49 protein-coding genes (2 of these 49 running past the window's edge) are annotated in these 57391 nt (G+C 71.8%); 18 read left to right on the top strand and 31 right to left on the bottom strand.

The features are described 5' to 3' along the window. Positions 1–704, bottom strand: partial view of an APC family permease gene (locus ACWEGE_RS29170; RefSeq protein WP_449663631.1) — the 5' end (the start) only. Its footprint begins 1330 nt before the window's first position; the window shows 704 of its 2034 coding nt (coding positions 1–704); the start codon lies at positions 702–704; its stop codon lies off the left edge, out of view. Between the two features lie 92 nt (positions 705–796). Here ACWEGE_RS29170 and ACWEGE_RS29165 point away from each other — a divergent pair, with 92 nt between their 5' ends. Together ACWEGE_RS29165 and ACWEGE_RS29160 are read left to right on the top strand one after the other, a co-directional pair. Continuing rightward, positions 797–1462 (top strand): potassium channel family protein, encoded by a 666-nt coding sequence (locus ACWEGE_RS29165; protein WP_310974893.1) that lies wholly within the window; start codon positions 797–799, stop codon positions 1460–1462. Then, positions 1459–2115, top strand: a complete 657-nt coding sequence (locus ACWEGE_RS29160) for a potassium channel family protein (protein WP_354922486.1) — start codon at positions 1459–1461, stop codon at positions 2113–2115. Before ACWEGE_RS29165 ends, ACWEGE_RS29160 begins: the two co-directional genes overlap by 4 nt. A 220-nt stretch (positions 2116–2335) precedes the next feature. On the opposite strand, the gene ACWEGE_RS29155 is transcribed toward ACWEGE_RS29160, so the two are convergent. Both ACWEGE_RS29155 and ACWEGE_RS29150 read right to left on the bottom strand, forming a co-directional pair. Further along, the gene (locus ACWEGE_RS29155; RefSeq protein ID WP_449663630.1) at positions 2336–3046 is read right to left on the bottom strand and encodes a DUF3159 domain-containing protein; all 711 of its coding nucleotides are present in this window, start codon (positions 3044–3046) and stop codon (positions 2336–2338) included. Positions 3047–3055: 9 nt separating this feature from the next. Then, the gene (locus ACWEGE_RS29150) at positions 3056–3436 is read right to left on the bottom strand and encodes an OB-fold nucleic acid binding domain-containing protein (RefSeq protein WP_013224481.1); all 381 of its coding nucleotides are present in this window, start codon (positions 3434–3436) and stop codon (positions 3056–3058) included. A 135-nt stretch (positions 3437–3571) separates the two neighbouring features. Here ACWEGE_RS29150 and ACWEGE_RS29145 point away from each other — a divergent pair, with 135 nt between their 5' ends. Beyond that, positions 3572–4255 carry an alpha/beta fold hydrolase gene (locus ACWEGE_RS29145; RefSeq protein ID WP_449663656.1) on the top strand — a complete coding sequence of 228 codons (684 nt, stop codon included), beginning with the start codon at positions 3572–3574 and terminating at the stop codon, positions 4253–4255. Between the two features lie 42 nt (positions 4256–4297). Here ACWEGE_RS29145 and ACWEGE_RS29140 read toward each other — a convergent pair whose 3' ends face one another. Together ACWEGE_RS29140 and dut are read right to left on the bottom strand one after the other, a co-directional pair. Continuing rightward, entirely contained in the window at positions 4298–4966 is a 669-nt protein-coding gene (locus tag ACWEGE_RS29140; protein ID WP_449663629.1) for a DUF3710 domain-containing protein, read from the bottom strand. Further along, positions 4966–5469 carry a dUTP diphosphatase gene (gene dut, locus ACWEGE_RS29135; RefSeq protein ID WP_176176105.1) on the bottom strand — a complete coding sequence of 168 codons (504 nt, stop codon included), beginning with the start codon at positions 5467–5469 and terminating at the stop codon, positions 4966–4968. The genes ACWEGE_RS29140 and dut overlap by 1 nt, the downstream gene beginning before the upstream one ends. A gap of 24 nt (positions 5470–5493) precedes the next feature. Here dut and ACWEGE_RS29130 point away from each other — a divergent pair, with 24 nt between their 5' ends. Next, on the top strand, positions 5494–5976 hold the full coding sequence (locus ACWEGE_RS29130) for a DUF3093 domain-containing protein (RefSeq protein WP_449663628.1): 483 nt from the start codon (positions 5494–5496) through the stop codon (positions 5974–5976). Positions 5977–6117: 141 nt separating this feature from the next. Here ACWEGE_RS29130 and ACWEGE_RS29125 read toward each other — a convergent pair whose 3' ends face one another. Next, entirely contained in the window at positions 6118–6426 is a 309-nt protein-coding gene (locus tag ACWEGE_RS29125; RefSeq protein ID WP_013224476.1) for a DUF4193 domain-containing protein, read from the bottom strand. 516 nt (positions 6427–6942) lie between these two features. Between ACWEGE_RS29125 and cei the strand changes: the two genes are divergently transcribed. Beyond that, on the top strand, positions 6943–7626 hold the full coding sequence (gene cei / locus ACWEGE_RS29120) for an envelope integrity protein Cei (RefSeq protein WP_449663627.1): 684 nt from the start codon (positions 6943–6945) through the stop codon (positions 7624–7626). 253 nt (positions 7627–7879) lie between these two features. Here cei and ACWEGE_RS29115 read toward each other — a convergent pair whose 3' ends face one another. Beyond that, positions 7880–8698 (bottom strand): inositol monophosphatase family protein, encoded by an 819-nt coding sequence (locus ACWEGE_RS29115; protein WP_449663626.1) that lies wholly within the window; start codon positions 8696–8698, stop codon positions 7880–7882. Between the two features lie 64 nt (positions 8699–8762). On the opposite strand from ACWEGE_RS29115, the gene ppgK reads away from it, so the two are divergent. Together ppgK and ACWEGE_RS29105 are read left to right on the top strand one after the other, a co-directional pair. Further along, the gene (gene ppgK, locus ACWEGE_RS29110; protein ID WP_449663655.1) at positions 8763–9530 is read left to right on the top strand and encodes a polyphosphate--glucose phosphotransferase; all 768 of its coding nucleotides are present in this window, start codon (positions 8763–8765) and stop codon (positions 9528–9530) included. 173 nt (positions 9531–9703) lie between these two features. Then, complete coding sequence (locus tag ACWEGE_RS29105; RefSeq protein WP_449663625.1) at positions 9704–11104, top strand: RNA polymerase sigma factor; 1401 nt, start codon at positions 9704–9706, stop codon at positions 11102–11104. A gap of 54 nt (positions 11105–11158) precedes the next feature. Here the strand turns inward: ACWEGE_RS29105 and ACWEGE_RS29100 are convergent, their stop codons facing one another. The 12 genes from ACWEGE_RS29100 to ACWEGE_RS29045 all read right to left on the bottom strand — a co-directional run bounded on the left by ACWEGE_RS29100 (position 11159) and on the right by ACWEGE_RS29045 (position 31612). Further along, positions 11159–12352 (bottom strand): hypothetical protein, encoded by a 1194-nt coding sequence (locus tag ACWEGE_RS29100; protein ID WP_449663624.1) that lies wholly within the window; start codon positions 12350–12352, stop codon positions 11159–11161. Between the two features lie 42 nt (positions 12353–12394). Further along, entirely contained in the window at positions 12395–12787 is a 393-nt protein-coding gene (locus ACWEGE_RS29095; RefSeq protein ID WP_449663623.1) for a hypothetical protein, read from the bottom strand. Positions 12788–12853: 66 nt separating this feature from the next. Next, positions 12854–15061, bottom strand: coding sequence for a 1,4-alpha-glucan branching protein GlgB (gene glgB / locus ACWEGE_RS29090; protein WP_449663622.1), 2208 nt, complete (start codon positions 15059–15061; stop codon positions 12854–12856). Continuing rightward, the gene (locus ACWEGE_RS29085; RefSeq protein ID WP_449663621.1) at positions 15058–16437 is read right to left on the bottom strand and encodes a maltokinase N-terminal cap-like domain-containing protein; all 1380 of its coding nucleotides are present in this window, start codon (positions 16435–16437) and stop codon (positions 15058–15060) included. Before ACWEGE_RS29085 ends, glgB begins: the two co-directional genes overlap by 4 nt. 5 nt (positions 16438–16442) lie before the next feature. Then, entirely contained in the window at positions 16443–18251 is a 1809-nt protein-coding gene (gene treS / locus ACWEGE_RS29080) for a maltose alpha-D-glucosyltransferase (protein WP_449663620.1), read from the bottom strand. A 40-nt stretch (positions 18252–18291) separates the two neighbouring features. Continuing rightward, on the bottom strand, positions 18292–20274 hold the full coding sequence (locus ACWEGE_RS29075; protein ID WP_449663619.1) for a maltotransferase domain-containing protein: 1983 nt from the start codon (positions 20272–20274) through the stop codon (positions 18292–18294). Between the two features lie 383 nt (positions 20275–20657). Continuing rightward, complete coding sequence (gene glgX / locus ACWEGE_RS29070) at positions 20658–22805, bottom strand: glycogen debranching protein GlgX (RefSeq protein WP_449663618.1); 2148 nt, start codon at positions 22803–22805, stop codon at positions 20658–20660. 51 nt (positions 22806–22856) lie between these two features. Next, positions 22857–24578 carry a malto-oligosyltrehalose trehalohydrolase gene (gene treZ / locus ACWEGE_RS29065; protein WP_449663617.1) on the bottom strand — a complete coding sequence of 574 codons (1722 nt, stop codon included), beginning with the start codon at positions 24576–24578 and terminating at the stop codon, positions 22857–22859. Continuing rightward, positions 24575–26851 (bottom strand): malto-oligosyltrehalose synthase, encoded by a 2277-nt coding sequence (treY, locus tag ACWEGE_RS29060; protein WP_449663616.1) that lies wholly within the window; start codon positions 26849–26851, stop codon positions 24575–24577. Before treY ends, treZ begins: the two co-directional genes overlap by 4 nt. Further along, positions 26848–28974 (bottom strand): glycogen debranching protein GlgX, encoded by a 2127-nt coding sequence (gene glgX / locus ACWEGE_RS29055; RefSeq protein ID WP_449663615.1) that lies wholly within the window; start codon positions 28972–28974, stop codon positions 26848–26850. Before glgX (ACWEGE_RS29055) ends, treY begins: the two co-directional genes overlap by 4 nt. Positions 28975–29042: 68 nt before the next feature. Next, entirely contained in the window at positions 29043–31025 is a 1983-nt protein-coding gene (malQ, locus tag ACWEGE_RS29050; protein ID WP_449663654.1) for a 4-alpha-glucanotransferase, read from the bottom strand. A 14-nt stretch (positions 31026–31039) separates the two neighbouring features. Then, a complete protein-coding gene (locus ACWEGE_RS29045) occupies positions 31040–31612 on the bottom strand; it encodes a hypothetical protein (protein WP_449663614.1) in 573 nt (190 codons plus the stop codon). Between the two features lie 109 nt (positions 31613–31721). On the opposite strand from ACWEGE_RS29045, the gene ACWEGE_RS29040 reads away from it, so the two are divergent. From ACWEGE_RS29040 to ACWEGE_RS29030, 3 genes are read left to right on the top strand one after another with little or no spacing between them, the layout of a single operon-like run. Beyond that, the gene (locus tag ACWEGE_RS29040; RefSeq protein ID WP_449663613.1) at positions 31722–32936 is read left to right on the top strand and encodes a sensor histidine kinase; all 1215 of its coding nucleotides are present in this window, start codon (positions 31722–31724) and stop codon (positions 32934–32936) included. Next, positions 32933–33595: a response regulator gene (locus ACWEGE_RS29035; RefSeq protein WP_449663612.1), complete on the top strand. Its 663-nt coding sequence runs from the start codon at positions 32933–32935 to the stop codon at positions 33593–33595. The genes ACWEGE_RS29040 and ACWEGE_RS29035 overlap by 4 nt, the downstream gene beginning before the upstream one ends. 41 nt (positions 33596–33636) lie before the next feature. Next, entirely contained in the window at positions 33637–35076 is a 1440-nt protein-coding gene (locus tag ACWEGE_RS29030) for an amino acid permease (RefSeq protein ID WP_449663653.1), read from the top strand. Here the strand turns inward: ACWEGE_RS29030 and ACWEGE_RS29025 are convergent. From ACWEGE_RS29025 to ACWEGE_RS29015, 3 genes are all read right to left on the bottom strand, one after another. Beyond that, positions 35054–35836, bottom strand: coding sequence for a DUF6885 family protein (locus ACWEGE_RS29025; RefSeq protein WP_449663611.1), 783 nt, complete (start codon positions 35834–35836; stop codon positions 35054–35056). The genes ACWEGE_RS29030 and ACWEGE_RS29025 overlap by 23 nt on opposite strands. 70 nt (positions 35837–35906) lie before the next feature. Next, positions 35907–37265, bottom strand: coding sequence for a glutamine synthetase (locus ACWEGE_RS29020; protein WP_449663610.1), 1359 nt, complete (start codon positions 37263–37265; stop codon positions 35907–35909). Positions 37266–37957: 692 nt separating this feature from the next. Continuing rightward, positions 37958–38749 carry an EamA family transporter gene (locus ACWEGE_RS29015; RefSeq protein WP_449663609.1) on the bottom strand — a complete coding sequence of 264 codons (792 nt, stop codon included), beginning with the start codon at positions 38747–38749 and terminating at the stop codon, positions 37958–37960. Positions 38750–39090: 341 nt separating this feature from the next. Between ACWEGE_RS29015 and ACWEGE_RS29010 the strand changes: the two genes are divergently transcribed. After that, the gene (locus tag ACWEGE_RS29010; RefSeq protein WP_004561029.1) at positions 39091–39270 is read left to right on the top strand and encodes a DUF7455 domain-containing protein; all 180 of its coding nucleotides are present in this window, start codon (positions 39091–39093) and stop codon (positions 39268–39270) included. A gap of 128 nt (positions 39271–39398) precedes the next feature. On the opposite strand, the gene ACWEGE_RS29005 is transcribed toward ACWEGE_RS29010, so the two are convergent. From ACWEGE_RS29005 to ACWEGE_RS28985, 5 genes are all read right to left on the bottom strand, one after another. Further along, the gene (locus ACWEGE_RS29005; RefSeq protein WP_449663608.1) at positions 39399–40580 is read right to left on the bottom strand and encodes an ROK family protein; all 1182 of its coding nucleotides are present in this window, start codon (positions 40578–40580) and stop codon (positions 39399–39401) included. Between the two features lie 11 nt (positions 40581–40591). Beyond that, on the bottom strand, positions 40592–42055 hold the full coding sequence (locus ACWEGE_RS29000) for a sugar ABC transporter permease (RefSeq protein WP_449663607.1): 1464 nt from the start codon (positions 42053–42055) through the stop codon (positions 40592–40594). Between the two features lie 20 nt (positions 42056–42075). Next, the gene (locus tag ACWEGE_RS28995; protein WP_004561026.1) at positions 42076–42849 is read right to left on the bottom strand and encodes an ATP-binding cassette domain-containing protein; all 774 of its coding nucleotides are present in this window, start codon (positions 42847–42849) and stop codon (positions 42076–42078) included. Positions 42850–42939: 90 nt separating this feature from the next. Further along, positions 42940–44079 (bottom strand): substrate-binding domain-containing protein, encoded by a 1140-nt coding sequence (locus tag ACWEGE_RS28990; RefSeq protein ID WP_449663606.1) that lies wholly within the window; start codon positions 44077–44079, stop codon positions 42940–42942. A gap of 582 nt (positions 44080–44661) precedes the next feature. Then, on the bottom strand, positions 44662–46398 hold the full coding sequence (locus ACWEGE_RS28985) for a DEAD/DEAH box helicase (RefSeq protein ID WP_449663605.1): 1737 nt from the start codon (positions 46396–46398) through the stop codon (positions 44662–44664). Positions 46399–46611: 213 nt separating this feature from the next. Between ACWEGE_RS28985 and ACWEGE_RS28980 the strand changes: the two genes are divergently transcribed. Together ACWEGE_RS28980 and ACWEGE_RS28975 are read left to right on the top strand one after the other, a co-directional pair. Then, positions 46612–47763, top strand: coding sequence for a YihY/virulence factor BrkB family protein (locus ACWEGE_RS28980; RefSeq protein ID WP_449663604.1), 1152 nt, complete (start codon positions 46612–46614; stop codon positions 47761–47763). A gap of 88 nt (positions 47764–47851) precedes the next feature. Beyond that, positions 47852–50983, top strand: coding sequence for an efflux RND transporter permease subunit (locus ACWEGE_RS28975; RefSeq protein WP_449663603.1), 3132 nt, complete (start codon positions 47852–47854; stop codon positions 50981–50983). A 138-nt stretch (positions 50984–51121) separates the two neighbouring features. On the opposite strand, the gene ACWEGE_RS28970 is transcribed toward ACWEGE_RS28975, so the two are convergent. After that, positions 51122–51958: a hypothetical protein gene (locus ACWEGE_RS28970; RefSeq protein WP_449663602.1), complete on the bottom strand. Its 837-nt coding sequence runs from the start codon at positions 51956–51958 to the stop codon at positions 51122–51124. A gap of 209 nt (positions 51959–52167) precedes the next feature. Further along, positions 52168–52410 carry a DUF3039 domain-containing protein gene (locus ACWEGE_RS28965; RefSeq protein WP_449663601.1) on the bottom strand — a complete coding sequence of 81 codons (243 nt, stop codon included), beginning with the start codon at positions 52408–52410 and terminating at the stop codon, positions 52168–52170. 58 nt (positions 52411–52468) lie between these two features. On the opposite strand from ACWEGE_RS28965, the gene ACWEGE_RS28960 reads away from it, so the two are divergent. The 4 genes from ACWEGE_RS28960 to ACWEGE_RS28945 are packed head-to-tail and all read left to right on the top strand — an operon-like array spanning position 52469 to position 55655. Continuing rightward, complete coding sequence (locus ACWEGE_RS28960; protein ID WP_449663600.1) at positions 52469–53254, top strand: sporulation protein; 786 nt, start codon at positions 52469–52471, stop codon at positions 53252–53254. Next, positions 53254–53871, top strand: coding sequence for an HD domain-containing protein (locus ACWEGE_RS28955; protein ID WP_449663599.1), 618 nt, complete (start codon positions 53254–53256; stop codon positions 53869–53871). The genes ACWEGE_RS28960 and ACWEGE_RS28955 overlap by 1 nt, the downstream gene beginning before the upstream one ends. Before the next feature lie 9 nt (positions 53872–53880). Continuing rightward, positions 53881–54786, top strand: a complete 906-nt coding sequence (locus tag ACWEGE_RS28950; RefSeq protein WP_449663598.1) for a pseudouridine-5'-phosphate glycosidase — start codon at positions 53881–53883, stop codon at positions 54784–54786. Next, positions 54783–55655, top strand: coding sequence for a carbohydrate kinase family protein (locus ACWEGE_RS28945; protein WP_449663597.1), 873 nt, complete (start codon positions 54783–54785; stop codon positions 55653–55655). The genes ACWEGE_RS28950 and ACWEGE_RS28945 overlap by 4 nt, the downstream gene beginning before the upstream one ends. On the opposite strand, the gene ACWEGE_RS28940 is transcribed toward ACWEGE_RS28945, so the two are convergent. Both ACWEGE_RS28940 and ACWEGE_RS28935 read right to left on the bottom strand, forming a co-directional pair. After that, on the bottom strand, positions 55652–55987 hold the full coding sequence (locus ACWEGE_RS28940) for a DUF3099 domain-containing protein (RefSeq protein ID WP_449663652.1): 336 nt from the start codon (positions 55985–55987) through the stop codon (positions 55652–55654). The genes ACWEGE_RS28945 and ACWEGE_RS28940 overlap by 4 nt on opposite strands. 17 nt (positions 55988–56004) lie before the next feature. Next, complete coding sequence (locus ACWEGE_RS28935) at positions 56005–57270, bottom strand: amidohydrolase (RefSeq protein ID WP_449663596.1); 1266 nt, start codon at positions 57268–57270, stop codon at positions 56005–56007. Positions 57271–57298: 28 nt separating this feature from the next. Here ACWEGE_RS28935 and ACWEGE_RS28930 point away from each other — a divergent pair, with 28 nt between their 5' ends. Next, positions 57299–57391, top strand: the beginning of a protein-coding gene (locus ACWEGE_RS28930) for a DUF7782 domain-containing protein (protein ID WP_449663595.1). It continues 1410 nt past the right edge of the window; 93 of the gene's 1503 nt are visible here — the first part of the coding sequence; it begins with the start codon at positions 57299–57301; the stop codon falls past the right edge of the window.

Genomic DNA, 57391 nt, shown 5'->3' with positions numbered 1-57391 from the left:
GCCGCCGCGCCGGAGGAGAACGCCCGCAGCACCAGGAACGCGTACCCGACACCCGCGAAGGTGCCTTCGGCGGTCAGCGTGAAGCCGGCGCTCTCGGCCTTCATCTCGGTGCCGGTGGCGGCCTGCACCAGGCCCCAGGCGACCATGGCGAGGATGCCGATGATGAACCCGTAGGTCGGGATCGCGAAGGCCTTGCCCGACTCGCGGATGCCGCGCAGGTTCAGCGACGTCAGCACGACCACGATGACGATCGACGCGAGCACCTTGTGCTGCGCGACCCACGGGACGGCCGAGCCGATGTTGGCCACACCGGACGAAGTGGACACCGCGACGGTCAGCACGTAGTCGACCAGCAGTGCGCTGGCCACGGTGAGGCCGAACTTGCCGCCCAGGTTCGTGTTGGCGACCTCGTAGTCGCCACCGCCGCTCGGGTAGGCGTGCACGTTCTGCCGATACGAGGCGACGACCACCAGCATGACCAGCGCGACCATGACGCCGATCCACGGCGCGAGGGCGTACGCGGACAGCCCGGCGACGCTGAGGGTCAGGAAGATCTCTTCCGGGGCGTAGGCGACGCTCGAGAGCGCGTCCGACGCGAAGATCGGCAGCGCGATGCGCTTGGGCAGCAGCGTGTGGGACAGCCGGTCGCTGCGGAACGGACGTCCGAGGACCAGGCGTTTCAGCACGGTCGGGAACTTCGACACCACGGAAGCGTAGCTGCCGTGGGGCACGGTAGGTTCGGCGCTGGTAGGTCGGGGGTATGACGGACGGGTAACCGCCGAGGAGGAGGCAGGGCGTGCACGTGGTGATCATGGGATGCGGCCGGGTCGGCGCGTCCCTGGCCGCTGCGCTGGAGCGGCTCGGCCACGAGGTGGCCGTCATCGACAAGAACCAGCAGGCGTTCCGCCGGCTCGGGAGCGACTTCCACGGCCAGCAGGTCGTCGGCGTCGGTTTCGACCGCCGGGTGCTGATCGAGGCGGGCATCGAGCGGGCCGGCGCGTTCGCGGCGGTGTCCAGCGGCGACAACTCGAACATCATCTCCGCCCGGGTCGCGCGCGAGAACTTCGGCATCGAGCACGTCGTCGCGCGCATCTACGACCACAAGCGCGCGGCGGTGTACGAGCGGCTGGGCATCCCGACGGTGGCGACCGTGCCGTGGACGACCGACCGGTTCCTCCGCACCCTGCTGCCGGACGGTGTGGCGTCGGCGTGGCGGGACCCGTCGGGCAACGTCGCGCTGCTGCAGCTGCCGCTGCACGAGGGCTGGGTCGGGCACTCGGTGAAGTCGCTGCAGGAGGCGACCGGCGCGCGGGTGGCGTTCATCATGCGCTTCGGCACCGGCGTGCTGCCCGACACGAAGACGGTGCTGCAGGCCGACGACGTCGTGTGGGTGGCCGCGCGCTCGGGCACCGTCACCGACGTCACCAGTGTGGCCCACCGCGAACCGGAGGACGAGGCATGAGGGTCGCGATTGCGGGCGCCGGGGCGGTCGGCCGTTCCATCGCCGCCGAGCTGATCGACGGCAGGCACCAGGTGATGCTGATCGAGCGCGAGGCCGACCAGTTCGACCCGCACACGGTCGAGCAGGCCGACTGGGTGCTCGGCGACGCCTGCGAGGTCTCGATCCTGGAGGAGTCCGGGATCGAGCAGTGCGACGTCGTCATCGCCGCCACGGGCGACGACAAGGCGAACCTGGTGGTCTCGCTGCTGGCGAAGACGGAGTTCGCGGTCCGGCGCGTGGTGGCCCGGGTGAACAACCCGGCCAACGAGTGGCTGTTCACCGACGCGTGGGGCGTCGACGTGGCGGTCTCGACCCCGCGCATGCTGGCGGCCATGGTCGAGGAGGCGGTGAGCGTCGGCGACCTGGTGCGGCTGATGACGTTCCGCCAGAGCAACGCGAACCTGGTCGAGCTGACCCTGCCGGCGGAGACCCCGCTGGCCGGGAAGCCGGTGAGCGAGCTGACCCTGCCACGGGACGCGGCGCTGGTGACGATCCTGCGCGGGGACCGGGTGATCGTGCCGCAGCCGGAGGACCCGCTGGAGCCGGGGGACGAACTGCTGTTCGTGGCGACGGCGGACGTGGAGCCGGAGATCCGGACGGCGCTGGGTTACTGAACTGTTCGAGGAGGCCCCCGGCGTGCGCGCTGGGGGCCTTTCTCGTGGTCGGGGTGTCGCGAATGACTCATTCGGGACGTCGGATGCCCGAATGGGTCATTCGGGACACGCGGCGGCCGAAACTGTCGGTGCCTGCCGGTAGCGTGGAAAACGGGGGCGCTCCCACGCGCGGGGGTTGCGCCGGGGCGGGTCAGGCTCCCGGACCAGCTTCCGGGCGGCCTCAGGCCTCCGGGGCCTGGGCGTACTTCTCGCGCAGCCGGGCCTCGACCTCCGCGTCGGTCTCCGGCGCGGGCTCGGACTCGGCCATGGCCTTCAGGCGCTTGTCCGACCTCCGGACCGCCCACACCACCACCAGCAGGCCCAGCGCGTACAGCGGGTACCCCATCGCGATCTTCGCGAAGGCCAGCCAGCCCGTGTAGTCCTCCTGGTAGAGCCACCGCTGCACCACGAACCGGGCGGCGAAGATCAGCGCCATGGCCAGCGTCGCGATGTCGTAGCCGTAGCGGGAGGGCTTGTCCTTGCGCCACGCCTGGCCGGTTCCGTTGAGCATGTTCCAGACCACGCCCGCGATCGGCCAGCGCACCACCACCGACAGCACGAAGATGCCGCAGTAGACCAGGCTCGCGTAGATCCCGAACAGGAAGAAGCCCTTGGCCGACCCCGTGCGGTAGGCGATGAACGCCGCGATCGCGACGCCGAAGAAGCCGGAGATCGCCGGCTGGAGGGGCTCCTTGCGGACCAGCCGCAGCACGGTGATGGCCACCGCGCTGCCGATCGACGTCCAGATGGCCGCGGTCAGGCCGAAGAACGAGTTGGCCAGCACGAACACGATCACCGGCACCGACGAGTAGATCAGGCCGGACACCCCGCCCATCTGCTCGAGCAGGGTCGGCTGCGGCTCTTCGCCGTCGGACTTCGCGGGTTCAGTCACTTTGGGTGATCAACTCACTGGGCTCTGGAGCTCGTAATAGGGGTTGTACAGCACCTTCTGGCCGTCACGCTCGGCCATCCGGCCGCGCACCTTGATCGTCCGGCCAGGCTCGATGCCCGGGATCCGGCGGCGGCCGAGCCAGATTAGCGTCACGCCCTGTGTCCCGTCGAACAGCTCGGCCTCCAGCGTGGCGGCTTCGTTCGTCGGGCAGAGCTCCACGCTGCGGAGTCTCCCCATCACGGTGACCTCTTCGCCGGAACGGCAGTCGCAGGCCCGCTGCGCGCCCTCGGCGCCGGACCTCATGGACATCTCGTCGGCGTCGAGTTCCTCGACGTCGCTGGTCAGCTTGCGTACCAACCGGCTGAAGTAGCCGCCGTCTTTGGCGGACATAGGTGCTCCTGTGCTCCGGGGCCCCCGACAAAAAGCTTGCGGCCCGTGCGATTCCAGCGTACTGCGGTCCCCGCCAGGGAAACGCCTTTGCGCAAAGATCGCAACGTGACGTCCGCAATCAGAGTTCCCGCCGCGGTGCTGCTGCCCGGCACCGGCTCGGACGAGGTGTTCGTCCGGGCCGTCTTCGAACGGCCCCTGCGGGCCCTCGGTGTCCCGCTCATCGCGCCACCCCCGCCGCGCGGCGCCGCGCTCGCCGACGGCTACCTGGCGACGCTCGACGCACTGGCGGACGAACACGGCGAACTGCTCGTGGGCGGCATTTCGTTCGGCGCGCACCTCGCCGCCGAGTGGGCGGTGCGCCACCCGGGCCGTTGCGGGGGCCTGCTGGCCGCGCTCCCGGCCTGGAACGGCGCCCCGGGCCCGGCACCCGCCTCGCTGGCCGCGACGCTGACAGCGGATCTGGTGGCCGCTTCCGGCGTCGACGCGGCGCTGGCGCAGACCGAGGGCAGCCCGGGGTGGCTGCGGGCGGAACTGGACCGGGCGTGGCGACGGCACGGCGACGGGCTGGCCGACGGCCTGCGCGTAGCGGCCGGCCGTCCGGCACCGACCCTGGCCGGCCTCGCGGCGCTGGCCGTCCCGGCCGGGATCGGCACGTGCACCGACGACCCGATCCACCCGACGAAAGTCGCGGCGGAGTGGGCGGGCGCCCTCCCCCGCGCGGTCCTCGGCGAGACGACGCTCACGGCGCTGGGCGCGGACCGCGAGTCCCTCGGCCGGGCGACCGTCCTCGCCTTCCTGCGGGCCCGGAAAACGCGCTGAAGGGCGTCCTCACCGCGGTGAGGACGCCCTTCAGCGTGCGGGTCAGCCCTGCTGTTGCTGGGCCGCGATGTGCTCCGCGACCGCCTCGGGCAGCGTGATGGTCAGCGGGGTCCGGACCGGCATGGGCGCGTCGCCGCGGTCGACGATCGTCCGCCGGACGATCTCGCGCAGCACCTCGACGGCCGCCGCCGCCTCCGACTGCGGGCCGGCGATGACGCCGCGCAGCATCCAGCGGGGCCGGTCGACGCCGACGAAGCGCAGCGCGACGTCGCCGATGATGGCCGAGATCTCCAGCCCCCACACGCCGCGGCCGATGGTGACCTTGGCGCCGTCGGCCCGCAGCTGGTCGGCCAGCTCGGAGCTGACCTCCCGCCACAGCCCGCCCGAGCGCGGCGCGGCGTACGCGCTGACGGTGATCTGGCCCTGCTCGGTGACGACGTGCACGGCGCGCACGCCACCGGCCTCCGGGTCCATCTCGACCTGGACCTGGGAGCCGTCGGGCACCGGCACCTTCACCGAGCCGAGGTCGATCCGCGGGATCCCGTCGTCGGAGAAGTCCGCGACGTCGTGCGGGCCGTCGGAGACGTCCGACAACTCGGGCCCGACCTCGTCGTCGTACGCCTCGTCCTCGAAAGTGTCTTCGGCCTCGGGCGCGGCGTGCCGTCCCGCGGACCCGCCCTCGGTCCGCCGCTTGCGTCCGAAAATCCCCACTACTTCTCCGTTCCTTCCCCCGTGGCGGCGCTCGCGGCGAGCGCCGGTGCTCCCAGTGTGGCGTGTCCACCCGTGGAGCCGTAGCCTCCGTCGCCCCGCTCGGTCGCGTCGAGGCGAGCGACCTCGACGAACTCGGCGTGCTCGACCCGCTGCACGACCAGCTGGGCGATGCGGTCGCCGCGCGTCAGCTCCAGCGGGTGCACCGGGTCGTGGTTGATCAGGCAGACCTTGATCTCACCGCGGTAGCCCGAGTCGATCGTGCCCGGGGTGTTCACCACCGAGAGGCCGGCCCGGGCGGCCAGGCCCGACCGCGGGTGGACGAACCCCGCGTACCCGGGCGGGAGCGCGATCGCGACGCCGGTGCCGACGACGCCGCGTTCCCCGGGTCCGAGGACGATATCCGAGGTGGTGACGAGATCGGCGCCCGCGTCGCCCGGTCGGGCGTAGGCGGGCAGCGGGACATCCGGATCGAGCCGGGAGAGGAGTACCTGAACGCTGGACACGGGCGGCGAGATTACTCTCTACCCGTGGGTGAATCAGCGAAGACGGCCGCGAACGCCGCGGTGCGGCACTCCGAACGGCTGTACGTCCCGTGGTGGGGCTGGCCGCTGCCGGTGCTGGGGGCGGTCCTGCTCGCGGCCGAGATCGACCTCGGGTACCCGGGGATCCGGGCGTGGCTGCCGTACGTGATCGCGCTGCCGGTCGTCGTGGCGCTGCTGCTGTCGCTGGGCCGGTCGAAGGTCCGGATCACCGGCGGTGCCGAGCCGGAGCTGTGGGTCGGCGACGCCCACCTGCCGCTGCGGTTCGCCGGCGAGGTGGAGGTCTTCGACAAGGAAGCCAAGCGCAAGGCGCTGGGCCGCGACGGCGACCCGGCCGCCTACGTGCTGCACCGCGGCTGGGTCGGCCCGGTCGTGAAGGTGCACCTCACCGACGCGAACGACCCGACGCCGTACTGGCTGTTCAGCACCCGGCACCCGGAGAAGGTCGCCGAGCTCCTCAAGGGCGCCTGAGGCGCGCCGGACATGTGGAAGGGGGCCGGCCTGCCGGCCGGCCCCCTTGTCCCCAGCGCGCTTCGAGCCTCCCCCGGTCTCCCTCGAGGCTCTCCGTCGCGTCTGTTCGTCCCCTGTGTCCGAGAACCCCTCCTGCGCGGTTCAGGCGCAGTCGCGGCAGATCAGGCGTCCGCCGTTGTCCTCGGCCAGCCGGCTGCGGTGGTGCACCAGGAAGCACACGGAGCAGGTGAACTCGTCCGCCTGCTTCGGCACCACCTTCACGGTCATGTCCTCACCGGAAAGCCCGGAAAGGTCGGCACCCGGCAGCTCGAAGTTCTCGGCGGTCGCGTCCTCGTCGACGTCGACGACGCCGGACTGGTTCTCGTTCCGCCGGGCCTTGAGCTCCTCCAACGAGTCTTCGGCCAGCTCGTCGGCTTCGCTGCGGCGCGGAGCGTCGTAGTCGGTAGCCATGTTGTCCCTCACCCCTGCGATCAGCTTGTGTAGTCGTTTTCCCGGACTCCCGGATGCGCCCGTGAGTCCGCCGTGCCGCTGGTCAACGTTCCAGGGCCCCTGTTTGTGCCCGACGGCCGAAGTGACCGAGGTCTCTTCTTTTCGGGCCTCTTCCTGCGGCCGGAGCCCGGGAAGGGTAGCTCACCGCTGTCCGGGTTCTGCAACGAGTCAGACATTGCCGGGGAATCGTCACCCGACAGGGGGAACCCGCAGGTAAGACGCGTTGTCGTCCGTTCGGGTTGCGCCGGGGTGGAGAACTTCACGCGCGACCCGTGTCCGCTTGCCCCGGCCGGCCCCGCCGTGGTGCGATCGCTGCACGGGGATCGGTCCGGCTGGGGCCCGGTACCGCTGGCTGGAGCACGGAACCCGCGGGGATGACCCTGGACGAATCGCGCCGGCTGCAGCGCCTAGGCTGAACGGCCTCGGGCGGTGCCCGGTACGCACGGTCGGGTTCGGTGTTCGGGAAGGGACGGGCAGGTGGCGTCGGGGAACGGCATCGGGGACCGTGGGACGCGGCCGTATCGCAAGCACAAGCCGCTGCCGGCGCTGATCGTCATCGGCGTGCTGGCCCTCGGCGCGATCATCGTCTGGGTGAACGCCGCCGTCGGCAAGGGCGACGTCGACGAGGCCGTGAAGTGCGACCCGCCCGCGAGCCCGCCGCCGGGCGTCACGTTCAGCACCCTGCCCCACAACGCGCTCGACGACCGCGCGCCGGTCCCGCCGGACAAGGTCGCCTACCGGGTCCTCAACGCCTCGGGCAGCCGCGGCCAGGGCGGCATCACCACGACCGCGCTGAAGGAACTGGGGTTCACCAGCGCCGCCGACCCGGCCAACGACCCGGCGTACGAGAACCGCGAGGCCAAGTGCCGCGGCCAGATCCGCTTCGGCGAGAACGGCGTCACCGCGGCCCGGACGCTCAGCCTCGTGGTGCCCTGCGCGGAGCTGGTCCAGGACAACCGCAAGGACGCGAGCGTCGACGTGGTGACGGGCACGCTGTTCGGCGACCTCCGGCCCCGCGCCGAGGCGCGCCAGATCATCACCCAGCTGGCGGACTGGTCGAAGACCCACCAGGGCGGCGGCGGCAACGAGCAGTCCGCGGGCGCGAAGGCCCCGGTGGTGGACCAGACGCTGCTGGCTTCGGCCCGCGACGTGGCCTGCTGACCCGCGCGGCCCCGCACCGCACGCCACCGCCGAACCGCTGCCGACCCACCGCCCGCGGGGGCGCCCCCCGTTTTCCACGCTACCGGAGACCACCGACAGTTTCGGTCGCTCCGCTGGTCGGGCCCTTACCGCGAGAGTCGGTTCGCGCACCCGGACGGTCGGCCCGGATGAGCCGGCCCGTGTACCCACAGGGTCGGCTCGTGATCCGACCCTGTGGGTGCGTGAGCCGACCGTCCCGGTCAGCGGCATCCGGTCAGACCGCCGCCGCGCCGCACTCCGTCAAGGTCTTCCGCAGCGGGTCCGCGATCGACGGCGCCGCCGCGTACGTCGCGTCCGCGCCCAGCTCCGGCGCCGCACCCGGCAGCGACACCTCCGCCCCCGCCTCGGCCGCGATCAGCGCGCCCGCCGCCCAGTCCCAGCGGTTGAGCCCGTGCTCCACGTACGCGTCCAGCCAGCCCGCCGCCACCGCGCACAGGTCCAGCGACGCCGCCCCGTTGCGGCGGATGTCCCGGACCTGCCCGAGCAGCGCGGCCGCGAACTCCGCCTGCCGCTTCCGCCGCGAAGGCGAATACGCGAAACCGGTTCCGACCAGCGTCACCTCCAGGCTCGCGGGCGCCGACACCGCCAGCCGCCGTCCGTCGAGGTACGCGCCCTGGCCGCGGGCCGCCGACCACACGCGGCCGCTCGCCGGCTCGACCACCGCTCCGGCCACCGACTCGCCGCCGACCTGCGCGGCCACCGACACCCCGAACCACGGGAGCCCGTAGAGGAAGTTGACCGTCCCGTCGATCGGGTCGACCACCCACGTGACCCCGTCGCCCGCGGCACCCCCGCCTTCCTCGCCCAGCACCGGCTCGCCGGGCCGCAGCTCGGCCAGCCGGGAGCGCACCAGGCGTTCGGACTCGTGGTCCACCGCGGTCACCACGTCGGTGGCCCCGGACTTGGTGCCCACGGCCACCGACCGGCCGCCGGCCATCCCCTCCCAGGCCTCGCGGACCAGCGTGGCGGCTTCCGTCGCGACCTGCACCGCGACGCTTTTCAGCAACGACTCGTCAACTCCCACGTCCGACATGTCACCACATCCGGTTAAAGTCTCCGAGGCAGGCTTCTGAATCGTGCGAGAAGGGACCACGTCCGTGGTGGAGGCGACCCGCCGAGGTTTCGGCATCGACATCGGCGGCAGCGGGATCAAGGGCGCCTTGGTCGACCTGGAGGCCGGACAGCTCATCGGCGACCGCATCCGGATCGAGACGCCGAAGCCGTCCACGCCGACCGCGGTGGCCGATGTCGTGCACGACATCGTCACGCAGGCGGGCTGGGACGGCCCGGTCGGCGTCACGCTGCCGGCGGTCGTCAAGAAGGGCGTCGCGCACACCGCGGCCAACATCGACAAGCAGTGGATCGGCACCGACGCCGACGCGCTGTTCGCCAAGCGGCTCGGCCGCGGCGTCGACCAGGTCGCGATGCTCAACGACGCCGACGCCGCGGGCATGGCGGAGATCCGCTTCGGCGACCCGGTCGCGCGCACGGGCGTCACCGCGCTGCTCACCTTCGGCACCGGCATCGGCAGCGCCGTGTTCCAGGACGGCAAGCTCGTCCCCAACACCGAATTCGGCCACCTCGAGATCGACGGCCACGACGCCGAGAAGCGCGCGGCCGCTTCGGTGAAGGACAACGAGGGGCTCTCCTACCCCGAATGGGCCAAGCGCGTGCACCGTTACCTGACCGTGCTGGAGAACCTGATCTGGCCCGACTTGTTCATCGTCGGCGGCGGCGTCAGCAAGAAGGCCGAGAAATGGGTGCCGCTGCTGGACATCCGCACTCCGGTGCTGGTGGCGAGCCTGCAGAACAACGCCGGCATCGTCGGCGCCGCGGCCGCCGCGGCGGAGGGCATCCAGCACTGAATCGGCGCTGAGGGTGATCGCTTCGCACCGCATGCGCGTACCGTCGTTACAATGGAACACGGCCCACGGCTGCGGAGGGCAAAACCGCAGGCCGAGGCGTGATCCCCGAATGTGAGGCAGCAGTGGCACCCGTGCCGTTGCTCGTCGTGATCGACCGCTGCGAAAGGGCGTAAGTGGCAGCCGCAAGAACCGCAACCCGAGGCGGGACGAAGACCGCGACCGCAGCCGGCGAGCCGGCCGAAGAGGCAGCCACCGGGACGGCGAAGCCGGCGGCCCGCAAGACCACCACCGCCAAGAAGGCGCCGGCCAAGAAGGCACCGGCGAAGAAGCCCGTGACCAAGGGCCCCAAGACCGAAGACGGCGAGCCGGACGGCCCCGGCGACCTCGAGGACGACGAACTGGGTACGCCCGACCTGTCGGATCTGGAAGAGGTCGAGGTCGACGTCGTCGACGAGACGGTCAACGACGAGCCGGACACCGACTCGGCCGACGACGACGATGACGACGAAGAAGCCGACGAGGAAACCCCGGCGCAGCGTCGCCGCGGCGCCGCGGCCGACAAGGCCAAGAGCGGCTCCGACAACCCGGACTTCGTCTGGGACGAGGAGGAGTCCGAGGCGCTGCGCCAGGCGCGCAAGGACGCCGAGCTCACCGCGTCGGCCGACTCCGTCCGCGCCTACCTCAAGCAGATCGGCAAGGTCGCGCTGCTGAACGCGGAGGAGGAGGTGGAGCTGGCCAAGCGGATCGAGGCCGGGCTCTACGCCGCCGAGCGCGTGCGCACCGCCGAGGAGGAGGGCGAGAAGCTCGTCACCCAGATGCGCCGCGATCTCAAGTGGATCGTGCGTGACGGCGAGCGCGCCAAGAACCACCTGCTGGAAGCGAACCTCCGGCTCGTGGTCTCGCTGGCCAAGCGCTACACCGGCCGCGGCATGGCGTTCCTGGACCTGATCCAGGAGGGCAACCTCGGCCTGATCCGCGCGGTGGAGAAGTTCGACTACACCAAGGGCTACAAGTTCTCGACGTACGCCACGTGGTGGATCCGCCAGGCGATCACCCGCGCGATGGCCGACCAGGCGCGCACCATCCGCATCCCGGTGCACATGGTCGAGGTCATCAACAAGCTGGGCCGCATCCAGCGCGAGCTGCTCCAGGACCTCGGCCGCGAGCCGACCCCGGAAGAGCTCGCGAAGGAAATGGACATCTCCCCGGAGAAGGTCCTGGAGATCCAGCAGTACGCGCGCGAGCCGATCTCGCTGGACCAGACGATCGGCGACGAGGGCGACTCGCAGCTCGGCGACTTCATCGAGGACTCCGAAGCGGTCGTCGCGGTCGACGCGGTGTCGTTCACGCTGCTGCAGGACCAGCTCCAGTCGGTGCTGCAGACGCTGTCCGAGCGCGAGGCGGGCGTGGTCCGGCTGCGCTTCGGCCTCACCGACGGCCAGCCGCGCACGCTCGACGAGATCGGCCAGGTGTACGGGGTGACCCGCGAGCGCATCCGGCAGATCGAGTCGAAGACGATGTCGAAGCTGCGCCACCCGTCGCGGTCGCAGGTCCTGCGGGACTACCTGGACTGAGCACGTTCCACGCGGAAGAACCCCGTCACTGCGGTGGCGGGGTTCTTCCGTTGTTCAGGGCCGTCCGGTCAGCGTCGTCCAGGGGACGTGGACGACCACGCGCTCCCGCAGCTGTTCGTTGATCAGCCACAGTTCCCCCGTGGCCGGCCAGTACGCCAGGTTCTGGCTGTTCACCGGGGCCTGCCCGGCCAGCCTCGACGTCGACGCGCCGCCGATGCCGCCGTGCAGGCACGACGGGTGGTCTCCGGCGGCTCCGGCGTACTCCGGGCACACGCCCGTCAGCACGAAGTAGCCGTTGCGCGAGGCCGCTCCCTGCATCCCCCAGACCGGGGACGAGAAGCCCTCCGTCGCGTGCACCAGCCCGTCGGCCGAGGTCTTGAGGCGGCCCGCGGCCGGGTCGAACGGCCAGCGCAGGACCCGGCCGCCCGCTGCGGACGGGACGTGCTCGGCGGTCACGAACGTCGAATCGGTGTGGTCGTACGACAGCGTCGACAGGCAGGGGCGCGTGTCGGTCGCGGTCGTGCACGCGCCGCCGCCCGGGTACCAGTACGCGCCGATCTGCGGCATCGCGTAGTCGTAGAACGCCGCGTGGTACTTGCCGTCGGTGCCCAGGCCGACCGTGCCCGAACTGTCGTCGGCCTTCCAGAAGTGCGTTGTGTCGAAGACCCGGATCAGGCCGCCGGTCGTCGCCACGAACAGCAGGTCGCCGGCCCACACCATGCCGTGCCCGTGGCCAGTGACCGCCCGGAAGTCCGTGCCGGACACCGGTTCCACCAGGAGAACGTGCCGGTACCCGAGGCCAGTCGCGTCCACAAAGGACAGCCGGACCATCGTGTCGCCCGGGGTGTGCCACGACGCCGCGACGACCCGCTTGCCGCCCACCGTGCCGGTCGCCGGGTCCGCGTCGCCGGAGCCGGTGAGGCCCTGCGGGATCCAGTCGTTGGTCTTGTCGTCGTTCGAGTCCTCCCAGCAGAAGCCCGCCGGCTTCAGCGCCGCGGCCAGGTACGTGCCGTGGCAGAGCGGGCGGGCCTTCCGGTTGGTGTCGGCGAGCAGCGACCCGAGCCCGCGCGGCGGGAGTTTCGCGTCCAGCGCGGCGATCCGGGAGCCGTAGGTGGCGAAGGTGTCGCCGGCGGTGAGCCGGAAGCCGTCGACGGTCGCCGCGTCCAGCCGCGGGAAGGTCGCCGCCGCCTGGGCCGCCGGGGTGAGGCCGAGCAGTAGCAGCGCCACGAAGCCGAGCAGGAGTCGCATGCCGGCAGCGTGCCGCGCACGCGTACACGGCCCGTACAACTCTCAGGGCACGGCCAGCCCGCGCTCCCGCAGCGACTGCTCGACGCGCAGGCGTTCGATCTCGCGGTCCATCCCCTCGGGCAGCTCCCCGAGCCGGTGCGGGACGTCGACCTGGCGGCAGGCCTGGACGAGCAGCTCGTCGTAGGCCTGCCGGGTGCCGATCCGCCGCGCGGCCGGGGTGCCGGAGGGGTATTCGACGAGCAGCCGGTGCACCCGCCGCAGGTCGGCGGCGACCCGTTCGATCGGCGGCCCGTCCGGTTCCGGCGCCGCGCGCCTCCCCCGGATCCAGGCGAGGAGCTTCGGGACGCGCAACGCACACCAGAACAGCACCGTGGGCGCCAGGCACACCACGGCGAAGAGGATCAGGTTCGCGACGACGCCACCCGAGCCGTCCATGCACCGATGGTAAGCCCGCGGTGGCCGCCCGGCGGAGTCATTTTCCCGGCTCCACCGGGCGGCTGATCACGCCGGATCGTTCTCCCGCGGGGTTTCCTCGACCAGCCAGAGGACGCCGGACGGCGGCAGCTGGAGGACCGCGGAGGCCGGCTGGCCGTGCCACGGTGCCTCGACCGCTTCCACCGCGCCCATGTTGCCGACGCCGGAGCCGCCGTACGCCTCGGCGTCGGTGTTGACGACCTCCAGCCAGCGGCCCGCCGTGGGCAGGCCGACCCGGTAGTCGTGGTGCGGCACGCCGGCGAAGTTGGCCACGCAGGCCAGCCGCGACCCGTCGGTGCCGATGCGGAGGAAGCTCAGCACGTTGCCGCTGGAGTCGTTCGCGTCGATCCAGGCGAAGCCGTCCGGCGAGGTGTCCTGGCTGTACAGCGCCGGCGACGACCGGTAGATCGTGTTCAGCGACCGCAGCAGCTCCCAGACGCCGAGGTGCAGCGGCTCGTCCATGAGGTGCCAGTCGAGCGACCGCGACTCCGACCACTCCCCCGGCTGGCCGAACTCGCCGCCCATGAACAGCAGCTGCTTGCCCGGGTGCGCCCACATGAACGCCAGCAGCGAGCGCAGCCCGGCCGCCTTGTTCCAGGCGTCGCCCGGCATCCGGCCCCACAGGGATCCCTTGCCGTGCACCACTTCGTCGTGCGACAGCGGCAGCACGAAGTTCTCGCTCCACGCGTACACGAGCGAGAACGTCATCTCGTTGTGGTGGTACGCCCGGTGGATCGGCTCGTGCGAAAGGTACCGGAGCGTGTCGTGCATCCAGCCCATGTTCCACTTGAAGCCGAACCCGAGCCCGCCGAGGTGGGTCGGCCGCGTGACGCCCGGCCACGCCGTGGACTCCTCCGCCACCATCACGACACCCGGGTGTCGCTTGTAGACGGTCGCGTTCAGCTCCTGCAGGAACCGCACCGCGTCGAGGTTTTCCCGCCCGCCGTACTGGTTGGGCAGCCACTCCCCTTCCTTGCGGGAGTAGTCGAGGTACAGCATCGACGCGACGGCGTCCACGCGCAGGCCGTCGAGGTGGAACTCGTCGAGCCAGAACAGCGCGTTGGCGACCAGGAAGTTGCGGACCTCGTTGCGGCCGAAGTCGAACACGAGCGTGCCCCAGTCCGGCTGCTCGCCGCGGCGCGGGTCCGCGTGCTCGTACAGCGGCGTCCCGTCGAAGCGGGCCAGCGCCCAGCTGTCGCGCGGGAAGTGGGCCGGCACCCAGTCCACCAGCACGCCGATCCCGCGCTGGTGCAGGCGGTCGACGAAGTAGCGGAAGTCGTCCGGCGAGCCGAAGCGGGACGTCGGCGCGTAGTACGACGTCACCTGGTAGCCCCACGAACCGCCGAACGGGTGCTCCGACACCGGCAGCAGCTCGACGTGCGTGAAACCGGTTTCGACCAGGTAGTCGCCCAGCTGGTCGGCCAGCTCGCGGTAGTCCAGGCCGGGCCGCCACGAGCCCAGGTGGACCTCGTAGACGCTCATCGGCGCCGCGGCCCACTGCGTGGCTTCGCGCCGGGCGACCCACTCGTCGTCTTCCCACAGGTGGGCCGAGCTGGTGACGACCGACGCCGTCGCGGGCGGCTGCTCGGTGGCGAACGCCATCGGGTCGGCCTTCTCTTGCCAGTTGCCGTCCGCGCCGAGGATCCGGAACTTGTAGCAGGTGCCCACGCCGACGCCGGGCACGAACAGCTCCCACACCCCGGACGAGCCGAGCGAACGCATCGGGTGCCCGCGCCCGTCCCAGCCGTTGAAGTCGCCGATCACGCGGATGCCGCGCGCGTTCGGCGCCCAGACCGCGAACGACGTCCCCTCGACCACCCCACCGGGGGTCTCGTACGACCGGACGTGCGCGCCCAGCGCCTCCCAGAGCCGCTCGTGCCGTCCTTCGCCGATCAGGTGCAGGTCCAGCTCGCCCACCGTGGGCAGCCAGCGGTACGGGTCGTCGGCGGTCACGGTGTGCCCGTCGTACTCGACCTCGAGGCGGTAGTCGCCCGGGTGCTCGGGCACGGCGACGGCGAACAGCGCGTCGATCACCGGTTCCATCGGGTACTTCTCGCCGCCCGCGCACAGCGCGACGGCTTTCGCGCCGGGCAGCAGCGCCCGGGCCGCGAAGCCCTTGCCCACGGCGTGCACGCCCAGCACCGAGTGCGGGTCGTGATGGGATCCGGCGAGCAGCCGGTCGATGTCCGCGGCCGGCGGGGCCGCGGCCGGGAGGCCTTCGGGAACCGCGTTCACGGTGTCGTCCCTCCGCTAGTGATCCGGGCGATCGAGGCGAGCGGCACGCCCAGCCAGTCCGGCCGGTTCGCGTGCTCGTAACCCACTTCGTAGACCGCCTTGTCCAGTTCGAAGGCGCGCAGCAGCTCGCCCTGCTCGCGCGGGTCGGCCGCGATCGCGGCGTAGCCCTCGCAGAACGCCGCCCGGTTGCGCTCCGACCACTCGTGCGCGCGCTCGGCCAGCGCCGGGTCGTCCGGCTGGCCGACCAGCATCTGCTGGGCCGCGTAGTCGAACGACCTCAGCATGCCCGCCACGTCGCGCAACGGCGAGCGGAGCGCGTGGCGTTCCTCGACCGGGGCCGCGGGCTCGCCCTCGAAGTCGATCAGCAGCCAGCCGCCGACGGTCCGCAGCACCTGGCCCAGGTGCAGGTCGCCGTGGATGTACTGCATGGTCACCGAGTCCAGCGGCAGGGTGCGCAGCTTCTCGAACGCCGCCCGCAGCGCCGGGGCGTGCGCGGCCAGCTCGGGCACGCGCGCCGCGATCGTGTCCAGCCGGTCGAGCATCGCCTTCGCCGAGCGTTCCAGCTCGTCGGCGTCCACCGGCTCGGTGCCGAGCGCCTCGGCCAGGTCCGCGTGCACCTCGGCGACGGCCCGCCCGAGCCGCTCGGCCTCGCCGGCGAAGTCGCCGCCGACCTCCCCGGCGTGCAGCTCCGGCGCGGCCATCAGGTCGCGGACGCTCGTGGTGGCCATCGCCCAGCCGTCGACCGCGTCCGAGACGAACTGCTGGAGCATGCCGACCGTGGTCGGCTCGCCGTCCAGGTCGCCGGTGATCGAGCCGAGCGGCGCCGCGATGTGCTTGCTGCCCACGGCCTGCAGCGCGCGGTGCAGCAGCAGGTCCTTGTTCTTGCCCGGGGACAGCTTCCGGAACAGCTTGAGGATGTACTGCCCGGCGTAGACCAGGGACGTGTTGCTCTGCTCCGACGTGATCGGCCGCGCCCGCAGCCCGGTCTCCAGCTCGACACCGGGCTCGTGCTCGAAGACCAGCGCCCCGACCCGCTCCTCGCGGGCCATCAGGTCCAGCAGCACGCCGGTGACGTCCAGGTCCCCGGACGCCTCGTAGGCGTTCAGGTCGCCGACGGCCCCGATCCAGCTGGTCGAGGCGATCTCCGGCGGGTGCGTCCGCCGGCCCACCAGCAGCTGGTAGGGCTCCCGCCGGTCGTCCTGGGCGACCTCGACGACCACGTGCAGCAGCTGCGGGTCACCGGACACCAGCTCGGTCACGCCCAGTGGCCGGACGCCGGTCACCGGCCGGTCCTTGCCGGCGAACCAGCGCTGCTCCGGCAGCCAGCGCTTCAGGTCCTCGGTCAGGTCGTCGACCAGCTCGCGCGGGTCGGACAAGGGACTCACCTCGCTTCGCCTTCGTCTCCCGGGCTCGTCAGCTGGAACCAGTAGAAGCCGTGCCCGGGCAGCGTCAGCAGGTACGACAGGTCCCCGATGCTGGGGAACCGCACGCCGCCGGTGAGCTCCACCGGCGTGCACCCGCGGTGCGCGGACAGGTCCAGCTCCACCGGCTGCGGGAACCGGGACAGGTTGTTCACGCAGAGCACGACGTCCTCGCCGCCGTCCGGGCGCCGCCACTGGCGCTTGTAGGCCAGCACGCTCGGGTTGGACCCGCCGAGGTCGACGAAGTCGCCTTCGGCGAAGGCGTGGTGCTGCTTGCGCACCTCGATCATCCGCCGGGTCCAGTTGAGCAGCGAGGCGTCGTTGTTGGACTGCGCCTCGACGTTCAGGCCCTGGTAGCCGTACACCGGGTCCATGATCACCGGCAGGTAGATCCGGCCGGGGTCGCAGGAGGAGAACCCGGCGTTGCGGTCCGGGGTCCACTGCATGGGCGTGCGGACCGCGTCGCGGTCGCCGAGCCAGATGTTGTCTCCCATGCCGATCTCGTCACCGTAGTACAGAACGGGCGAGCCCGGCAGGGACAGCAGCATCGCCGTGAACAGCTCCTGCTGGTTGCGGTCGTTGTCCAGCAGCGGGGCCAGCCGGCGGCGGATGCCGATGTTGGCCTTCATGCGCGGGTCCTTGGCGTACTCCGCGTACATGTAGTCGCGCTCTTCGTCGGTGACCATCTCGAGGGTCAGCTCGTCGTGGTTGCGCAGGAAGATCCCCCACTGCGACCCGCTGGGGATCGTCGGGGTCTGGGCGAGGATCTCCGAGATCGGGAACCGCGACTCGCGGCGCACGGCCATGAAGATCCGCGGCATCAGCGGGAAGTGGAACGCCATGTGGCACTCGTCGCCGCCGACCGCCGGGTCGCCGAAGTACTCGACGACGTCCGAGGGCCACTGGTTGGCCTCGGCGAGCAGGATCCGGCCCGGGTACTCGTCGTCGACGACCTTGCGGCAGCGCTTGAGGAACTCGTGCGTGCGCGGCAGGTTCTCGCAGTTGGTGCCCTCCTGCTCGAACAGGTACGGCACGGCGTCCAGCCGGAACCCGTCGATGCCGAGGTCGAGCCAGAACCGCAGGGTGTCGATCATGGCGTTCTGGACGTCGGCGTTTTCGAAGTTCAGGTCGGGCTGGTGGGAGAAGAACCGGTGCCAGTAGAACTGGCCGCGGACCGGGTCGTAGGTCCAGTTGGACGTCTCGGTGTCGACGAAGATGATCCGCGCGTCGGAGTAGCGGGAGTCGTCGTCGCTCCACACGTAGTAGTCGCCGTACGGGCCGTCGGGGTCGTTGCGGGACTGCTGGAACCACGGGTGCGCGTCCGAGGTGTGGTTGAGCACCAGGTCGGTGATCACCCGGATGCCGCGCCGGTGGGCCTCGTTGAGCAGGAAGACGAAGTCCTCGACGCTGCCGAACTCCGGCAGCACCGCGCGGAAGTCGCTGATGTCGTACCCGCCGTCGCGCAGCGGCGACGCGTAGAACGGCGGCAGCCACAGGCAGTCGATCCCCAGCCAGGCCAGGTAGTCGAGTCTGCCGGCCAGGCCGCGCAGGTCGCCGGTGCCGTCGCCGTTGGAGTCGGCGAACGCGCGCACCAGCACTTCGTAGAACACCGCGCCCTTGAACCACTCCGGGTTGCTCGGCGCCTGCTGCGCCGACCGGAAGTCCCCGGCCTGCGGTTCCACGAGCATGCCGTCGGCGGTCATCGCCTCGCCGGTGTGCGGCACACCCTCCAGCCCCAACGCGGCGTCGGGCCGCGCTTCTTCCGCCATCTGTTCCACCTCAGTCCCTCGAGTCCCTGTCCTTCCCCGCTCAGCCGGCCAGCCGTCGTCTGACCGACACCACGTGGGCCACCGCCCGCCAGGGCTCGAGCCGGACGTAGTTCGCCGGGCCCCAGTCCCACGTGTCGCCGGTGACCTCGTCGTGGGCGATGAGCCGCTCGTGCGCTTCGAAGCCGAGCGCGCCGGTGTCGAGCCACAACGTGCCCTCCTGGGGCCCGTACGGGTCGAGGGTGACGACCGTGACCACGGTGTCGCCGGTGGCCGGGTCCTGTTTGGAGTAGGCCAGCAGCGCGTCGTTGTCGACGTGGTGGAAGTGCAGGGTGCGCATCTGCTGCAGCGCCGGGTGGGCCTTGCGGACGGCGTTCAGCTTCGCCAGCCACGGTTCCAGCGAGCGCCCTTCGGCGAGCGCGCGCTCGAAGTCGCGCGGGCGCAGCTGGTACTTCTCGGAGTCGAGGTACTCCTCGCTGCCCTCGCGGACCGGGACGTGCTCGAACAGCTCGTAGCCGGAGTAGACGCCCCACGTCGGCGAGATCGTCGCCGCCAGCGCGGCCCGCAGCGCGAACATGCCCGGGCCGCCGCGCTGCAGCGACTCGTGGAGGATGTCCGGGGTGTTGACGAACAGGTTCGGCCGGCCCTCGTTCCAGTGTTCCCGCAGGTCGATGGCGAAGTCGATCAGTTCCTGCTTGCCGGTGCGCCAGGTGAAGTAGGTGTAGCTCTGGGTGAAGCCGAGCCGGGCCAGGCCCCACAGGCGCGCCGGGCGGGTGAACGCCTCGGCCAGGAACAGCACGTCCGGGTGGGCGTCCTTGACCGACTGGATCAGCCAGGCCCAGAAGTCCGGCGGCTTGGTGTGCGGGTTGTCGACCCGGAAGATCTTCACCCCGTGGTCGATCCAGACGGTGATCACCCGCAGCATCTCTTCGTAGACGGCCTTGGGGTCGTTGTCGAAGTTGATCGGGTAGATGTCCTGGTACTTCTTCGGCGGGTTCTCCGCGTACGCGATCGAGCCGTCCGGGCGGGTGGTGAAGAACTCGGGGTGCTTGAGGACCCACGGGTGGTCCGGGGCGGCCTGGAGGGCGAAGTCGAGCGCCACCTCCATGCCGAGTTCTTCCGCGCGGGCCACGAAGGCGTCGAAGTCTTCGAAGGTGCCGAGGTCGGGGTGGATCGAGTCGTGGCCGCCCTCGTCGGCGCCGATCGCCCACGGCGAACCGACGTCTTCCGGCTTGGCGTCGAGGGTGTTGTTGGGCCCCTTGCGGTTGACTCGCCCGATCGGGTGAACCGGCGGGAGGTAGACGACGTCGAAGCCCATCTTCGCCACGCGGTCGAGCGCGGTCGCGGCGGTGGCGAAGGTGCCGTGCACCGGCTTGCCCTCGGCGTCGAGACCGCCGGTCGAGCGGGGGAACAGCTCGTACCAGGAGCCGTACGCGGCGCGGCGGCGGTCCACCCAGACCTTGTGCGGCTTGCCCTTGGTGATCAGCTCGCGCACCGGGAATTCGTGCATGACCTGGCGGACTTCGGGCGAGAGCGCGGGCCCGACGCGCTCGGCGAGGCTGCGCTCCTCGTCGCGCAGGGCCTTCACCGCGCCGATCAGAAGCGCCTTCTCGGCCCGGCGGTCGGGCCGGCGGGAGACGCGCTCGATCAGCCGGGCGCCGTTCTCGAGGTCGTTGGCGAGGTCTTCGGGTCCCTGCCCGGCGGCGACCTTCACCTCGACGGCGTGCTCCCACGTCGCCCAGGGATCGCCCCACGCGTCGACCCGGAACGTCCAGAGACCGGTGGTGTCCGGGGCGATCACCGCGGCGAACTCGTCGGGGTGGTCGGGACCGCGCGGCACCATCCGCGTCTGGCGCGTCAGCCGGTCTTCCGGGCCGCGCCACGCGACAGTCGCCGCGACGGCGTCGTGGCCCTCGCGCCAGACGGTCGCGAAGACCGGGATGTGTTCCCCCACAACGGCTTTGGCCGGATACCGGCCGCAGCTCACGCTGGGGGAGACGTCGTCGATGCCGAGCCGGCCGGTCATGGGCAACGCCCTTCGATGTGTCGGTTGGACGCAGACGGCGACAGTCTGCCTGACTCGATCAAGCGCCCACGAGGCAGGGTTCTTAAGGCTGGTACCCAGTGCTCGCCGTCTGAAACGCTTTCGCCGCAACGAATTTCCAGCGGATGTCCGGCAGGTTAAGCCGGCGCGCGAACGACACGCGAACCCGAACGGCCAACACCCGTACCCGAATGGACGATTCGACCGTGCTTGCCGGGTCGACACGCGTGATCAGGAAGCCGACACGCGTGATTGGGGAGTCGACACGGCGACGGTGCCCGTGTCGACCCTTCAATCACGCGTGTCGACCCCTCAATCACGCGTGTCGACCTTCTGATCACGCCGGGCCGGGCCGGGGGTACGCGTCAGTAGGGTTCGGGCTGGGGCTCGGCGGCCAGGCGGGGGGCGCGGAGCAGGAGCAGGGAACGGGACTGGAGGGTCACGCGGCTCTTGGCCTCCAGCACGCCCGGGTTGGCCGGGCTGCCGTCCGCGGTGCTCGTGTCCAGCGTCGGCTTGAACGTCTCGCCGTACTCGCGGCCCGGGAGGATCACCTCGGCCGGGGCGTCGCCGGCGTGCAGCCACAGCAGCCACGAGTGGTCGGGCACCAGCTCGCCGTCGCGGTTGCGGGCCTGGCTGTTCGAGCCGTCGATCCACATGCCGAGCGTGTGCCGGTCCTCGAACCAGTCGGTCTCGCCGAACTCCTCGCCGTCCGGGCGGAACCAGACCAGGTCCGGTTTGCCGGTCGGCGTGGTGCGGCCTTCGAAGAACTCCGGCTGCCGCAGCGCCGGGCTGTTCGCGCGCAGCCGCACGACCCGGCGGGCGAAGGCGAGCATGGCCTCGGCCTCGGGCGTGTCCGGGGTCCAGTCGAACCACGACGTCTCGTCGTCGAGGCAGTACGCGTTGTTGTTGCCGCGCTGGGTCCGCCAGAACTCGTCGCCGGCCGTCAGCATCGGGGTGCCGGTGGACAGCAGCAGCGTGGCGAACATGTTGCGGGCCTGCCGGGCGCGCAGGTCCCGGATCGCCTCGTCGGCCGTGTCGCCCTCGGCGCCGTGGTTCCACGAGCGGTTGTCGTTGCCGCCGTCGCGGTTGTCCTCGCCGTTGGCCTCGTTGTGCTTTTCGTTGTAGGACACCAGGTCCCGCAGTGTGAAGCCGTCGTGCGCGGTGACGAAGTTGATCGACTGCCACGGCCGCCGCAGGTTGTGGTCGTACAGGTCCGACGAACCGGACAGCCGGTAGGCGAGGTCGCGGACGCCGGTCGCGCCGCGCCAGAAGTCGCGCACGGTGTCGCGGTAGCGGCCGTTCCACTCGGCCCACTGGGCGCCGAAGCCGCCGACGCGGTAGCCCTCGCCGGTGGCGTCCCACGGCTCGGCGATCAGCTTGCAGCGCGAGAGCACCGGGTCGACGGTGATCGCGGTGAGCAGCGTCGACGCGTCGTCGAACGCGCCGCCGCGCGGCCGGCCGAGCGTGCTCGCGAGGTCGAACCGGAAGCCGTCGACGCCCATCTCCTGCGTCCAGTATCGCAGCGAGTCGGTGACCAGCCGGACGACGGTCGGCGAGCCGGCCTCCAGGGTGTTGCCGCAGCCGGTGATGTCGGCCATGTGCCCGCGCTCGGTGTGCAGGTAGTACACCGGCGCGTTCAGCCCGCGGAAGCTCAGCGTCGGCCCGTCCGGCCCGCCCTCGCAGGTGTGGTTGAACACGACGTCGAGAATCACCTCGATGCCGGCCGCGTGCAGGGCGGCCACCATCAGCCGGAACTCCTCGACCTCGTGGCCGGGCTCGCTCGCGTAGGCGGCGTGCGGGGCGAAGAAGCCGAGCGGCGAATAGCCCCAGTAGTTGTGCCGTCCGGCCCGGATGAGCGACGGCTCGTCGAGGAACGCGTGCACCGGCAGCAGCTCGACCGAGGTGACGCCGAGCCGGGTCAGGTACTCGATCGCCACCGGGTGGGCCAGGCCGAGGTAGGTGCCCCGCAGGGCCTCCGGGATGAACGGGTGCTGCCGGGTGAAGCCCTTGACGTGCAGCTCGTAGACCACCGCCTCTTCGAAGGGCACCTCCGGCTTGGTCCCGGTGTCCGGCCCGCCCGGCGAGGTGACCACCGACAGCGGCACGCTGCCCAGCGAATCCACAGTGGACATCGGCCCGCGCTCGGGGTCGCCGGTGAAGCCCTGGGCCGCGGCCAGGTCGGTGAGCCCGCCGGTGATCTGCCGGGCGTACGGGTCGACCAGCAGCTTGTGCGGGTTGCACCGCAGGCCGCGGGCCGGGTCGTACGGGCCGTGGATCCGGTAGCCGTACCGCTGCCCCGGCGTCACCCCGGGCACCAGCCCGTGCCACACGCCGAACGTGCGCTCGGTCAGCGCGATCCGGCGTTCCGACCCGTCGGCGTCGATCAGGCACAGGTCGACGGCGTCCGCCACGGCGGACGTGATCGCGAACCGCACACCGCCGGCCTCGGGGTGGGCTCCGAGCGGGAAGGGGCGGCCGGCGAGGACGTGATCGGCGGAGGGTCGTGTGGCCATTCCTGAATCGTCCCAGACGACCAGTGTTCCGTGCGCGCCATCACCGAGGAGTTACTTGGAGGTAACCGTTGTCCCGGCCAGCACGAAGGTGTCCGGCGGCAGGTGCGCGGCGCCCCCGTCCACGGTCGCCGCACCCCACGTGAGCAGCGAGTTCGTCACCCCGAGGGGCAGCGTCACCGGGCCGGGGCCGAAGTTGACGGCCAGCCGCAGCCCGCCGCGGTGCAGCACGAGCCAGGATCCGTCCGGCGCCGAGTCGACCCGCAGGTCCGCGACCCGGGGGTCGGCCAGCTCCGGCCGCTCGCGGCGCAGCCGGATCAACGCGCGGTACAGCTCCAGCACCTCACGGTGACCGGGCCGCTCCACCTCGGCCCAGTCGAGCCGCGAGCGGTCCACCGTGGCCTGGTCCATCGGGTCCGGCACGTCCGACTCGCCCCAGCCGTGCCGGGAGAACTCGCGGCGGCGGCCCGTGCGGACGGCCTCGGCCAGCTCGGGGTCGGGGAAGGAGGCGAAGAACTGCCACGGCGTGCTCGCCGCCCACTCCTCCCCCATGAACACCATCGGCGTGAACGGCGAGCAGAACAGGACGGCCGCACCGCAGGCCAGCCGGTCGCGCGAGACCGTCGCCGAGAGCCGGTCGCCGGTCGCGCGGTTGCCGATCTGGTCGTGGTTCTGCAGGTAGCCGAGGAAGCGGTGGCCGGGCACGGTCCGCGTGTCGACCGGGCGGCCGTGGGTCCGCTCCCGGAACGACGACCAGGTGCCGGCGTGGAAGAACACCTCGCGCAGCACGCGCTCGAGCGCGTCCGGGGCGGCGAAGTCGGTGTAGTACCCGGTCGTCTCGCCGGTGAGCTTGACGTGCAGGGCGTGGTGGAAGTCGTCCGACCACTGCGCGTGCAGGCCGAGGCCGCCGCGCTCGCGGGGCGTGACCAGCCGCGGGTCGTTGAGGTCGGACTCGGCGATCAGCGTCAGCGGCCGGTTCAGCGCCGCCGAGAGCGCGTCGACCTCGGTGGCGAGCTGTTCGAGCAGGTGGACCGCCCGCCGGTCGAGCAGGGCGTGCACGGCGTCCAGGCGCAGCGCGTCGATGTGGAAGTCGCGCAGCCAGCTCAGCGCGTTGTCGACGACGTACCGGCGGACCTCGTCGGAGCCGGGACCGTCGAGGTTGAGGCCCGGTCCCCAGTCGTTCTGCCCGGCGAAGTAGGGCCCGAACTTGTCGAGGTAGGCGCCCGAAGGCCCGAGGTGGTTGTAGACGACGTCCAGCACGACCGCCAGCCCGCGCGCGTGGGCCGCGTCGACGAACCGCTTGAGCCCGTCCGGGCCGCCGTAGGGCTCGTGGACCGCGCCCCAGAGGACGCCGTCGTAGCCCCAGCCCGCGGTCCCGTCGAAGGCGTTGACCGGCAGCAGCTCGACGTGCGTGATGCCGAGCTCGACGAGGTGGTCGAGCCGGTCGATCGCCGCGTCGAAGGTGCCGCCCTCGGTGAACGTGCCGACGTGCAGTTCGTAGACGACCCCGCCGGGCAGCTGACGGCCGTGCCAGGCGTCGTCGGTCCAGGCGAACTCGCCGTGGTCGTAGACGCGCGACTCGGCGTGGACGCCGTGCGGCTGCCACCGCGACCGCGGGTCGGGCAGCGGCTTCTCGTCGTCGAGCAGGAAGGCGTAGTTGACGCCCTCGGCCTCGGCGTGCCACCAGCCGCCGTCGCCCTCGGTCATCTCGTGCACGCCTTCGTCGACGCTCACCCGGACCCGGCGGGCCGCCGGGGCCCACACGCTGAACTTCATGCCTCTCCTCGCACCAGCAACGCGACGGGGTAGCGGTCGAACAGGGCGGCCAGGTCGCCGGTGACTTCCCGGCCGGTCAGGACGTCGGTCCAGCTGCCGGGCGGCAGCGGGAGGACCGTGTCGCGCCAGCCGCCGCCGGCTTCGAGGCCGGCCGGCAGCCGGGTCACCGCGACGGCGAGGTCCGCGCTGCGGGTGTAGGCCAGGCAGTGGGCCGCGGCGGGGCCTTCGGCGCGCAGCGGCCGGTAGCCCCGGAACAGCGCCGGGTGCTCGCGCCGCAGCCGCAGCGCCTTGTGCACGACCAGCAGCTTCGCCGCGCCCGAGGCGTCGACCTCCGGCAGCTCGCCGTCGAGGATCCGGGCCAGGACCTCGCGGCGGACGACGTAGTCGACCGGGCGGCGGTTGTCCGGGTCGACCAGGGAGAAGTCCCACAGCTCGGTGCCCTGGTAGACGTCCGGGACACCGGGCGCGGTCAGCTGGACGAGCTTCTGCCCGAGCGAGTTCGCGTACCCCGGCCCCTCGAGGCGCCGGACGAACGCCTCGACGTCGGCGGCCAGCTCGGCGTCGTTCAGGACGTCGTCCGGCCACGCGGCGACGTCGGCCTCGAAGGCCTCGTCGTGGTCGGTCCAGCTGGTCCGGAGCTTGGCCTCCTTGGCCGCCTTGTCCAGGTAGTCCCGCAGCCGGGCGGGCTCGATCGGCCAGGCCGCCACCAGCGTCTGCCAGGCCAGCAGGTTCAGCGACGGCTCGTCGATCCCCCGCCGCGCGGTCCACCGCCGGAGGGCCTCGGCGAACTCGCCGGGCACCTCGGCCAGCACCGCCATCCGTGCGCGGGTGTCCTCCGAGCGCTTGGTGTCGTGGGTGGTCAGCGTGGTCATCGCCGCCGGGTGGCCGGCCTCGCGCTCGGCGGCCAGCCGGTGGAACTCCTCGACGCCGAGGCCGAACCGGTCCGGGTTGCCGCCGACCTCGTTGAGCGCGGCGAAGCGCGTGTAGCGGTAGAACGTCGTGTCCTCGGTGCCCTTGGCCACGACCATGCCCGACGTCTGCTGCAGCCGGGTGGCCAGCTCGCTCTCCGGGTGCTCGCGCACGGCGGCGTCGAGCACGGCCAGCGGCTCGGCGAGGTCGGGCCGGGCGCGGCGGGCGCCGTCGATCGCCGCCGCCCAGTGCGCCGCGCCTTCGGGCAGGTAGGAGCGGTAGACCGGGAAGGCGATCATGGTCTCGGCCACGGCCTGCCGGGCCTGCTCGGGATCGACGCCGGGCAGCAGCGCGGCGATCCGCCGGACCTCGGCGACCAGGATGCGGTCGGTGACCAGGCGCCGGGCCTCGGCCTCGACCCGGTGGTAGCCGGTCTTCACGCCCAGCTCGTTCGCCAGCGCCGTGAAGCCCGGCTCGCCCGCCGGGTCGACGAACACGCCGGCGATCTCGCGCAGGGCGTCGTAGCCGGTGGTGCCGTCGACCGGCCAGGTCTGCGGCAGCGGCTCGCCGGGGTGCAGGATCTTCTCGGCCACGATCCAGGCGTTCGGCGCGTTCTCGCGCAGGCGCCGGAAGTAGCCGCCCGGGTCGGCGAGGCCGTCCGGGTGGTCGACGCGCAGGCCGGTGACGTCGCCGTCGGCGACCCAGCGCAGCACCTCGCCGTGCGTCTCGGCGAACACCTTCGGGTCTTCGACGCGGACCGCGGCCAGGTTCGTGATGTCGAAGAAGCGGCGGTAGGTCAGCTCGGCGTTGCCGCGGCGCCAGCCGATCAGGCGGTAGTGCTGGCGCTCGTGGACCTCCTGCGGTGTCCCGGTACCCGTGCCGGGGGCGATCGGGAACCGGTGGTCGTAGTAGACCAGCTCGTCACCCTCGATGGTCAGCTCGGCGACGGCGTCGTCCTCGCCGAGGACCGGCAGCAGGATCGGGCCGCGCTCCCAGTCGATGTCGAAGAACTCCGCGTACTGCGAGTCGCGGCCGTGCTCCAGGACGTCCCACCACCAGCGGTTCGCCTTCGGCACCTCGACCGACATGTGGTTCGGCACGATGTCGACCACCAGGCCCAGCCCGAGCTCCTTGAGCAGCGCCGACAGCTCCTGACGAGCCGCCTCGCCGCCGAGCGCGGGCCGCGCGCGCGTCGGGTCGACGACGTCGTAGCCGTGCGTCGAGCCGGGCGCCGCGTCCAGCACCGGCGACGCGTAGAGCGCACCGATGCCCAGGTCGCGCAGGTAGCCGGCGATGCCGGCCGCGTCGGCGAAGGTGAACTCCGGGCGCAGCTGCACCCGGTAGGTCGACTCCGGCACCGTCATTCGGCTTCCGTCTCCGTCCGTTGCAGCACGATCAGGGACCGGGCGGGGAGGGTGAGCCGGCCGCCGCCTTCGATCGGCTTGGCGCCGGCGGGTTCGACCTCCCCGGTCGCGGTGTCGACCACGACGGTCCAGCTCTCCCCGTAGCCGTTGCCCGGGAGCGTGGTGTCGATGTCCTCGTAGTGGGCGTTGAAGGCGAGCAGGAACGAGTTGTCCTCGACGTGCATCCCGCGCTGGTCCAGGTCGGGGATCGCCTTGCCGTTGAGGAAGACGACGACCGCCTTGCCGAAGCCGTCGTCCCAGTTCTGCTCGGTCATCTCCTCGCCGGCCGGGGTGAACCAGGCGATGTCGCCGAGCTTCTCGCCCTTGCCGACCGGGCCGCCCTGGAAGAAGCGGCGGCGGCGGAACACCGGGTGCCGGTGCCGGAACGCGCCCAGCCCGCCGGTGAACTTGACCAGGTCCGCGTTCTGCTTGGCCAGTTCCCAGTCCATCCAGGACAGTTCCGAGTCCTGGCAGTAGACGTTGTTGTTTCCCTGCTGGGTGCGGCCGAACTCGTCGCCGTGCAGGATCATCGGCACGCCCTGGGAGAGCATCAGCGTCGCGAGCATGTTCCGCTGCTGCCGGACGCGCAGGGCCAGCACCTCGGGATCGTCGGTCTCGCCCTCGACGCCGCAGTTCCACGAGCGGTTGTCGTCGGCGCCGTCGCGGCCGTCCTCGCCGTTGGCCTCGTTGTGCTTTTCGTTGTAGGACACCAGGTCCCGCAGCGTGAAGCCGTCGTGCGCGGTGACGAAGTTGATCGACGCGAACGGGCGGCGGCCGTCGTCCTGGTAGAGGTCCGACGAGCCGGTGATCCGGCTCGCGAACTCCCCGAGCGTCGAGGGTTCGCCGCGCCAGAAGTCGCGGACGGTGTCGCGGAACTGCCCGTTCCACTCCGTCCACAGCGGCGGGAAGTTGCCCACCTGGTAGCCACCGGGGCCGACGTCCCACGGCTCGGCGATCAGCTTCACCTGGCTGACGATCGGGTCCTGCTGGACGAGGTCGAAGAACGTCGACAGCCGGTCGACGTCGTAGAACTCGCGCGCCAGCGCCGAGGCGAGGTCGAACCGGAAGCCGTCGACGTGCATCTCCGTCACCCAGTAGCGCAGCGAGTCCATGATCAGCTGCAGGGTGTGCGGGTTGCGGACGTTGAGGGAGTTCCCGGTGCCGGTGTAGTCCATGTAGTACTCGGGCTCCCCCTCCACCAGCCGGTAGTAGGCCTCGTTGTCGATGCCCCGCATCGACAGCGTCGGCCCGAGGTGGTTTCCCTCGGCCGTGTGGTTGTAAACCACGTCGAGGATGACTTCGATCCCGGCTTCGTGGAGGGCCTTGACCATGCCCTTGAACTCCTGGACCTGGCCGCCCTCGCCGGGCATCGCCGCGTAGGAGTCGTGCGGCGCGAAGTACCCGATCGTGTTGTAACCCCAGTAGTTCGTCAGGCCCTTGCCGTCGAGGCCGTGGTCGGTGACGAACTGGTGCACCGGCAGCAGCTCCACCGCGGTCACGCCGAGTTTCTGCAGGTGCTCGACGACGGCGGGGTGCGCGAGGCCGGCGTACGTGCCGCGCAGCGGTTCGGGCACGAACGGGTGGTTCACGGTCATGCCCTTGACGTGGGCCTCGTAGATGACCGTCTCGTTGTACGGGCGCTTCGGCTGCCGGTCGTTGCCCCAGTCGAAGAACGGGTTCGCCACCAGCGAATACGGCACGTGGCCCGCGGAATCGTCGTCGTTGCGCTCGGCCGGGTTGTCGAACTTGTAGCCGAACAGCGACTCGTCCCACTTCACGCCGTGCGAGACGGCCTTCGCGTACGGGTCGATGAGCAGCTTGTTCGGGTTGCAGCGCAGGCCGCGCTTCGGGTCGTACGGGCCGTGCACGCGGAACCCGTAGCGCTGTCCCGGGCCGACGTTCAGCAGGTAGCCGTGGTGGACGAAGCCGTCCACCTCTTCGAGCGCGTACCGCTCCTCCTTGCCCTCGGCGTCGAACAGGCACAGTTCGACGCGCTCGGCCACCTCGGAGAACAGGGCGAAGTTCGTCCCGACTCCGTCGTAGGTGGCGCCGAGCGGGTAGGGCGTTCCGGGCCAGGGCCGCACTGGGTTTCTCCTCGAGCTTGGTCGTGCCGGTGACGTACCACCGGGGGTCGCGCGCGCCGGGGTGGTCGTTACCGGGGCAGCGGCCGGGCCGCCGCCAGCGGGGCGACCGCGGCGCGGACCCCCTCAGCGGTGAAGAAGCCGTCGACGCTGACGGGCAGGCGAATCCGCCAGTTAGGGTACTGGTCGACCGTTCCGGGCAGATTCGGCTGCCGCACTTGGCCCGCCACGTCGGCCGGCGAGGTCAGCACGAGCCGTGACGCGGCCTTCGCGAGCAGGGTGTGCAGCGCCACGACCGGGTCGCCGTCCGGAATCCCTTCGCGGGCAACGAGTTCCAGCAACGCCTTGCGCTCTTCGGCGGCAGCCTCTTCCTCCGCCTCGACCCCGCGGTCCAGCAGGCCCAGCTCGGCCCGGACCCGGACGTGCTCGCTCTTCAGCCAGCCCGGGACCGTCGGCAGGTCGTGCGTGGAAATGCTGGCCATGGCGTCCGGATCCCAGCTTTCCGGCCGGTTGAACGGCCGGCCGGGCGCGTCCCAGTCGCGTTCGAACCACAGCACGGCCGAGGTCAGCATCCCCCGTTCGTGCAAGGTTTCGGTGACGACCTCTTCGACGGTGCCGAGGTCCTCCCCCACGACGACGGCGCCGGCCCGGTGCGCTTCGAGCGCGAGCACGCCGACCATCGCTTCGGCGTCGTAGTACACGTACGTGCCGCGGTGCGCGGGTTCGCCCGGCGGGATCCACCACAGCCGCCACAGGCCGGCGATGTGGTCGACGCGGATGCCGTCGGCGTACCGGAGGACGCCCCGGATGACGTCCCGGAACGGCGCGTAGCCCGCCTCCGCCAGCTTGTCCGGCCGCCACGGCGGCAGGTTCCAGTCCTGTCCCTGCTGGTTGAAGGCGTCGGGCGGGGCGCCGACCCGCACGTCGGCGGCGAAGACGTCTTCGAGCGCCCACGTGTCGGCCCCACCGGGGTGCACCCCGACCGGCAGGTCGTGCACGATCCCGACGGTCATCCCGGCCTCGCGCGCGGCCTTCCGCGCCGCTTCGAGCTGCACCCGGCAGAGGTGCTGCAGCCACGCGTGGAAGGCGACCCGCTCCTTCAGCTCTTCGCGCGCCTTCGCCACCGTCGGTCCGGCGGGGTCGCGCAGGTCTTCGGGCCAGTCCCGCCAGTCGGCGCCGTGCCGCTCGGCGAGCGCGCAGAAGAGGGCGAAGTCGCGGAGGTCGCGGTCGTCGGCCACCTCTTCGACGCGGTGCGGCCACAGCAGCTCGAGCGCGGCCCGCTTGGCGGTCCAGACGGCGTCGTAGTCGACCAGTTCCCCTTCGCGGTCCGGCGCCAGGGACTCGACGGCCACGCGCGTCGCGGCGTCGGCCCGCGCGAACGTCTCGGTGGCGGTGACGCGCAGGTAGACGGGGTTGGCGAACCGACGGCTCGCCGGCGAGTACGGCGAGCGTTCGACCGGGTGGGCGGGGCTGATCGCCTGCACGGGGTTCACCAGCAGGACGCCGGCGTCCAGTTCCGCGGCCGACCGGGCGGCGAAGGCGGCGAGGTCGGCGTAGTCGCCGATGCCCCAGGACCCGGCCGAGTGCAGGGCGTAGAGCTGCAGCATCCACCCCCAGGCGGGCGGGACCGGCGGCAGCTTCGCCGGCACGACGGCCAGCACGACGTCCTGGTCGGCGGTGACCACCCGGTGCCACCCGAGCGGCAGGTCGGCGGGCAGTTCCCCGGCGGCCCGCCGCCGCGTCCCGTCTTCGAGGACGACTTCGGCGTCGACGCCCAGCGTCTTGCCGGTGCCCTCCCGCACGACGATGGTCGGCGGCAGGGCGGCCGGGGCCTCGCGCAGGGCGGTCAGGGCCGCGGCGATGGCCTCGTCGGTGGTCGCGTCGACGCCGAACTGGCCGAGGACGGCGACCACGACGTCGTCGGCCACGTCGACCTCGACCCGGTCGGCGTTTTCGTACCGGGTGGCGACGCCGTAGGAGGCGGCGAGCGCGTGCAGGGCGGGGATCTGTTCGGGCACGGGACCAGCATTCCGGTGCCCGGCCGTTCCCGCCATCCGCACGGCCGACATCACCCCCGCGCCTCCTCGCGCCTGCCGGACAGCTCCTCCCACACCGGGCCGGTGAACAGCCAGATCACCGTCACCGTGCCCAGCCGCGGGAACCAGCCCCACAGCGGCGCGACCCGCGCCGGCTCGCCGATCGCGAAGATCACCGCCAGCAGGGTCACCGCGGCGAGCCCGCAGGCCAGCACGCACTTGCCCCATGCACGCCACTCGTGGCGCAGCTTCTCCCGCCCCTGCGGCTTCGGCGGCAGGGGCGCGTGGGCGAACCGGTGCGCGAACCGCCCGTCGGCCCACCGCACCATGCCGGGCCCGAACACCACGCTGAAGCCCAGGTAGACCGCCGCGAGGCCGTGCGTGAACCCCGGCTCGCCCCCGGTGGACAGGTCGAGCACGGTCGCCACCAGCACCACGACGTCGACCAGCGGCACCATGGCCAGCAGCACCGCCGACACGCGCCGCGCGCGCAGCACGTACCGCACCGCCAGCCCCGCCGCGATGAACACCCAGAACCCGATCTCGCCCGCCGCGATGACGGCCGCCATCGGGTTCTCCGCGAAGAACTTCCCGATCTCTGCCACCCCGCCACACTCCCGCGCCCGCGTGCCCGGCCGCGTCGGCGATCGGGGGGACCGGGCGTCATCACTTCGTCGGACGCGGCCCCGGCGCGCGGTGTGCTGGGATGATCGGGTGTCCCTCCCCCGCCTGCGCTCGCTCCCGGTGTGGCAGCAGGACGGCCTGATCGCGCTGGCCACCTGGCTGATCGGGTTCCTCGTCTACACGACCGGCGTCCACCGGCTCGTGACGGCGTACGACCACGCCCCGCTGGGGGTGCGGCTGGTGGAGCTGACCGCGTTGTGCGGGCTCGAGCTGCTGCGCCGGCGCGTCCCCCTCGCCCTGGTCCTGGCGACCGCGGTGGTCGTGGCGGACGTCGCGCTCGGCCCCTCGCTCCCGGTGCTGATCATCTTCACCGACTTCCTGTACGCGGCGACGCTCTACGGCTCCCGCCGCACCAGCCGGGTGCTGATCGGTCTCGCCGCGTCCTCGGTGGTGGGCGTGCTCGCCGCGGTGCTCGTGCTCGCGCAGGAGTGGCGGACGGCGGTGCTGGCCGCGGTCGGCCTGCTGCCGTTCGTCATCACGCCGGTGTGGTGGGCGGCGAACGTCCGCCAGCAGCGGGACATCGCCGAGACCGAGCGGGCCAACGCCGGGCAGCTGGCGAAGATCGCGGAGCTGGACCGGCGGGCGGCGGTCGCCGCCGAACGCGGGCGGATGGCCCGTGACCTGCACGACGTGATCGCCGGGCACCTTTCGGCCATCGCGATCCAGTCGGAGGCGGCGCTGTCGCTGCCGGACCCGAAACTGGCGAAGGCGGTGCTGGCATCGGTGCGGGAGAACAGTGTCAGCGCCCTGGCGGAGATGCGCGCGATGATCGGGCTGCTCAAGGCCGAGGGCGGGGCCGCGGAGACGACCGCGCCCGCCCGGCTGGCGGACCTGGCCAAGCTGGTGGAATCGGCCAGGGCCAGCGGGCTGGACGTGCACGTCGAGTCCACTGTGGACTCCCGGCGGCCGCTGCCGGCGGCGGTCGACCTGACGGCGTACCGGATCGCGCAGGAGGCGCTGACCAACGCCGTGAAGCACGCCCCGGGCGGGCGGGTCGACATCGCGGTCCACCGGGTCGGCGGCGTCCTCGCGGTGGAGGTCCGCAACGACGTCCGCGGCCCGCTCCCGGCGGCGGCTGGTGGTGGCACCGGCCTGCTGAACATGCGCGAGCGCGCCGGCGCGGTGGGCGGCGAGCTCACCGCGGGCCCGGCGGGCGACGGCTGGCTCGTCCGCGCCGAACTCCCGGTCGCCGGGGCTGTGACAACCGGGGGCTCGGCCACCCGGAACCCCGGAGGGCCGAGATGACGATCCGCGTGCTGGTCGCCGACGACCACAGCGCCGTCCGGTTCGGCCTCACCACCATCCTCGGCCACGCCGAGGGCATCGAGGTCGTCGGCGAAGCCGCCGACGGCGCCACCGCCGTCCGGCAGGCGCGGGCGCTGCGGCCGGACGTCACCCTGATGGACGTCCGGATGCCGGGGACCGACGGCATCGCCGCCACCCGGGAACTGGTGGCCGAGGGGCTCACCCAGGTGCTCGTGCTGACCACGTTCGACCTCGACGAGTACGTGCACGGCGCGCTGCGGGCCGGGGCCGCCGGCTTCCTGCTCAAATCGGTCGAAGCGCCCCGGCTGGTCGAAGCGGTGAAGCTCGTCGCGGCCGGCGACGGCGTGCTCGCCCCGCCGGTCACGCGGCGGCTGATCAGCGCGTTCGCCGCGGCGGCCCCGGCACCCCTTCCGCGCGGCCTCGCCGACCTGACCGACCGCGAGCGCGAAGTGCTCGGCTGTCTGGGCGAGGGCCTGTCCAACACCCAGATCGGTGCCCGGCTGTACATCGGCGAAGCGACGGTGAAGACGCACGTCTCGCGCGTGCTGGCCAAGCTCGGCCTGCGCTCGCGGGTGCAGGCCGCGATCCTCGCCCAGGAGGCCGGCCCGAGCGCAGCCGATCTGCGAAAAGACCCGTGACCTTCTAACTTTCTCTCATGGGTGAGCGGCGAACGCTGAACGTGGACGAGGTCCTGGAGCGCCAGGAGTCCGGCGAGCTGAAACGACGGCTGCGCGGCCGTGACCTGATCGGGTTCGGCGTGGGGATCATCATCGGCACCGGCATCTTCACCTTGGCCGGTGTCGAGGCGAAGACCCACGCGGGGCCGGCCGTGACGCTGTCGTTCGTGCTCGGCGCGGTCGTCGCCGGGCTCGCGGCGCTGTGCTACGCCGAACTCGCCTCCAGCGTCCCGACGGCGGGAAGCGCTTACACCTACGCCTTCGCCACCCTCGGCGAGGTGTTCGCCTGGATCATCGGCTGGGACCTGCTGCTGGAGTTCGCGCTCGGTGCCGCCGTGGTGTCGCGCGGCTGGTCGGGCTACCTGGCGAACCTGCTCGGGCTGTCGCCGGAGTGGTTCGGCGAGGACGCGAAGGTCAACGTCGGCGCGGTGCTGATCATCGCCGTGCTGACCGTGGTCGCCGTGCTGGGCATCAAGGAGTCGGCCTGGCTGACCAACCTCCTGGTGTGCGTGAAGGTCGCGGTCTGCGTGCTGGTGCTCGCGGTCGGCCTGTTCTTCGTCAAGGGCGCGAACCTGACGCCGTTCATCCCGCCGGCCAAGGCGCCGGCGTCCGGGACGACGGTGCTCGAGCAACCGATCGTCCAGGCCGCGCTCGGCCTGGAGCAGTCGGTCTACGGCATCGCCGGGATGATCACCGCGGCCGCCGTGGTCTTCTTCGCCTACACCGGTTTCGAAGCGCTCGCGAACCTGGGCGAGGAGACGCTGAACCCGCGCAAGGACCTGCGCGTCGGCATCCTCGGCGCGCTGGGCGTGTGCGCGTTGCTCTACATCGGCGTCTCGATCGTGCTGACCGGGATGATCCCGTTCACCGACATCGACACCGGCGCGCCGCTGGCGGACGCGTTCGACCGGGTCGGCCAGCACTGGGTGGGCGCGCTGATCTCGCTCGGCGCGGTCACCGGGCTGACGTCGGTGATGATGGTCGAGCTGGTCACGATCGGCCGGATCGGGTTCGCGATGGGCCGCGACGGCCTGCTGCCCAAGGCGCTCGGCACCGCGCACCCGCGCTGGGGCACCCCGCACCGGATGACGATCGGCGGCGCCGCCCTGATCGCCGTGCTGGCGGCGTTCATCCCGATTTCGGAGCTGGCCGACATGGTGAGCATCGGCGCGCTGTCGGCGATGATCATCGTGGCGGTGGCGGTCCCGGTGCTGCGCCGCCGCCGTCCCGACCTCGACCGGCCGTTCAAGGTGCCGTTCTCGCCGGCGGTCCCGGTCGTGGCCGCGCTCGCGTGCCTGTACCTGATGCTCAACCTGAACGTGCTGACGTGGATCCGGTTCGCCGCGTGGCTGGCGATCGGCCTGGTGATCTACTTCGCCTACGGCCGCCGCCACTCCCGGTTCGCGGCCGGGGCGCCGGTCAGTCCCAAAAGGACGGAGTGAGCCCGGCGGCCCCCGCCGCCGCGCGGACCACCCCGGCCTGCTCGGCGTCGACGACCACCAGAACGCCGAGTCCCCTCAGCGCCGCCGTCACCCATTCGACCGGCTGGTCGTGGCGGCCGTTGTCGCCGAAGGACAGATAAGTGTCCACAACGGACAGAAGAGTGCCCTCGGCGCCGATGCGGATACCCGCCAGGAGCACGAAGTGGCCGCCGGGCGGGCGCCAGCGGGACGTCCACAGTGGGGGGACGCCGGTGTCGAGGTAGTCGAGCAGCGCGCGTTCCGGGGTGTCGTGGGCACCGAGCTCGGCCGCGTCGACCCGGGCGAGCACCGCGACGCGCGGGACGTCCCACAGCCCGACGAGCAGGTCGAACAGGGCCCCGGTGGTCCACTGCCCGGTCACCGGCACCGCCGCGAGGGCGCCCCGCGACAGCGCCCCGACGGCCGCCGCCAGCCCGGACACCCGGGTGCCCGCCGCGGCCGGGTCGTCGACGACCGGCAGCGGCAGCCGGAAGTCGCGCCGGCCCGGCTCGCCCGGCGGGCGCACGGCGGGCCCCCGGACGGTGCCCGCGGCCGCCGCGACGGCGTCCTGGTCGGGGACGTCGAGCCCGGCCGCCCGCAGCGCGGCGAGCCCGCAGAACGCCGCGGCCAGGCCGTCCTTCTGGGGCAGTTCCGCCTGGGCGACCGCGGCCAGGCGGGCCCCGCCCGGCAGCCACCGCACCCCGGACAGGTCGAGCTGCCCGCCGTCGATCCCGGAAGTCATCGGTCCCCTCAGACCTTGTTCGGCCGTCGGCCTGCGGTCTCCGCAGGCCGTCCCGACCAGCATAGGGTTCTCAGTAGCGCCAAAGGTGGGCGGCGACGATCTCGGCGTCCGTGCGATCGGCCGCCCAGGCGGCATCGGAGGCCCGGACGGCGCGGAAGGCACCCAGCAGCTCGTCCCCGAGCACGCGGGCGACCCGCGGCGACGCCACCAGGGCGGCGTCCTGTTCGGCGGGGCTCGCCGGCAGCCGGCCCACCCCGCGGGCCTCGCGTTCGGCGTCCGTCCAGCCGCCCGGGTCCTCGCCGATCGGCTCGGGCAGCGCGGGCGCGTCCTCGATGCCTGCCATCCCGGCGGCGAGCACCGCGGCCAGCGCGAGGTACGGGTTCGCGGAGGCGTCGGACGTCTTGAGCTCGACGTTCGCGTGGCCGTCGCCCAGCAGCGCCGAGCCGGGCACGTACCGCAGCGGCGCTTCCCGGTTCTCGACGCCCCAGAACGCGTACGCGCCGGCGAAGTAGCCGGGCCGCAGCCGCAGGGTCGACGGGACGCTCGGCGCGGTGATCGCGGTCAGGGCGGGCAGGTCGCGCAGCAGGCCCGCGAGGTAGCCGGCGCCGTCGCCTTCGGGCTGCCCGGTTTCCCCGGTTTCGAGGAGGTTCCGGCCCTTGCGGTGGACGGAGGTGTGCAGGTGCCAGCCGTTGCCGGCGGCGTCGAGGCCGATGAGAGGGGCGAAGCTGACGGCGAGGCCGTGCATCCGCGCGGCGGCGTGGATGGTCTGCCGGGCGAGCAGCTGGTCATCGGCGGCGGCGACCGGATCGGTGGCGGCGAGGGAGAGCTCGAGCTGGGCGGTGCCGTACTCGGCGTGGAGCTGGCCGATCCGCAGGCCGTTGGCCGCGAAGTCGTGCAGGAGGGCGCCGACGAAGCCGTCGAGCGGGACGAGGGCGTGCGGGCTGTAGGCGGGCCCGGGGTGGCCGGGGTTCTCGAGGATGCCGGCGCTGCCGACCGGGGCGACGGCGAATTCGAGCTCGTAGCCGGCCCGGAACTCGAGCCCCTTCCGGGCGGCGGCGGCAACCTGGGCTTCGAGGACGGCGCGCTGGCAGTAGGGCCAGGGATCACCGGTTCGGGTGAGCTGCCGCACGGGCGCCCAGGCGAGCGCGGGCTGCCCGGCGAGCCGCCGCAGCCGTTCGACGACGGGCACGAGCCGGATGTCGCCGGAGGGCGTCGACAGCGGTTCGTGCGCGTAGGTGATGGAGTCGTGGGTGTCGAAGACGGCGAAGAGCGAGGTGGCACCGACGCCCCTGGTGGCGGCATCGGCCAGCCCGGCCACGGGCACGATCCGCGAGCGCGGGATGCCGTTGTTGTCCGCCCAGGAGAGCTGAACCCCACCCACTCCGGCGGCGGCGAAGTCCTTCGCCGCGGCTGACGCCGCTTTGGTCATGGCCACCTGCTTTCGCGCTGCTCGGGGGTCAGTATCCCGGGGTGGAGCGGTGGGGGCCATGGCGAAGCGTTCCGGGGTTTGGGCCGGTTCCGGGGGTCGTGTCCGGTCCGGGGTTCGTGTCGGTTCGGGGTTCGTGTCCGGTTCCGGTCCGAGGCTCGTGTCCGTTCCGGGGTTCGTGTCCGTTCCGGGTTGGTGTCCGTTCCGGGTTGGTGTCCGGTCCGGAGTTGTGTCCGGTCCGGGCGTTCGTGCGGCCCACCGGCTTGGCGGGTCACCGCCGCGCTGCGAAAGCCGCCGCCCGCAGGACCCACCCTCCCTGGGGGATCCGCCCGACTTCAGCCTATCGGCGCCGACCGACGGAAACGGCCCGAAATCGCCCGCCGAACGCTGGTTATCCACACCTCCAGCGGCTTGTGGGCAACCCACCCCGCACAACCTCCGCCGCCGGCCAGGCGCCCGGCCCAGACGCCCGGACCACCCTCACCCAGCCAGTCCGCCGCGCCGCCGCGCCGCCGGGCCGCCGAACCGCCGGCCCAACCTCACCCCGCCGAACCGCCGAACCGCCGAACCGCCGGTCCGTCGGGCCGCCAGGCCGCCAGGCCGCCGGGCCGCCGTCACCCCGCCGAACCGCCGGTCCGCGGTCCGTCGGGCCGCCGCGCCGCCGGACAGCCGCCCACCCACCGCCCGAACCACCCTCACCCAGGCGGCTCCCCAGCCCCATCCCGGCCCCGCATCGCCACCCCAGCCACCACCGCCAGCGTCCCCACCGCCTCGGGCAGCGAAGGCACCTGCCCCAGCACCACGAACCCCATCACCCCCGCCGTCACCGGAAGCAGCGCCAGCAGTGTCGCGAACCGCGCCTGGCCCACCCGCCGCAGCACCACCTGGTCCAGCGCATACGGCACCACCGTCGACAGCACCCCCACCCCGACCCCGAGCAGCAGCAACCGTGGCGACGACCACACCGCACCCGTCCCGAGCGCCAACGGTGACAGCACCACCGTCCCCGCGAAGAAGCCGATCGCCAGGCTGTCGATGCCGTCACCACCCACCGCCACCCGCTTGCCCAGCAGGATGTACCCCGCCCAGGCCAGCGCCGCCCCCAGGGCGAACACCACGCCCCAGAAGCTGCCTCCGAGGCGGACGTCCGCGATCGCCACCACCCCCGCCGCCACCAGGAGCAGCGCGAACACGTCGCGCACCGTCCGGGACCCCAGGGCCGCCACCACCACCGGGCCCGCGAACTCCACCGCCACCGCCGTGCCCAGGGGCAGCCTGGCGATCGCCTCGTAGAACAGCACGTTCATGCCCGCCGTCACCACGCCGAACACGATCGCCAGCAGCAACCGCCGGCCCCGCCACGCCGCGGGCCCCGGCCGGCGCCAGGCCAGCAGGACCACCGCCGCGCCGAGGCAGCGGAGCCAGGCCACGCCCGCCGGGGTCGCGTGGCCGAAAAGGTCGACCGCGACCGCCGCTCCGGCGTACATCGAAATTCCGCTGAGAACGAACAAGAGCGGGGCGGGGACGGCGGAAAGCCGTCGTGGGGAAGTCACCGAACGCACCGCCCCATGGTGCCTGACCACGGAAAACGTAACTCTCCGGGTAATCGTCTCCTGGAATGCGGGACGGCGCTACGGCATCCGGGGTAAATCGACGTGACTCAGGTCCCACCGGCGCGGGAACACTTGCGAGCCGCGAAACGTCTGGAACAGTGGAAGCACGAACACGCGGAGCCGGAGGCGATCGCCGCCACCGGCATCAGTGCCGAAGTGGGCGTAGCTGGATCGATGGCACCGGGCGACCGGTGCCGGGACGGAGGGAGACCCCCATGACATCGCCGACGCTCACCCGCCCCGAACTGACCGCCGCCGACCGCTGTGACCGGTGCGGAGCAGCAGCTCAGGTACGAGCCATCCTCAGCACGGGTGGCGAACTGCTCTTCTGCGGGCACCACGCCCGCGAGCACGAGGCCAAGCTCAAGGAACTGTCCGCCGACATCCAGCGGTAACACAGACGAAGAAAGGCGGCCGGTGCGCACAGGCACCGGCCGCCTTTCTGCAACTTGCACATTGCGTGGCGGAAATCACGGTATGGCCATCAACTGCAGTGATTCCGGACACGAAAGCAGACAGAAAATCAGACAGAATCCAGGACCACTTCGAACGCCACCTCCGCGGCGCCGAGCAGCCTCCCGTCGGCCCCCAGCGCCGAGCTGACGATCCGCGTGCCGCCGACCGCCCGGCTCACCAGGCTGCGCTGCCGCACCTCGGCCTCGACGTGCCGCAGCACCGCCTCGGGCAGCACCGTCAGCAGGTCGCCCAGGATCACCAGCTGCGGCCCCAGCAGGTTGACGACGTTGATCAGCCCCAGCGTCAGCCATTCCGCGAACTCCGAGAGCCGCGTCATCGCCGCCTCCGGGTCGCGGCCCAGCTCGCGCAGCTCGAACAGGATCGCCCCGCGCGGGGTGTCCTCGGCCAGCCCGAGCGCCCGGCACAGCGCCGCTTCGCCGACCTCGGTCTCCCAGCAGCCGCTGCTGCCGCAGTAGCAGGGCCGCCCGTCCGGGCGGATGACCATGTGCCCGATCTCGCCGACGTAGCCCGAGCCGCCGCGCAGCGCCGAGCCCTCGGCGATGACACCGCCGCCGACCCCGACGTCCGCCGAGATGTACACCACGTCGGACGCGCCGCGGGCCGCCCCGCGCAGGTGCTCGGCGACCGCGCCGAACTCGGCGTCGTTGCCGACCAGGATCGGGATCTGCAGCACCCCGCCGAGCCGTTCGCCGAGCGCGACGTCGGTCCAGCGCAGGTTGGGGGCTTCGTGCACGTGCCCGTCCGCGCGCCGGACGACGCCGGGCACCGACACCCCGGCCGCCACCGGGGTCACGTCGAGGTCGCCGGCCAGGATGGCCGTCGACTCGATGATGTGGGTGATCACCTCGGCGGGCTGCCCCATCCGGCCGCGCAGGTTCCAGCTGTTGCGGCCCAGGATCTGCCCGCCGAGCCCGACCAGGGCGATCGCGACGTGCTCGACCTGCAGGTCGACCGCGAGCACGACCGCCGCGTGCGGCTGGGGCAGGACCAGGAGCGAGGGGCGGCCCGCCCCTCGTCCCGGCCTCGGCACCTTCTCCTCGACGACGCCGGCTTCGGCGAGCCCGTCGACGAGGGTCTTGATCGTGCTCCGGTTGAGCCCCAGCTCCGCGGCCAGGGTCGCCCGGGTGCTCGGCCCGCCGACGTGCAGCAGGCGGAGCAGGGTCGTGCGGTTGTGCCGGCGCACCTCGTCCGGTCGAGCAACGGGCGAGCTGGTCACGGGCTTGATCATCCCATGCTGGTTCAGCGCGCCGACGCAGCCGCGCGGCGCCGGGACAGCGCGTCGACCGTGGCGGCGAGGAGCAGGACCAGACCGGTGATGATGTTGACCACCGCGGCCGGCTGCTTGAGCAGGCCCAGGCCGTTGATCACGACGGCGATCACGAGCCCGCCGACCACGGCGTCGGAGACCCGGCCCTTGCCGCCGAACAGCGACGTGCCGCCGATGACGGCCGAACCGACCGCGAACAGCAGCGTGTTCAGGCCACCGGACTGCGGGCTGACCGAACCGACCTTCGACGCGGCGACGATGCCGCCGATGGCCGCGACCGCCGAGCCGATGACGAACACGCTCGCGCGGATCTTCGGCACGTCGATACCGGCGCGGCGGGCGGCTTCCTTGTTGCCGCCGACCGCGTAGACGTACCGGCCGTACTTGGTCCGGTTGAGCACGTAGGTGCCGGCCACCAGCAGCGCCAGCATGATCGGGATGACGTACGGGACACCCTGGATCGTCACGACCGTCTTGTTCGGCGAGCGGTCGATCGTCAGCAGCCAGGTCCCCACCGCCGACAGCACGACGAGCGCGCCGACCTTGACCAGCACCAGCGCGGTCGGCTGGACGACCAGGCCGCGCTGGAGCCGCTTGAAGTGGCTGACCAGCGTGACCACCGCGAACCCGCCGGCCGCGACGAGGAAGAAGATCCAGCTGCCGACGATGTTCAGGTTGCCGTTGGCGATCTTGTACAGGACGTCCGAGTTGCTGATGCCGATCGTGCCGCCTTCACCGATGAACTGCAGCAGGACGCCCTGCCACACGATGAACAGCGCCAGCGTCACGACGAAGGACGGCATGCCGATCTTCGACACGAGGAAGCCGGTGATGCAGCCGATCGCGGTGCCGACGCAGATGGCCAGCAGGATCTCGAGCCACGCGTTGGCCGGGACGCCGATCGCGACGATCAGCAGGCCGATCAGCGAAAGCGCGGCACCGGCCCAGATCCGCTGGTAGGCCGACAGCAGCATGGCCACGGCGAGGACGGCGATGAACGTGACGAACACGCCGGTCCCCAGGGAGCCCAGCAGGTTCCCGGCGTGCACGTAGTGCAGGGCCATCACCGACGCGGCGGTGCCGGACGCGACACCGGCGGCGAGGTCGATCTCGCCGAGCAGCAGCACGAACACGATGCCCATCGCGATGATGATGACGCCCGCGCCCTGCGGGAACACGTTGGCGATGTTGGCCAGCGTGAAGAAGTTGTCCGACAGCGCGCTGAACAGGACGACCAGCACGAGCAGGCCGAACAGCGACGGCAGCGCGCCGAGCTCGCCGGCCCGCAGGCGGGCGAAGTAGTCGCGGATCGCTTCGCCGGTTGACATCGATGTCGTGTCGATGCCGAAGTCGGAGATCGCCCCGGTGGGGGCCTGGGTCTGCGCGAGCGCGTCGGCGGGGGTGCCGACCTCGTGCTTGGCAGGGGTTTCAGTCATTTCCGGTTCTTTCTTCCCGCTCACAGGACCACGGCTTCGGGCCGGGCCAGGCCGAGGTCACCGGAGCGACCGGCGGTGATCAGTTCCACGACCTGGCCGTGGGTGACGTCCTTCGTGTGCACCTCGGCGACGAGCCGGCCGAGGTAGAGCACGGCGATGCGGTCGGCGACCTCGAACACGTCGGCCATGTTGTGGCTGATCAGCACGACCCCCAGGCCCTGCTCGGCCAGCCGGCGGACCAGGTCGAGCACCTGCCGGGTCTGCGCGACACCGAGGGCCGCGGTCGGCTCGTCGAGCACGACGACCTTGCTGTTCCACAGCACCGACTTCGCGATGGCGACGGTCTGCCGCTGGCCACCGGACAGTGAGGAGACCGGCGTGCGGACCGACTTCACGGTCCGGACCGACAGGGAGGCCAGCGTCTCGCGGGCGGCCTTCTCCATGCTCGCTTCGTCGAGCTTCCACGAACTGCCGCGCTCGCGGCCGAGGAACATGTTCTGGACGATGTCGAGGTTGTCGGCGAGCGCGAGGTCCTGGTAGACGACCTCGATGCCGAGCTCGGCCGCGTCCTTCGGGCCGCGGATGTGGGCGTCCTGCCCGTTGAACCGCACGGCCCCCGAGTCGTACGGGTGGATGCCGGCGATGCACTTGACGAGCGTCGACTTGCCGGCACCGTTGTCGCCGACCAGTGCGGTCACTTCGCCCGCACGCACGTCGAAGTCCACGTCGTGGAGGACGTGGACCGGCCCGAAACTCTTGTTCAGGCCCTTGATCTCGAGAATGGGCTCACTCATGGATGGGCTTTCTCCTGGGTGGGGACCGGGCCGGGACGCGCCGTCGGGGTGCGCGTCCCGGCCCGGCTGTTCAAGGGGTGGTGCGGAGGCTCAGGAGATGCCGAGCGAGCTGCACTTGGCGGCGAGGTCGCCACCGCAGATCTCGGTCGCCTTCACGTAGCCCTGGGTCACGACGGTCTTGATGTCCTTCGCCAGGATCGTGGTCGGCGTGAGCAGCACCGACTTGATGTCGCGGTTGTTCTTCGGGTCGTGCAGCTTGCCGGTGGCGATGGCGTCGGCCGCGGCCTTGTCACCCTTGGCCAGCGCGGCCGCCAGCTTGGCGCTCGCCTCGGCCTCTTCCTTGATCGGCTTGAACACGGTCATGTACTGCTCGCCGCGCATGACCGCCATCAGGCCGTCGGCGGTGGCGTCCTGGCCGGTGACCGGGATCTTGCCGTTCAGGCCGTTCTTCTTGAGGATGGTGATCACCGCGCCGGCCAGGCCGTCGTTCGCCGCGACGACGCCGTCGACCTTGCCGCCGTTGGCCTGGAAGATCTGCTCGAACGTCGTGCCGCCGAGCTGGTTGTCCCAGTCGTTGATCGGCTGCTTCTGGATCCGCTTGAGCTTGCCGGAGGAGAACAGCGGCTCGAGGACGGAGTCCTGGCCGTTGGTGAACAGCGTGGCGTTGTTGTCGGTCGGGGCGCCCTCGATCTGGACGACACCCGCGCCCTGCTTGTCCTTCAGCGCGTCGGCCATGGCCTGGCCCTGGAGCTGGCCGACCTTCTCGTTGTCGAACGAGACGTAGTACTCGGCGCTGCCGCCGAGGCTCGGGCGGTCGTAGTTGATGACCGGGATGCCCGCGGTCTTCGCCTTGGCCTCGACCGCGGCACCGACGGCCGGGTCGGAGGGGGCGATGATCAGGACCTTGACGCCGGAGCTGATGAAGCCGTCGGCGAGGGTCGAGAACTTCTGGGCGTCGCCCTGGGCGTTCTGGACGTCGGCGTCGAAGCCCTGCGCCGCGAGGGCGGCCTGCAGCATCGGCTTGTCGAAGGCTTCCCAGCGGGCCGAGCTGGCGGTCTCCGGCAGGATGACGCCGACCTTGCCGCTGGCGCCGCCACCGGCGGCCGGGGCCGACGAGGAAGCGGTGTTGCTTCCCGTGCCCCCGCTGTTCGAACTGTTGTTGCCGCAGGCGGTCAGCACCAGGCCGACGCTCACCGTGGCGGCGAGGAGGGTAAGGGTTCTGCTGCGCATCCTCGTTCCTTCCGGATCCAAGCATTGGTGACGAGCGGCCGTCGGCGTGTGCTTCGGGCCAGCGAGGCGGTGATCCGGGAGGCCCGGCGCACCGTCGCGCATATGTTGTGGGCGACAACATATGCCGCTGAGCGGCTGCGGGGAAGATAGCTGGATCGATTAAATGACACCAATTGGACACGGTTCGGCAACACGGGCTGAACCTCGCCCGGAAAGAGTAGATCCGCTGACGATGTGATCGCCAGCACTCACGGTAAGTTACATCGATGTTTCATCGAGCCGTGATGTTAGGCCGGTCGTGTACACCGAGCGCAACCCGTGGCGAACCCACGACCCGGCGGCGCGATTGGTCGCCGACTTGCGAAGTTCGGGGCGGATGGTGCCCGGCGGGCCACGGCACGGGAGACGAACGGGCGGCCCGTGGGTGACAGAGCGACACGCTGCGTCACAAGCCTGGCGGTGCGGTGATCCGGCCGTTCCGGGAACGGACGGTGATCGCCGGAACTTCAGCCTCCCGGGCGACAGAACCCGGGCCGCCGACCCCCAGCGCCCCAATGTGGCCTTGGGGCGCTTGAAGCCGGGCTACCAGGACCGCAGCGTCACGATCCGCTCCTCGAGCTGCTCGACGGTCGCCATCGCGGTCACCGGGCCGCCGCAGACCCGCCGCAGCTCGTTGTGGATCGCCCCGTGCGGCTTCTTCGTGCGGTGGTGGTACATCCCCACCAGGGCGTTCAGCTCCTTGCGCAGCGCACCGAGCCGCTCGCTCACCGACTGCGGGCGGGCCGTCGGCGGCGCCGCTTCCTCCTTGGCCGGCTTGCGGCGCTTCTCGTCCGCGATCTGCTCTTCCTGCCGTTTCCGCAGCAGCGCCCGGACCTGGTCCGGCTCGAGGAGCCCCGGCAGCCCCAGGTACTCCTGCTCCTCGTCCGAGCCCGAGAACACCGCGGTGCCGAACGAGTTGCCGTCGTAGATGACCTGGTCGAGCTCGGCCGAGGCGCCCAGCGAGGTGAACGCCTTCTCCTCCTCGCCCGGCTCGTCCTCGGTGCGGTTGGCCTGGGCGAGGAGCTCGTCCTCCCAGCCTTCCTTCTCCCGGTGCGGCTTGCCGAGCACGTGGTCGCGCTGGGCCTCCAGCTCGCTGGCCAGCTCCAGCAGCACCGGCACCGACGGCAGGAACACGCTCGCCGTCTCGCCCTTCTTGCGCGCCCGCACGTACCGGCCGATCGCCTGGGCGAAGAACAGCGGGGTCGAGGCGCTCGTCGCGTACACGCCCACCGCCAGGCGCGGGACGTCGACGCCTTCGGAGACCATCCGGACCGCCACGATCCAGCGCTCGTTCGTCTCGGAGAACTCCTTGATCCGCCCCGAGGCCTTCGGGTCGTCCGAGAGCACCAGCGTCGGGGTCTCCCCCGAGAGGCGCTCCAGGATCTTCGCGTACGCCCGCGCCGACTCCTGGTCGGTCGCGATCACCAGGCCGCCCGCGTCCGGCACGCTCTGGCGGACCTGCGACAGCCGCGTGTCGGCGGCCTGCAGCACCGCCGGGATCCACTCGCCCGCCGGGTCGAGCGCCGTGCGCCACGCCCGGGCGTTCTGCTCCGCCGTCAGCGGCTCGCCGAGCCGGGCGGTGAACTCCTCGCCCGCGCTGGTGCGCCAGGAGGCCTCCCCCGAGTAGGCCAGGAAGACGACCGGCCGGACCACGCCGTCGGCCAGCGCGTCCGCGTAGCCGTACGCGTGGTCGGCCTTGCTGCGCTGGAAGCCGCCCGCGTCCGGCTCGTAGGTCACGAACGGGATGGCCGAGTCGTCGGAGCGGAACGGCGTCCCGGTCAGCGACAGGCGCCGGACCGCCGGGGTGAAGGCCTCGCGGATCGCGTCGCCCCAGCTCTTCGCGTCGCCGCCGTGGTGGATCTCGTCGAGGATCACCAGCGTCTTGCGGTTCTCCGTGCGCACCCGGTGCAGCGTCGGGTGCGCCGCCACCTGCGCATACGTCAGCGCGACGCCGTTGTAGTCCGACGAGGTGACGCCGGTGCCGTTGCGGAAGTTCGAGTCGATGGCGATGCCGGCCGCCGCGGCCGAGGCCGCCCACTGGTGCTTGAGGTGCTCGGTCGGCGTGACGATGGTGATCGCCTCGACCGTGCGGTCGCTCAGCAGTTCGGCGGCGATCCGCAGGCCGAACACGGTCTTGCCGGCGCCGGGCGTCGCCACCGCGAGGAAGTCCTTCGGCTTCTGCGTCAGGTACTTCGTGAGCGCCCGCCGCTGCCACGCCCGCAGCGGGCGCGCGGTCGAGTCCTTCTCCGCGGGAGGCGCCCCGAGCTGCGTCTCCGTCATGCCGGTCCTCCCCCTCGCTCATGCCTGTGACGTGCGAAAACCCTCACTGTGGCACCGACTTCGGTATCGGCGGCTTCGGTGAGGGCACTGGAGCGAGTCTACCGGCCGGGTCCGACAGTTCCGGGCACCGGCACGGGTGACGTCCGCCGACACGCCCGGCGGCAGGGGGTGTGACGAGCCAAATCAGCGGCGATGGACCATGCTGGACACGTCATGGATGAGGTGGAGCCGTCCGCAGCGACGAAGGTGGCCCGCAAGGGGCCGTGGCGGCTCGTCACGCGCACGTTCGCCAAGGCCTGGGAAGGCAACATCTTCTCCGAGGCCGCCGAGGCGGCCTTCTGGCAGACGCTGTCGCTGCCGCCGCTGCTGCTCGGCCTCCTGGGCGCGCTGGGCTTCGTCGGCGAGTGGTTCGGCGCCGGCGTCGTCACGGCCGTGCACGACCGGATCATCGGCTTCTGCCGGACGGTCTTCAGCACGAACGCCGTCCAGGACATCATCGAGCCGACCGTGAACAGCATCCTCACCGTCGGCAAGGGCGAGATCGTCTCGGTGGGCTTCCTCATCTCGCTGTGGGCGGGTTCGTCGGCGATGTCGTCGTTCGTGGACGCCATCACCGTCGCGCACGACCAGTACGGCGTCCGCAACGACGTCTGGCAGCGGATCTTCGCGCTCCTGCTCTACCTGTGCGGCCTGGTGATCCTGGTCGTCGGGCTGCCGCTGCTGGCGATCGGCCCGGACCTGCTGCCGGAGTTCTTCCCGGCTGCCTGGCGCCCGACCGTGACGTCCTGGGTGAGCGCGCTCTACTTCCCGACCCTCGGCGTGATGATCACCCTCGCGCTGACCACGTTGTACAAGCTCGCGCTGCCGCGGAAGCTGCCGTGGCACCGCGGGCTGCCGGGCGCGGTGCTCGCCATGGTCGTGTTCCTGCTGTCCTCGGTCGGCCTGCGCGTCTACCTGAACTGGATCACCAAGACCGGCTACACCTACGGCGCGCTGGCCGCGCCGATCGCGTTCCTGCTGCTGATGTTCTTCATCGGGCTGGCCGTGGTCGGCGGCGCGTACTTCAACAGCGCGATCCAGGAGCTGTGGCCGGCGAAGGCGACGCGGCGGCAGCGGCGCAAGTGGCGGCGGCTGGAGATGGAGCGCGCCTCGGAGCGGCTGCGCTCGGAAGAGGGCCGCAGGCTGTGGGACCGCACGACGACGCCGCTGCGGCGGCCCCGCGCCGAGGACGGCTCCCCCAACGGCAGCGAGCCCGAGCCGTCCGAAGAGGACACGCCGTCACCCAGCGCGCCGGAACCGGCACCCAGCGCAGCTCAGGGTCGCGGGTCCACCGAAGGGACGACCCGGAATCCACCCCCAGGCTGAGTCGCTCCTCAGGTCGGACATGGGACGCTTCCCCCGTCACTGACGCAGGCGTCGGTCGCCGCGTCATTCCCGAGGGGGTTTCCAAGCCATGTCCGTGCTGGCCAGACTGAGCCTGCGCAACCGGAGCCTGATCGGCCTGCTCGCGCTGGTGGTCGTCGGCTTCGGCGCCTTCGCGCTGCCGCAGCTCAAACAGCAGCTCTTCCCGTCGCTGCAGTTCCCGCAGGCCCAGATCGTCACCGCGTACCCCGGCGCGTCGCCGGACGCGGTCGACCGGCAGGTCTCCGAGCCGCTCGAAGGCGGGCTCCAGGGCCTGAAGGGCCTGGAGCAGATCACGTCGACGTCGTCGGACGGCGTTTCGCGGGTCGTCGCGCGGTTCGAGTTCGGCACGGACATCGACGCCGCCGTCTCGCAGATCCAGCAGGTGGTCAACCAGGTCCGGCCGCGGCTGCCGCAGAACTCCGAGCCCGCGGTGTCCGCGGGCAGCACCGACGACCTGCCGGTCGTGCTGGTCGCCGCGGGCACCACCGGGGACCCGCAGGCGCTCGCGCCCGCGCTGACCGACCAGGTCGCGCCGGAGCTGCGGAAGATCGACGGCGTCCGCACGGTGACCGTCACCGGTGTGCAGCAGCCGCGCGTCACGATCACGCTCGACTACGCGAAGCTCGCCGCGGCCGGTGTCGACCCGGCGTCGATCGCCACCACGCTGCAGACGGCGGGGGCCGCGGTGCCGGCCGGCACGCTCACCGAGAACGGCAAGACGCTGTCGGTGCAGGTCGGCGGCGGCCAGACCACTGTGGACAGTCTCCGCGCCCTGTACCTGACGCCGGCCACGCGGGCAGGCGCCTCGGCCAGGGGTCCGGTGAAGCTGGGCGACGTCGCCGACGTCCAGGCCGGGTTCGCGCCCCCGACGTCGATCACGCGCACCAACGGCAAGCCCAGCCTCGGCCTCTCGATCACCATGGTGGACAACGGGAACGCCGTCGCGATCTCCCAGGCGGTCCGGGACAAGCTGCCGGACCTGGCGAAGAAGACCGGCGCCGAGATGAGCGTCGTGTTCGACCAGGGCACCCCGGTGAAGGACGCGATCAGCGGCCTGACCACCGAAGGCCTGCTGGGGCTGGCCTTCGCCGTCGTCGTCATCCTGCTGTTCCTGCTGTCGGTGCGCTCCACGCTGGTGACCGCGGTGTCGATCCCGCTGTCGGTGGTCGTCGCGCTGCTGGCGCTGTGGACCGGGGACCTCTCGCTCAACCTGCTCACCCTCGGCGCGCTGACCATCGCGATCGGCCGGGTGGTGGACGACTCGATCGTGGTGCTGGAGAACATCAAACGGCATCTCGCCTACGGCGAGGAGAAGCAGCGCGCGGTGCTCGACGGCGTCCGCGAGGTGGCCGGCGCGGTGACGTCGTCCACGCTGACGACGGTCGCGGTGTTCCTGCCGATCGCGTTCGTCGGCGGGTTCGTCGGCGAGCTGTTCTCGCCCTTCGCGATCACCGTGACGGTCGCGCTGCTGGCGTCGCTGCTCGTTTCGCTGACCGTGGTTCCCGTGCTGGCGTACTGGTTCCTGAAGCGGCCCGAGGTCCCGGCGGACGCCGTCGAGGCCGAACGGGCACGCGAAGCGGCCGTCGAGAAGGAGCGCCGCAGCTTCCTGCAGCGCGCCTACCTGCCGGTGATCCGGTTCGCGACGCGGCGGCGGCTGACCGTCGTCCTGCTGGCCCTGCTGATCTTCGCGGGCACGGTGGGGCTCGCGACGCGGCTCAACACGAACTTCCTCGACCAGTCCGGCGGCACCACGCTGAACATGACGCAGAAGCTGCCCGCCGGCACCAGCGTCGAGGCGAAGGAGAAGGCGGCCACCGCCGTCGAGCAGGCCCTCGCGGCCGAGCCCGCGGTGCAGACCTACCAGGTGAGCATCGGCGGCGGCGGGGCGTTCGGCTTCGGCGGCGGGACCAACACGAGCATCTCGGTCACCGTCGCCAAGGACACCGACCTCGACGCGCTGTCGGACCGGCTGCGGTCCAAGCTGACGTCGCGGCCCGAGCTGGGCGAGGTCAAGATCGGTGCGGACGCGTCCGGGTTCAACTCCGACCAGGTGTCGGTGACCGTGACCGCGCCGTCGGAGGCCGCGCTGAAGCCGGCGTCCGACCAGGTGGTGCAGGCGCTGCGCGGGGTGTCCGGGCTGACCGAGGTGTCCAGCGACCTGAGCGTCGGCTCGCCGCGGGTGCAGGTCGAGGTGGACGACGCCGCGGCCGCCGCGCGCGGGCTGTCGGCGAGCACCATCGGGCAGATCGCCAACCAGGCGATCGCCGGGCGCACGGTGACGCAGCTGCCGGTCGGCGGCCAGCGCACGGACATCGTCCTGCGCGCCGGCACCGCGCCGGTCACGGTGGACCAGGTTCGCGGGCTGCCGATCCCGGGCCCGGCCGGCGTCGTCCGGCTCGACGAGGTGGCTCGCGTGTCCACTGTGGACGGTCCGGCGTCGGTGCACCGCACCGGCGGCGACCTGAGCACCACGGTGACCGCGAAGAACACCGGCGACGACCTGACCAAGACCACCGCGGACATCAAGTCCAAACTGGAGGGATTGACGTTCACCGGCGGGGCGGCGTACTCGCTCGGCGGCGTCAGCCAGGACCAGCAGGAGGCGTTCTCGAACCTGTTCCTGGCGCTGCTGGCGGCCATCGCGATCGTGTTCCTGATCATGGTGGCGACGTTCCGGAGCCTGATCCAGCCGCTGATCCTGCTCGTGTCGATCCCGTTCGCGGCGACCGGTGCGATCGGGCTGCTGCTGGCCACCGGCACCGCGCTCGGCCTGCCGGCGCTGATCGGCATGCTGATGCTGGTCGGCATCGTGGTGACCAACGCGATCGTGCTGATCGACCTGATCAACCAGTACCGGGCGGAGGGGATGAGCGTCGCCGACGCCGTCACCGAAGGCGGCAGGCGCCGGCTGCGGCCGATCCTGATGACCGCGGCGGCGACCATCTTCGCGCTGGTCCCGATGGCACTGGGGATCACCGGCCAGGGCGGGTTCATCGGCCAGCCCCTCGCCATCGTGGTGATCGGCGGCCTGGTCAGCTCCACCCTGCTGACCCTGGTCCTGGTCCCGACCCTCTACACGATGGTCGAGACCCGCAAGGAACGCCGGAAGGCCCGCCGCGAAGCCCGCCGAACCCCCGCCCAGGCCCCCGAATCGGAGTCCCTGAACCCCGAACTCGCGTGACCGGAGGGGCATCACCCGTGATCAGAGGGGCATCACGCGTGATTGAACGGGCATCGGAGTGATGCCCCGCCAATCACGCGTGATGCCTCCTCAATCACGGGTGATGCCCCTGCAGTCACGTGTGATGCCCGGTCCCGCTCACTGGCGGAAGCGGTAGGTCTTGCTGTCCCAGAGGATGCAGATGCTCGGGGCCATGACCACCACGCGGAGGGTGTTGTCGCGCTCGTCGAAGTCGATGCCCTCGACCTCGAACGAACCCGAACAGCCGCTGCGGAGCGGGAGCTGGCCCAGCGAGGTGACGTGGGCGGTGACGTCGGCGCCGGACAGCGGGCCGGCCAGGTCGACCTGGAGCAGGGGCTTGGTCGTGCCGAAGAGGCTGCCCTCCGGGTCGTCGGACGCGCAGAGCAGGCGGGTCGCGGTCTGGAAGTCGCAGCCCTGGACGTCGCGGACCGGGTGGTCGAGGCGGATCGCCGAGGCGTACGGGAGGTTCTGCGCCGGGTCCTTGGCCACCACGCCGGGCATCGGATGCACCAGGAGCCGGTCCATGGTGCCCCACTCCCCCGCCACCAGCCAGCGCGCGTCGGGCGACACCGCGGCGAAGGAGTTGTTGTTCGCTTCCCACGACTCGAGGTTGTGCTTGTAGTTGGCCCACGAGCCGTCCGGGGCCTGGACGCGGAACAGCTTCGCGCCGCGGTCGTCACGCTGGTAGGGCTCGACGTACCAGCCCTGGGCCGAGCCCGGGTCGCCGACGTGGTTCCAGCCCTGGGAGTTCAGGTCGGCCGGGATGGTGCCGATCCCGGTGTAGCGGATGGTGGTGCCCGACGGGCGCACGATCGTCGCGAGGCCCTGGCTCTCGTCGAGGGCCCGGGCGTTGTCGGAGCCGACCTCCGTCCAGCCGGTGACGGCCTGGGCCAGCGCGGGCGAGACCACGGCGAGCAGGGCGGCGAGGGTGAGCACGATCCCGGTTCTGCGCATGTGCGACTCCGGTGGGTGAGGGAACCTGGCTCGCAGGATTTACCAGGACTCCCGCACCCGGCACACCCGCCGAATGAAGGTTTTTCACGTTTGTTCGACGACTTGTCCGGTTCCGGACAGCGCCGATTCAGGACGCCGGTTCAGGACAGCGCCGGTTCAGGACAGCCGAAAGCCCCGGCGGGCTCACCCGCCGGGCTTCGGGGCCGGGCTCAGTCGCCCGGGCGGAGGCCGTCGAAGATCTCCTTGCAGGCCGGGCACACCGGCGACCCGGGCTTCGGCGACTTCGTCACCGGGAAGACCTCGCCGCACAGCGCCACCACGTGGTTGCCCATGACCGCGCTCTCGGCGATCTTGTTCTTCTTCACGTAGTGGAACATCTTCGGAGAGTCGTCGTCGGTGGTGTCCGTGCCCTCGGGCGTGGTTTCCGGCTTCGTCAGCGTCTCGGTGCTCACCCGACCATTGTGCCCGAGTCCCCCCGCGAAAGGTCTCCGGCCTGGCAGGATCCCCGGCATGTTCCAGAAGGTGCTCGCGACGTTCGGCTCGGGCGGGGCGCGGATCGACGCCCGCCTCCTCGACCGGACCACCGCCCCCGGCCGCCCGCTCCACGGCGAGGTCCTGCTGCTCGGCGGCGAGGTCGACCAGGAGATCAACGGGCTCGCGGTGACACTGCTGGCCCGCGTCCGGGTGGCCGACGGCCGGACCGAAGACCTCCCCTTCGGCACCCAGCAGCTGGTGGGCGGCGAGACCATCCGGGCCGGGCAGCAGATCCGCGTGCCGTTCGAGCTGCCCCTGCCCTGGGAAACGCCCGTGACCAGCGTCTACGCCAAGCCGCTTGCCGGCACGGCCGTCGGCGTCCGGGCCGAGCTCGACCTGGCCGCCGCGGTCAGCGACCCGTTCGACGCCGACGCCGTCGCGGTCGAACCGCTCCCGGCGCAGAAGCGGATCCTGGACGCGCTGAGCCGGCTCGGCTTCACCTTCCGCGAGGCGGTTCTCGAACCGGGCCGGGTCGACGGCGCCCGGCAGCAGCTGCCGTTCTTCCAGGAGATCCGCTTCACCCCTTCGCCGCGCTTCGCGACCATCTTCTCCCAGGTCGCGGTCACCTTCCTGACCTCGGCCGAGCGCACCGACGTCGTGCTCGAGGTCACCAAGCGGGTCCGCGTCAGCAAGACCGGCGGCTTCGGCGGCCGCGGCCAGGACTTCCTCGGCATGTTCACCGTGAAGCCGGACGTCGACTGGGAGAAGCAGCTCGAAGCCTGGCTCGACCAGGTCGCCCGGCCGCGCGGCATCTTCGACTGATGGAGTGGTCCGAGGCGATCGGCGAACTCGGCGGCGGACCCGGCGCCTGGCCGCGGCTCGAAGCCCGGTACGCCGAGCCCCACCGCCGCTACCACACGCTCGCCCACGCGGCCGCCGTCGCGCGCGACTCCGCCTGGCTGGCCGAAGGCCTGGACGACACCGACCGCGCGATCGTCGCCGTCGCGGCTTGGACGCACGACGTCGTGTACGACGCGAAGCCCGGCGAAGACGAACGAGCCAGCGCTGCCTGGGCCCGAGAAGCCCTGAGCGGGGTGGCCGAAGCGCACGTCGAGCGCGTCGAAGGCCTGATCCTCGCCACGATCGGGCACGACGCCCCGCCGGACGACCTCCTGGCCACCGCCCTCCTCGACGCCGACCTGGCCATCCTCGGAGCATCCGAAGAGCAGTACGCGGGGTACGCCCGCGGGGTGCGCGAGGAGTACGCGAAGTACCCCGACGACGTTTGGCGCGCAGGCCGCATCGAAGTCCTGGAACGCATGCTCGCGCGCGAGCTCTACCGCAGCGGAACCGCGCGGACACGCTGGGCGAGCGCCGCCGAAAAGAACCTGACCGCGGAGCTGACCCACTGGCGCCGGGCGCGGGGCGATCACCGATGATGGTCCCTCGTGACTACCGCACTCTCGCTGCACGAAGAGGTCGCCTCGGCGCTGCGTGACGGGCACCCCGTCGTCGCGCTGGAGAGCACCATCCTGTCCCACGGCCTCCCGCCGGGCCGCAACCTCGACGTCGCCCGCCGTCTCGAAGGCGTGGTCCGCGACGGCGGCGCCGTCCCGGCCACGATCGCGGTGCTCGACGGGCGGGTCGTCGTCGGCCTCTCCCCCGCCGAGCTCGAGCGCGTCTGCGCGCCGGACGCCGGCCTCGACAAGCTTTCGCTGCGCGACCTCGGCCCGGCCGTCGGCCTAGGCCGGTCGGGCGCGACGACCGTGGCGAGCACGTCGGTGCTGGCCGCCGCGGCCGGGATCGGGATGTTCGCCACCGGCGGGCTCGGCGGCGTGCACGTCGGGGCCGCGCAGTCGTGGGACGTCTCGGCGGACCTCGGCGTGCTGGCGAAGGTGCCGACCGTCGTCGTCTGCTCCGGCGTGAAGTCGGTCCTCGACATCCCGGCCACCCTCGAGGTGCTGGAGACGAACTCGGTGCCGGTGCTGGGCTACCGCACCGGCGACTTCCCGGCGTTCTACCTGCGCTCGTCGGGTCACCAGGTCGGCTGGCGGGTCGACGACCCGAAGCAGGCCGCCGCCGTGATCGGCGCGCACCGGGCGTACGCGGATTCCGGTGTCCTGCTGGCGAACCCGATCCCCGAAGCGTCCGAAATGGACCGGGAGCTGCACGACCGGCTGCTCGCCGAGGGCCTGGCGCTCGTCGAAGAGCAGGGCGTGCACGGCGCCGACGTCACCCCGGTGCTGCTGGAGCACTTCCACACCGCCAGCGGCGGCGTGAGCATCGACGCGAACGAGGCGCTGGTGCTCAACAACGCCAAGCTGGCGACCGAGGTCGCGGTGGCGCTGGCATGAGCGGGATCGTGGTGGTCGGCGACGCGGCGCTCGACGTGATCGCCCGGCACGACAAGCCGCTGCCGCACGGCGGCGACGCCCGCGCGAAGATCCGGTTCACCGGCGGCGGCTCGGGCGCCAACACGGCGCTGTGGCTGCGGCACCTGGGCGCGGAGACGACGCTGGTCGCCCGGATCGGCGACGACCCGGGCGGCCGGCTCATCCGGGCCGAGCTGGAAGCGGCGGGCGTGCGGTGCGCGTTCGCCGTCGACGCCGAGGCGCCGACCTGCTGCGTCGTCGTCATGGTCGACGGCTCGGGGCAGCGCAGCATGCTGGCCGACCGCGGGGCGAACCAGCGGTTCGCGCCCGAGGACGTCACCCCCGAGGCACTGGTCGGGGCGAGCCACCTGCACCTGTCCGGGTACGTGCTGCTGGACCCGCCGTCGCGCGCGGCCGGGCTCGCCGCGCTGGCCGCGGCTCGCGAGGCGGGGTTGACCACGTCGGTCGACCCGCAGGCCGCCGCGCACATCACCGACCCGGCCGCGTTCCTGGCCGACGTCCGCGGGGTCGACCTGCTGATGCCGAACACCGAGGAGCTGGTCGCGCTGACCGGCTCGGCCGACCCGGCGTCGGCGAAGGAACTGCTCGGCACGGTCGGCGCGGTGGTCGTCACCGCCGGGCTCGACGGGGCCAGCTGGGTCGACGCGGGCGGCGTCACGAGCGTGCCGGCGGTCGAGGCGGAGTGCCTCGACTCGACCGGGGCGGGTGACGCCTTCGACGCCGGCGTGCTCACCGGCTGGCTGGCCGGGGAGTCCACTGTGGACGTCCTGCGGCACGGGACCCGGCTGGGCGCGCTGGCCGTCGGGAAGGTGGGCCCGCAGCCCGGCTAGCCGTCGATCACCCGGTGGCTGGTGCTTTCGATCGCCTTCGCCTCGCGCTGGTAGGTGTTCACCTTCTCGGACTTGCGGGGCGGGCGGTCGTTGGCGATCAGCACGGCGATCCACGGCAGCGGCACGGAGATCGCGAGGAACCCGAGCGCCAGCCACCAGGTGTGGTAGGTCAGCCCGGCGAGGATCAAGCACGGGATCCGGCAGGCCATCATGATCACGTACTTGCGCTTGCGCGCGGCGAGCTGCTCTTCGTACGACCGGGCCGCCCCGGTGATGAGCACCGGGGGCGAGTCCTTGGCGGGCATGGTCACTGCACCACCTCCGCCGTCCATCGTCCCACTTGCGCGGTTCATCCGACACCTGGGTGACGCAACTTGCTCAGTGCCGCCAGCACGAGGGTCTCGATCCCGGTGCTCAGGGTCGGGTGCAGGACCGGGGCGAACCGGGGCGAGTGGTTGGACGGGATGTCGCGCTCGAACCGGCCCTCGGTCATCGCCGTGATCACCGTCTGCGGGTCGAAGCCGCCGACCAGCCAGAACACCGACGGCACGCCCGCCGCGCGGCCGAACTCGCTGAAGTCCTCACTGCCGGTGACCAGCGGTGCCGGCAGCACGACGTCGGCGCCGAAGCGGCCGCGGAAGACCTCGGTGAGGGCTTCGTTGGCGGCCTCGTCGTTCTCGGTGATCGGGTAGGAGCCGGACCGCTCGATTTCGGGCGGTTTCGGCGCGCCGGCCGTGGCGGCCTCGCCGTGCACGATCCGCTCGACCGCGGCCAGCACCCGCTCGCGCACGGCCTGGTCGAAGGACCGGACGTTGACCTCGAGCACGGCGTCGTCGGCGATCACGTTGCTCGCGGTGCCCACGTGCAGCGAACCGACGGTGACCACGGCGGAGTCCGTGGCGGCGATCTCGCGCGACACGATCGTCTGCAGCTTGAGCACCACCGACGCGGCCAGCACGGCCGGGTCGACGGTGGTCTCCGGGCGCGAGCCGTGCCCGCCGCGGCCGTGCAGGGTGACGCGCAGCGTGTCGGTGGCGGCCATGATCACGCCGGGGCGGGTGAGCACCCAGCCGGCCGGGCCGGGCACCAGGTGCTGGCCGAACACGACGTCGGGCCGGCCCGCGATGTCGAACAGGCCGTCGCGGACCATCGCCGCCGCGCCGCCCGCGCTCTCCTCCCCCGGCTGGAACACCACCAGCAGCGTGCCGGCCCAGGTGTCGCGGCCCTTCGCGAGCAGCGCGGCGGCGCCGGAGAGCCAGGTGGCGTGCATGTCGTGCCCGCAGGCGTGCATCACCGGGACGTCGGTGCCGTGCTCGTCGGTGCCGCGGGCGGTGCTGGCGTACGACAGGCCGGTCTTCTCCTCGACCGGCAGCGCGTCGATGTCGGCCCGCAGCAGCACCGTGGGCCCCTCGCCGTTGCGCAGCACGCCCAGCACGCCGGTGCCGGCGATGCCGGTGTGCACCTCGTAGCCGTCGCCTTCGAGCCGCCGGGCCAGCTCCGCCGCCGTCCGGGTTTCGGCGAAGGAGAGCTCCGGGTGCCGGTGGAGGTCGATGTACAGCGCTTCGAGTTCGGGCAGCGCCGCGTCGAGCGGGGCGAGGACGCGTTCAGGGGTCACAGGGGCCATCGTGGCAGCATTACCCACCGTGAGCACGCGAAGTGGATTGCCCGACCTGTCCGACGACGTCTGCGCGCGGCTGCGCGAAGCCTTCCGGCGCACCTCCTACGACGCCGACGGC

It is taken from the genome of Amycolatopsis sp. NPDC004747 (assembly GCF_053601335.1).
The sequence above is the reverse complement of the archived record's forward strand: the minus strand, read 5'-3'. Positions and strand labels throughout refer to the sequence as shown.

Bases quoted from the DNA above. Each gene is read 5' to 3' on its own strand.
- ACWEGE_RS28990 (WP_449663606.1), bottom strand. From the start codon at position 44,079: ATGCGCAGCAGAACCCTTACCCTCCTCGCCGCCACGGTGAGCGTCGGC.
- ACWEGE_RS28960 (WP_449663600.1), top strand. From the start codon at position 52,469: ATGTTCCAGAAGGTGCTCGCGACGTTCGGCTCGGGCGGGGCGCGGATC.
- ACWEGE_RS29015 (WP_449663609.1), bottom strand. From the start codon at position 38,749: ATGTACGCCGGAGCGGCGGTCGCGGTCGACCTTTTCGGCCACGCGACC.
- treS (WP_449663620.1), bottom strand. From the start codon at position 18,251: ATGGCGGAAGAAGCGCGGCCCGACGCCGCGTTGGGGCTGGAGGGTGTG.
- ACWEGE_RS28970 (WP_449663602.1), bottom strand. From the start codon at position 51,958: ATGCGCAGAACCGGGATCGTGCTCACCCTCGCCGCCCTGCTCGCCGTG.
- ACWEGE_RS29095 (WP_449663623.1), bottom strand. From the start codon at position 12,787: ATGGACGGCTCGGGTGGCGTCGTCGCGAACCTGATCCTCTTCGCCGTG.
- treZ (WP_449663617.1), bottom strand. From the start codon at position 24,578: ATGAAGTTCAGCGTGTGGGCCCCGGCGGCCCGCCGGGTCCGGGTGAGC.
- glgX (WP_449663618.1), bottom strand. From the start codon at position 22,805: ATGGCCACACGACCCTCCGCCGATCACGTCCTCGCCGGCCGCCCCTTC.
- ACWEGE_RS28995 (WP_004561026.1), bottom strand. From the start codon at position 42,849: ATGAGTGAGCCCATTCTCGAGATCAAGGGCCTGAACAAGAGTTTCGGG.
- ACWEGE_RS28975 (WP_449663603.1), top strand. From the start codon at position 47,852: ATGTCCGTGCTGGCCAGACTGAGCCTGCGCAACCGGAGCCTGATCGGC.
- malQ (WP_449663654.1), bottom strand. From the start codon at position 31,025: ATGGCGGGAACGGCCGGGCACCGGAATGCTGGTCCCGTGCCCGAACAG.
- ACWEGE_RS28940 (WP_449663652.1), bottom strand. From the start codon at position 55,987: ATGGACGGCGGAGGTGGTGCAGTGACCATGCCCGCCAAGGACTCGCCC.
- ACWEGE_RS29010 (WP_004561029.1), top strand. From the start codon at position 39,091: ATGACATCGCCGACGCTCACCCGCCCCGAACTGACCGCCGCCGACCGC.
- ACWEGE_RS29025 (WP_449663611.1), bottom strand. From the start codon at position 35,836: ATGACTTCCGGGATCGACGGCGGGCAGCTCGACCTGTCCGGGGTGCGG.
- ACWEGE_RS29035 (WP_449663612.1), top strand. From the start codon at position 32,933: ATGACGATCCGCGTGCTGGTCGCCGACGACCACAGCGCCGTCCGGTTC.
- ACWEGE_RS29100 (WP_449663624.1), bottom strand. From the start codon at position 12,352: ATGCGACTCCTGCTCGGCTTCGTGGCGCTGCTACTGCTCGGCCTCACC.
- ACWEGE_RS28985 (WP_449663605.1), bottom strand. From the start codon at position 46,398: ATGACGGAGACGCAGCTCGGGGCGCCTCCCGCGGAGAAGGACTCGACC.
- treY (WP_449663616.1), bottom strand. From the start codon at position 26,851: ATGACGGTGCCGGAGTCGACCTACCGGGTGCAGCTGCGCCCGGAGTTC.
- ACWEGE_RS29150 (WP_013224481.1), bottom strand. From the start codon at position 3,436: ATGTCCGCCAAAGACGGCGGCTACTTCAGCCGGTTGGTACGCAAGCTG.
- ACWEGE_RS29075 (WP_449663619.1), bottom strand. From the start codon at position 20,274: ATGACCGGCCGGCTCGGCATCGACGACGTCTCCCCCAGCGTGAGCTGC.
- ACWEGE_RS29125 (WP_013224476.1), bottom strand. From the start codon at position 6,426: ATGGCTACCGACTACGACGCTCCGCGCCGCAGCGAAGCCGACGAGCTG.
- ACWEGE_RS28955 (WP_449663599.1), top strand. From the start codon at position 53,254: ATGGAGTGGTCCGAGGCGATCGGCGAACTCGGCGGCGGACCCGGCGCC.
- ACWEGE_RS29000 (WP_449663607.1), bottom strand. From the start codon at position 42,055: ATGACTGAAACCCCTGCCAAGCACGAGGTCGGCACCCCCGCCGACGCG.
- ACWEGE_RS29020 (WP_449663610.1), bottom strand. From the start codon at position 37,265: ATGACCAAAGCGGCGTCAGCCGCGGCGAAGGACTTCGCCGCCGCCGGA.
- ACWEGE_RS29115 (WP_449663626.1), bottom strand. From the start codon at position 8,698: ATGTCGGACGTGGGAGTTGACGAGTCGTTGCTGAAAAGCGTCGCGGTG.
- ACWEGE_RS28945 (WP_449663597.1), top strand. From the start codon at position 54,783: ATGAGCGGGATCGTGGTGGTCGGCGACGCGGCGCTCGACGTGATCGCC.
- ACWEGE_RS29160 (WP_354922486.1), top strand. From the start codon at position 1,459: ATGAGGGTCGCGATTGCGGGCGCCGGGGCGGTCGGCCGTTCCATCGCC.
- ACWEGE_RS28980 (WP_449663604.1), top strand. From the start codon at position 46,612: ATGGATGAGGTGGAGCCGTCCGCAGCGACGAAGGTGGCCCGCAAGGGG.
- ACWEGE_RS29005 (WP_449663608.1), bottom strand. From the start codon at position 40,580: ATGATCAAGCCCGTGACCAGCTCGCCCGTTGCTCGACCGGACGAGGTG.